Consider the following 54,716-nt stretch of genomic DNA (forward strand, 5'->3'; position numbering starts at 1 on the left):
ACGGCCCGTGCCGTCGCTCTCGCCCACCGCCACCACAGCCCGGTTCTGGCTCTGGACCGCGTGCAGTGCCACACGCAGCTGGCCATCGGTTCCGGCCGCCCCACCATGGGCGAACTGCAGGGCACCCAGCGGATCTACCCGATTCAGCGCCCCGTGCGCTCCGGCCCGGTCACCGCCGCCGAAGCCGTCGACCACCTGGTCCACCAACGCAAATCCCTCAACGATGCCGGCGTCAGCACGCTGGTGCTGGAGGGTGGATCGATCTCGATCCTGCACGAACTCGCCGCCCGTCACGACTGGAGCGACGGCGCCACCGTGCACGTCGAGTGCTGGCTGGAGGCCAGCGTCACCGGTCACGCCACCCGGACCGCGGACCGGGTGGAGCGGATGCTCGGCTACGGCACGCCGCCCGCAGACCGCACCCTCGTCGACGAGCTCACGGACCTGTGGCCGGACCCCGAAGCCCGCAGGCATCTGTGCGAAGTGATCGGCTACCGCGAACTGATCGACCTGTGCGCCTGCGAAGGCCTCGACCCGGGCCAGCTCCGCGGCCAGACCGCACGGCTGCGCCGCGCGGCGTTCGCCGGTGCAGTCACCGACGCCCACCTGGACTACGCCCACCAGCAGCGCCTGACCCTGGCCGCCGCGCTCCCGACGCTGGCCGACCGGAGCTTCGAGGTGACCCTGTGCGAGAACTGACCGACCCCACCTGCACCGCGGCGCCCGGCCAGACGGTGATGCAGCGGCCGCTGCGGGTCACCGTGTTCTGCGGCTCGTCCCCAGGCCAGGACCCCGCCTTCGGACGAGCCGCCCGCACCGTCGGTGCCCTGCTGGCCGCCGCCGGCGCCGAACTCGTCTACGGCGGGGCCCGGATCGGCCTGATGGGAGCCCTCGCAGATGCGGCGCTCGCCGCCGGTGGCGAAGTCACCGGCGTCATCCCGCGGAGCCTCAACAGGCCCGACATTGTGCATCCTGCCCTGACCCGGCTGGAGGTCGTGGCGGACATGGCAACACGCAAGGCCGTGATGCGCGACCTCGCCGACGCCTTCCTGATCCTGCCCGGGGGACTGGGCGCCCTCGAGGAACTCGCCGAGATGTGGTCCGGCGCCCAACTCGCCCTGAACCACACGCCGATCGCCGTGGCAAACATCGGCGGCTTCTTCGACCCGCTGCTCCACTTCCTGGCCTCCGCCCAGCAGGCCGGATTCCTCAGCGCCACCGACCGCGACCTGATCACGGTCGACACCGACATCGCTCGCCTGACCACCACCGTCCTCAACCAGCTCACCACAGCGGAGATGACCTCATGGTGACCGTCCTCGCGCCCCCGGCCGCCGTCACGGAACCCGCATCGCCCCCGGTGACGGCACGAAGGCTCCTCACCGGCTACTACGTCGGTCTCGGCGCGCTCATGGCGGTGTGGGGCACACGGATGCCCGCCGTCCAGTCCGCCGCGCACCTCACACCCGGGCTGCTGTCCCTGGTGCTCCTAGCGTCCGCCGCCGGCATCGTCGCCGGCCTCTACCTCGGTGGCCGCATCGCCCACCGCCACGGCCCGGCCCGGCTGCTGACCGCCCCGGCCATTGCGGTTGCCGCGGCCCTGGCCGCGCTTGGAGCCTGCCGCACCCTGACCACGCTGATCGCGGCCGCGGCCTGTTTCGGGGTCGCACACGGGCTCCTCGACGTCGGAGCAAACGTGGCCGCCGTGCGCTGCCAAGACGCCTACGGCCGCAGCATCCTGTCCGGGATCCACGCCGGATTTTCGCTCGGCGCCCTTGGCGGGGCCGCCGCCGCGGCCGCCACCGCCCACATCTCGCACCGCACGGTCTTCCTCGTCGCCGGACTCGCTGCCGTCGCCGGCATCGTCCTCGCCATTCCGGCCACCCGCAGCATCATCCGCCTCACCCCGGCTGCCAGCGACGGCCACGAACCCGCGGCCCAGTCGAACACGCCCCGCGCCCGGCTCTGGCTGCTCGGTGCGCTGGCCGCGGCCTGTCTGCTGGGGGAGGGCGCGGCAGCGGACTGGTCCGCGGTTCACCTCCACGGCCTGGGCGCCACCGCCGCGGTCTCAGCCTCCGCCTACGCCGTCTACAGCGCCGCCATGGCCGCCGGGCGTCTGGCCGGGGACCGGCTCATCGCCCGATACGGCGCACCGATCCTCGTCCGCATGGGCGCGGTCCTGGCCACGGCAGGCCTTGCCGCCGGGCTCCTTGCCGACGCCGCACCCGCGGCCCTGGCCGGATGGGCAGCCCTGGGGCTGGGGCTGTCGGCAACGGTGCCCGCCCTGATCACCGCCGCCGGACGGCACGGCCCCCGAGCCGTCGCCGCCGTCACCACCACCGGCTACCTCGGTCTCCTGGCCGGGCCGGCCGTCATCGGCGCACTCGCCTCCCTGACCGGCAGCCTCCCGGCCGCGCTGGCCCTTCCCGTCCTGCTCGCGGCCGTCGTGGCCGCCGCCTCCCGAACCGCGCTGGAGACCTCGCGATGACCCTCCGTCCCCCCGCCACCCGATACGACGCCGTCGTGCTCGACTACAACGGCGTCCTGGGAAAACAGCCCACAGCGTCGGCATGGGCGAACCTCGCCGCACTCGCCAGCTGGCCCGCCGACCGCGTCACACAGTTCCAGCAGGCCTTCTGGTCCCGCCGCGACGGCTACGACGCCGGAGTCATCAGCGACGCCCAGTTCTGGGTCTCCGGCATGGTCCAACGCACCGACCGCACCTTCGCCAGCCTGCTGCCCGAACTCATCAAGACCGACGTAGCCATGTGGACCACCGTCGACCCCGCCGTGATCCACTTGCTGCGCGCCGCCCACCGGGCCGGAACGAAGTTCGTCCTGCTCAGCAACGCTCCCCATGCCCTCGCCGAGGCTCTCGACATGACCGAATGGTCGTGCAGCCTGATGGCCAGAAGCGTCTACAGCGCCCGCATCGGTATCAACAAGCCCGCGAAGCAGGCGTACGAAGCGGCGTTGGCGGCCGCGGGATGGCCGGACCCTGAGCGGGTGCTGTTCGTCGACGACCGGGCCGAGAACACCGCGGCGGCGGCCCGGCTGGGCATGAACACCCTGCACTACACCGGGAACCTCGGCGCGCTCGCCGAACACCTCCCGCAGCTGTACCCGGCCCCTGCGATCCAGCAGGTCGGCGCGGCGGTCGCCTGAGCATCAGTCACCACCATGCACTGAGGGCGGCCAGGTCTGTGACCTGGCCGCCCTCAGTGCATCACCGGTCGTGCCCGACGAACCGGCACGGGGTCTTCGTGGCGAACGTGTAGCGGACGCGGTAGCCCTTCATCGCGGCCGCGGTGCCAGCGGATCTCCGCTCTGGGCGTGTGACCGCTGTTGCCCTGCAGCCACTGCAGAGTGCGCGGAAAGTAGGCGTAAGTGTCAGTTCATGTCTCCAGCGACGGCCGGCACCAGGCTCGTCACCCCGGACCACGGCGGCGTCCTGAGGCCGCCATCAATGCGTCTGCCGGTGACGACGTCGGGCCAACTGTCGTCCGAGACGGGTGTGCCACGTCTTGATCGCCGGGTTTTCTATCAGGCACTGAACACCGGGCACCACATGCACTGAGCGCGGCCAGGTCCCAGACCTGGCCGCGCTCACTGCATCACCGGTGGTGCAGGACTTCCGGGGCGTCTACCACCACCATGGGGTCTTCGGGCCGACGTCCAGCGTCGCCGGGTCGGCCTCAGGGGTTCTGGGGCGGTCACCGCCAGTCTGTGGCGAAGGGGGCGTTCCGCCCTGAGCGGTCTGGGCGAGCGGTTGCGGCCGGGCGGGGGCAGCTGGTCGCCGAGCCGGCGCCGGGCCGGTCGGCCAGGGCACGTTGCGGAAGTTCGCGGTCACGAGGATCCTCCAGAAACGTCGGTCAGTGGTGGTGGCCGGTGCGTCGCAGGGCGCGCGACAGCGGGTAGCAGGCGAGGACACCGAGAACGGCGCAGCCGCCGAGGATCGAGGCGACCAGCGGCCGGCCTCCGGCGTGCAGAGCGAGCGCAATACCCAGCGGGGGCAGTGACGCCGCGGCGGAAGCCGCGGAGAGGACCGCTTGGTAGCGGCCGACCGCTCCGTCCGGGACGGCGGTGGAGACATAGGCGCCGACCGCAACGCTGTAACAGATCTCGCCCGGCACCAGGACCGCGCAGGCCATCGAATAGCCGAGCACCGTGTGCTGGAACGAGGCGTAGGCCAGGCCCAGGCCCAGGATCGCGGTACCGGCCGCCAGGACGGTGACGGGGGAGAGTCGCAGGGTGTCGCCGCGGCCGACCAGGAGCCGGGTCATGGCAGGCGTCAACGCCAGCACGGCCACGGTGTTGGCGATCATCGCGGTGCCGTAGGCGGTGGGCGGAAGACCGTCGTCGGTCATCAGGAGCGGCAGCACGGAGACCAGCCCCCAGGCGCAGACCATGGCCGCCACCGACACCGTGGCGGTCCAGCGCAGCGCAGCATCGGCGAGGACCTGCCGGTACGTGATGTTCTCGCGGGCGCCCGTTGGCCGGTCGGCGGACAGTAGCCGCAGGGCCAGCAGTGCGAAGGCGGCGCACACCGCGGCGTTGGCGAGGAATAGGGGGCGGTAGCCGTAGTGATGGGCCACGTAGCCGCCGAGGCCTCCGCAGACAGCGATGCCGACGTTGATCGACCAGTACAGGGCGGTTTGCGCTCGGGTTCGTGCGGCGCCGGAGAGCAGGTGTTCATTGATCGCGGCGGAGACCGCGGGACGGTAGGTCTCCATGGTCAGGCCCAGGCACACCGAGACGACCAGGAGCGCGGGAAGCGAGTGGGCGAGGGTCAGGGCGACGCATGCGGCGGCGGCGAACGTCATCATGACGGCCAGTGCAGTGCGCTGCCCGGCCCGGTCGGTGAGCCATCCGCTGATCCCCTGGCCGAGGCACCAGCCCACGCCGAACAGGGTCAAGGCCCCGCCTGCTGCGGTCGTGCCGTGCCCGGCGGCGACGTAGTAGGAGAGGTAGTCCCAGGCGAACCCGGCCGCTTTCACGACGAGCGAGGCGCCGATCAGGGTCCACACGACGGTGCGGGCGGTGGGAGCCGACGTCGACGGCCGGGTGGGGGCCACGGGGGCGTCGGTGACAGCCACGAGGGGTCCTTCGGTCGAAGTTGCAGGGCGGGAGACGAGTGAAGGCGGCCGCAGGATTGCGGCCGCCTTCTGGCACTCGGAGCGCGGTGGCTCAGTAGGGGCGCACGGCCCGGTTCGGCCGCACGGCGCGGTTCGGGCGGGCGGCGCGGTTGGGGCGCGAGGCGCGGTTGGGGCGCATGGAGTTCCTCCTGTGTGAGAGGCCCCCGGGATCGGGGACGACGGCAACGGTAGGAAGAGGTGATGCGGGAGGGAAGCCGGAACCCGTCTCAGGGGCCGAATAGTTCAGTGAGTGGAACGACGGCGCGCGAAATCTCGCCCAGCGGAATGACAGCCCGGTGCGACGAGGTTCGTTGAGACCACCATGCCGGTCCCGGGGCGCTCCGGCCCCGGGCCTACTTCGACGTTGCGATGGCGTGTTCGATCGCCGAGGCGACGTCGTCGGCGATGTGGGTGGGGGCGCAGGAGCTGAGGGTCCAGGGCCGTCCGTCCGTCACCCACACGCTGCGAAGTCCGAGCGCGCTGGCGCCGGCGATGTCCGCGTGGGGTGAATCGCCGATGACCCACGCTCCAGGAAGAGGGAAGCGGACGGCATCGGCTGCCGCTTGGAAGATCTGGGGCTGCGGCTTGTTGTGCCCGACTGATTCGGAGATGACCCAGCCGTGGACGAGCTGGTCGAGTCCCGCCTTGAGGATCTTGGCTTCCTGTTGTGCGGTGCGTCCATTGCTGACGATGACGCACGTCCAGCCGTGAGCTGTTGCGGTGAGCAGCGCCTCGCGCACCGCGGGAGCCAGAACGACGTGGTCGGCGCCGCCGTGGTCGAGGAGGAGGGCGAGGGAGTCGGCCGGCACCAGGTCGCCGTATCGTTCGGTGAGGGCCGCCAAAACGTGGTGACGCGCGGTGTATCCACTGGCGTCGGTGGCCATGACCCACGTGAGGTCGGAGCTGGGCAGGTCGTGCTCGGCGAGGAAGCCGGCCACGGCGGCACGGAAGGCTGCATCACGGTCGACCAGGGTGTTGTCGAGGTCTAGCAGCATCAACGGCATGACCGGGAGTAGATCACGGAGCCAGCCCGGAGGCGGGCGGTCTCGTCGCCACTTGACGCGGGCGGGTCAGCCCTCGAGCAGTGCCTGCACCCTCTGCACGACGCTGGCGGTGTGCGTCAGGTCCGGCACCACGAGATCGGCTCCGGCGGCTCGTAGGTCGTCGGCCGAGGTCCGGCCGGTGGCGACCGCGAGGACGGCCACGCAGTTGTCCAGGGCAGCCGCCACGTCCGCCGCGGTGTCGCCGATGACCACTGCCTCGGAGGGGTCGACCGCGCCGAACTTTGCCCTCAGTCGTGCCAGCGCCGTGCGGACGAGCCCGGGCCGCTCATCGTTGTCCTCACCGTACGCGCCGAGATCCCAGGCGATGTGGCGGTCGAGCCCGAACACGTTGAGCTTGATCTCCGCGACCGCGCGGACGTTCCCGGAGACCACCGTCTGCACAAGCCCCGGGACGCCGGCCAGCGCATCCAGGGCTGCTGCGGCGCCGGGAAGAGCGTGACCGCGCTCCCGCAGTTCCGATGAGTGGGCCAGGTGCCCGTCGGCGAGTGCGCGGGCGAACCGTTCGAAGTCGGCGCGGCCGGTCTGCAGGCCGTGGAGCCGGGCGGTCTCGCGGAAGATCACCGGTTCGGTGATCCCGTCGATTTTGGCCTGCTCCCGCATGGGCTGACCGGTGACCTGTTCGAAGGCCGCGGCGGACAGTTCACGGCCGACGCCGCGAGTGTCGATCAGGGTGTGGTCGATGTCCCACAGCACGAACCGGCGATCCGTCACGGTTGCCCTCCTGCCTGCCGTCAGCGCCCCCAGCCTCGCACACCCGATCCGATTGCGTACCGCGACCTTTCGGCTACGCTCTACGCTTCCTTCATGAGCCATCCCAGGAAAGGGGGAGGGATGGGCGTTCCACCGCTGGCAGTTGGCGATCGGATCCGGCACTGGCGCAGCAGGAGGGGCCGCACGCAAGCGGCGGTCGCCGGGCTGTGCGGCATCACCGAGGTGTACCTGTCGAAGATCGAGCGGGGGCTGAAGACTCCCTCCCTGGACGTCCTTCAGGCCCTAGCCGCTGAGTTGGGTGTGCCGCTCGCGGCCCTGCTGAGCGAGGACCCGGTGCCCGGATCCCCGGTTACCGCGCGGTGGGGGATCGAGCCGAGCGTTTCCCAGGCGCTGATGGGCTACGGACCGGCGGCGAGCCGGGACCCGGTGACCCCGGCGGCGCTGCGCGAGCGGGTGGAATCCGCCTGGCGGGTCTGGCAGAGCAGCCCGGAGCGGTTCACCCAGGCGGCTGCGGTACTGCCGGCGCTCATTGCCGACACCGAGCACGCCACCCGCGCCTACACGCGAGGCAGCGACGCCGCCGCGCGGCGCGAAGTGCTTCGGTGCGCAGCCGACTTGTATTTCATGCTCCGCTCGTACTGCCGGCGCACCGGGCGGGTCGACCTGTCGCTCATGGCCGCAGACCGGGCCCTGCGGGCGGCGCAGGACGCCGACGACCCGATCCGTATCGCCGCGGCCCAGTGGAACCTCGGACACGTCCTGCTGGCCGACGGGGAAGAAGACGGCGCGCAGCAAGTGGCGCTGCTCGGTATCGAACAGCTGCAGCAGGCGACATCCGATCCGGTGGTCCCGGCGCTGACCGGCGCCTTGCAACTCGTGGCGGTGGTCGCGGACTCGCGGCGCCGCCGATGGTCGGCCGCGCACCACCGGCTCACCCACCACGCCGTTCCCCGGGCCCGGGAGTCCGGGGAGGGCAACGCGATGTGGACGGTGTTCGGGCCGACGAATGTGCTGCTCCATCAGGTCAGCATCGAGATGGAGGCCGGGGAGGCCGCCGAAGCACTGCGGGCCGCGGACCAGGTCGACGCCGACCGCCTGCCGTCGCTGGAGCGGCGCTTTACGTTCCTGCTGGAAGTGGCGCACTGCTACGCCCTGCGCCGGGAGGACCCTGCCGTTCTCGTTCATCTGTTGGATCTGGAGGCGATGGCCCCGGAGGACCTCGCCCGCAGCCCTCTGGCCCGGGACATGGTCGTGGGCCTGCGCAGGCGAGTGCGCCCGACGTACCGGCGCCAGGTGGAAGGCCTCGCGGACCGTATGGGCCTGGGGTAACCGGCCGTACTCCAGGGTCACCCGTACCGACAGTACGGGTCGGCGTCTTCCCTCGTGCATACCGTCGCGGCACAGCCGTGTCACGGAACAGGAGAACGGCTCATGCACACAGGCACCGATGACGAACACCCGGAAACGCCCCGCCGTCAGCGCGAGGCAGGCGACTGGTGCGCCCTGCGCATGCCCCGCCACCTCGGCCTCGACGTCGTCCGCTGGATTCCCCGCCTGGGATCGGTGATGGTCGACCCGGCCGAACGCGCTCTGTACTTCTTCACCGCTGCCGACGCCGTCACGGCGTGGCGGCCGATCCCGAACGTCCTCGTCGTCAGCCGCGACGCCGTGCGCCTCCCGGCCGTCCACCGCCTGCGGCCTCCCGGGCTCTACTGGCTTGGCGCGCCCTGTGTGCCACCGAGGATGACGGGCGCGCGGCAGATCCTCAGTGCCGTCGCCTGGGGGAATGCGCGGTGGGTGAGCGCCCGGCGGCTTCCCGCCGAGGTGACGTGCCTGGCCAGAACCGCGCTGGTCTTCGACACCGCCTCGCGGAGATTCGGGCAGGTCATGGCCGGCGACCGCGACATCGTGTGGCTGCGCCCGCTGGAGGGCGGCGAGGAATGGCACGCGCCCCGTGTCTCGGTCCTGCCCGCGAGCCTTGCCGATGCGCGGGGCTTGTGCGCCAGCGAGGTTGTGACCGATGCCTGAGCAGCCCGAACGGCCGGACCTCGGTCTGGATCTCCTGCGCTGCAAATGGCGCGTCGACGAGGCGACCTCGCCAGGGACGCCGGCAGCCCGCCTGGCAGGGGTGCGCCGGGAGAACACGGAGATTTTGGCGGTCATCATCACCGCCGGTCGCGGCTGGCCGGGGCACCGGCTGGTCGGCGAACGGGCAGCTCACGCGGCCGCGTTGATCGCCGTGGAGACGCCTGACCTCGCCTTCCAGGACCGTGTACTGCCCCTGCTCAACGAAGCAGTGCGCGCCGGCGACGCCGACGCCAAGGACCTTGCACTGCTCACGGATCGCAACTTCGTCCGGCATCGGCGGCCCCAGATGTTCGGCACGCAATACCTGCCGGGCCAGCACGGGCTGACGCTCTACCCGTGCATCGCCCCCGGCGAGCTGGACTGGCGCCGGCAAGCCCTGGGCCTGGAGCCGCACGCTGAGTACGACGCGCGGATCCGGGGCGGTCACACGCTGCTGGCACCACCGGAACCCGGCCTGCGCACAGCGTTGGAGCCAGGCGCCCTCTAAAGGTTCCTCCCGCACCCCGCGGATTCCCCTGCGGCCGGGTCCAACGTGCCCGTGCCGCAACGTATTTCGTCATCAACCGGACGGGGTTTCATTGCCCTCTACAAAACCAACCAGGTGCGTGGTTTTATTGGCCGCACGCTTGGAGTTCCGATCTTCGGAATCACTCCGACAAGCGTGTTGTGCCCGGCCTCAGCCCCCGGCCGGCAGGCAAGTCCCCACCTGGCGCTGTGTCTTCGTATCCGCTCTCGTAAGGGGTCCCCAGTGCTCTCCCACCGCCCAAGACCGGCACGGCGGTTATCCCCCGCCGGTCTCGTGCCTGCCGTACCGCAGCCGGACGAGGGGCTGGTGCCGCCCTGGCGGCACCAGTTGGACGCCGCCTCCCCACCGGACGTCTCCTTGCTCGTGCCCCCCACCGTTACGTCCGTGAGGATCTGATGACTCCCCTCTTCTCCGACCCTGCGCTGTGGACGGGCGTCGTCCTGGGCGCGGGCGCGGTCGGCCTTCCCCTCGGCAGAAAGGTCAGCACGCACCGTGCCCGATCTCGTGCCCTCCAGTCCCAGGTGACGACCGCCGAGTCCGCTGCCGCCGCCTCCCGTCAGCAGCTGGCGGAAGCCGGTGAGGCCATCGGCAGGCTTCACGAGGAGGCCGAGTACCTGGCTTCTGTGCACCTGCCGGCTCTCGTGGCCGCACTGCAACACGGGCTCACGGACGGGGATCTGCCCTCCGAGTTCCTCCACCCGGACGTTGCGGCCAGCCCCACAGGCCAGGCGTTCCTGGTCATCCGTGACCACACCAGGAAGCTGAGCATCGCCGCGAGCGAGCACGCCGAAGGATCGGCCCGCGTGGCAGTCGGCGCCGTGACGGGATCCGTCATGGCGCTGGTGAACGAACTCACTCACGCGATCACGAAGCTCCTCAACGCCGAGCACGACGAGACACTGCTCGCCCGGATCCAGCCCATCGACCACGCCGCCAGCCAGCTGGCCCGGCGACTGCAGGTCGTCTCCGCCCTGACCGACCGGTGGCCCGGACGGCAGCGCGAGGACGCCCCGCTGCTCGATGTGGTGCGCGGCGCGGTGTCCCGGGTACGGGACTTCCCCCGCGTGCGGGTTCCCCACGAGTCACCGCACTACGTCGCCGGCCGTGTGGTGGAGCCGCTGGTCCTGGCGCTGGCCGAACTCCTGGACAACGCCTGCCGGCAGAGCGCACCCACCACTCCGGTCGAGGTCAGCATCCTGGAGGGCTACAACGGTCTGACCATCCAGGTCCACGACGCCGGTCCCGGCATGTCGCCCGAGTCCCTGGCGATGGCCAAGCTCCGCCTGTCGGGGGAGCATCCGGTCCGGCTGACGGAGCTGCGCAACCCTCCGTCCTTCGGCCTGCTCGGGGTGGGCGCGCTGGCGGCGAGGTACGGCTTCCGGGCCGACGTCGACGAGCAGCAGTCGATCCACGGCGGTGTCCGTGCCGTTCTGTTCGTCCCCCGCCCGCTGCTCGCGGCACCGCCGGTCGTTCCGGCCCCGCACCAGACCGTCACCGCGACGGCACCCCGGCACCGGGCGCACACCGCCGCCGCTGCCGCTGCGCCGCTGCCGCCTGAGGACCACGGTTTCGACGTGGCGGCCGACGGCCTGCCCATGCGCCGCCGCCATGCCGCCGTTCCACCGGCGGGTCCTGCCCGGCCTGTGGCAGAGCCGCCTTCGCTGGACGCCGGCGCGGCTCTGGCCGCCTTCATGAACGGCACCCGGTCCGCACGCGCCCTTTCCGATGAGGAGTCCTCATGAGCACCCGTCCCGATGTGAGCTGGATTCTCGACGACCTCGTTGCGGTCCCGCACGGCCGCAACGCTGTCCTGCTGTCCGCGGACGGATTGCAGGTGGCTGCCTCGGCCGGCGTGGACCGTGACCTGGCGGACCAGGTGGCCGCGCTCGCCTCCGGCATGCAGGCCCTCTCCCGGAACGGGGCCGGTTTCGTCGGTGACGAGCAGACCCCGTGGCAGCTGACCATGGTCCACTACAAGTTCGGCTTCCTGTTCGTCATCGCCGCGGGCGCCGGATCGTTCCTGGTGACCTCGGCCGGCCGGGACGTGGACGTCGAGGGCTTCTCCCACCGGATGACCAAGGCGGTCGACCGGCTCGGCGAACAGCTCGCGGTTGCGCCCCGGCAGCCGGCCGAGCCCGCATGAGCGACGCGCGGCGTGGCGGCGACCCGCTGGTGAGGACCTACGTGGTCACCGGCGGCCGGTCGCGCGCCAGCCGCAACACCTTCGACCACATCACCCTGGTCGTCTTATCCGAATCCGCGAAGTACCTCAGCCGCAACCACCTCAACCCCGAGCAGCACGTGATCCTCCAGACGCTCGCGCACAGCGCCCAGTCGGTCGCTGAACTGAGCGCGCTGGTGGGCCAGCCGGTGAGCGTCCTGCGGATTCTGCTGGCGGACCTCTTGGAATCCGGATTCATCAGCACCCGGCAGCGCATCCTCGACGCCGCCGCCCCCGACCGTGAGCTGCTGGAGGCAGTCCTTGCCGGGCTACAACGACTCTGACGCCGGGCCCGCGCCGACGCTGACTGGCCACGAGCAGACCGTGAAGGTCCTTGTCGCCGGTCACCTGGGCGCGGGCAAGACCACCTTCGTCGACGTGCTGTCCCAGATACCGCCGGTCCGCACCGAGGAGGTGATGACCGCAGCGGCCCAGGACATCGACCACACCGACCTGCCGGGCAAGACCAGCACCACCGTGGCCATGGACTTCGGCCGCCTCCACCTGAGCCCGGACCTGGTCCTGTACCTGTTCGGAGCACCCGGCCAGCGCCGCTTCTTCAGCATTCTCCAGGACCTGGCCGTCGGTGCCCTCGGCGCGCTCATCCTGGTCGACACCCGCCGGCTGGCAGAGACCTTCCACATCCTGACCCTCGTGGAAAGCCTCGGCCTGCCCTACGTCGTGGCCGTCAACCAGTTCCCCGAAGCTCCCGACATCCCCGTATCACGGCTGCGCGAGGTGATGGACCTCCACGACGACACGCCCCTGGTGCTGTGCGACGCCCGCGACCACACCAGCGCCCGCAACGCCTTGATCGACCTCGTCCGCTACCTGCTGACTCTGACCCCGGAGCCCGTCCGTTGACCACGCACCCACACCCTGCCGCCGGATCGTGCCCCGTTCAGCACGACACCTCATCGGCCCCGCCCAGCCGGTGGACACCGATCTACGGGGACGCGTTCAGCGCCGACCCGCACGCCACCTATCGCATGCTGCGGGCGCACGCACCGATCATGCCGGTCGAGATCGCCCCGGGCGTTTACGGCTACCTCGCCGTCACCTACCGCTCCGCCCTCTACCTGCTGCGTAACACTCCGGCCCGGTTCGCCAAGGACCCCCGCCACTGGTCGGACCTCGCCGCCGGGCGGATCCCCGCCGACAGCCCGGCCCTGATGATGATGCAGCCCCGCGACAATGCCCTGTGGCAGGACGGCGCCGAACACGCCCGTCTGCGCCGCGCGATCACCTACAGCCTGGGCAGGGTCGACACGTTCGCGCTGGCCTCAACCGTCGCCCGTATCGCCGACCAGCTGATCGACGGCTTCGCCGCGGCCGGTGAGTGCGACCTGATCGCCCAGTACGCCGATCCGCTGCCGATGCTCACCGCCATCGACACGTTCGGCTGCGCACCCGACCTTGCCGGGCGGATCATCCACGCGGTCACCCGCCTGTTCGACGCGGGCAGCGACGCCGCACAGGCCAACGCCGAACTCGAGGCCGCGTGCCTGGACCTCACCCACATCAAGCGCGCCCACCCCGGGTCCGACGTCACCAGCTCCCTGATCGCCGCAGGCCTCAACGACGCGGAGATGATCCAGACCATCCTGCTGCTGATCGGGGCTGCCGCGCCGCCGTCCAGCAATCACATCGGCAACGGGCTGCGCCGCTACCTGACCGATCCGCGGTTCGCAGGTTCGGTCCACGACGGTGTCCGGCCCGTCGCGGAGGCCCTGGACGAAGTCCTGTGGGACAACCCGCCCTTGTCCAACTACAGCCCGCTCTACCCGATCGGCGTGCAGAGCTTCGAGGGCATCTACCTGCAGCCGGGCTATCCGATCCTGGTGTCCTTCGCCGCCGCCAACGGTGACCCGCTGCTGGCAGTCCCTCAGGAAGCGCGCGCGGGCAACCGAGGACACCTCGCCTTCTCCGCCGGCGCGCACGCCTGCCCCGCCCCGGACATCGCCCGCACCATCTCCGAGACCGCCATGGAGCGCGCACTGGACCGGCTCCCCGGCCTGGGGCTCGCCGTCCCCGAGGACGAGCTGCGCAACCGCCCCGGGACTTTCCACGCCGGCCTGACCTCCCTTCCTGTCCGCTTCCAGCCCGACACCCGCCTCCACCACGAAGGAATCCCCAGATGACCACGCCGACCCCCACTGCCACCGGATGCCCGTACTCCCTCGGCGCCACCGGCAGCGCCATCCAGCGCGAGGGCGCCGAACTGCGCGCCCTGGGCCCGGCAGCCCGCGTCGTACTCCCCGGTGGCATCCCCGCCTGGTCGGTCACCGACCCCGAACTCATACGCCGCCTCCTCACCTCCCCCGACGTCTCCAAAGACGCTTACCAGCACTGGACCGCCTACAAGAACGGCGATCTGCCTCCCGACTGGCCGCTGCGGATCTGGGTCGACGTCCGCAACGCCCTGAGCGCCTACGGCGACGAACACCGCCGCCTGCGCCGCCCCTTGGCCGCCGCGTTCAGCCCCCGGCGGGTCCGGACGCTGGCGCCCCAGATCCAGGCCATCACCGACGATCTGCTCGACGAGCTCCAGAACGCCGGGCCGGACGAGGTGGTCGACCTGCGCGCGCAATTCGCCTGGCGCCTGCCGCTGCTGGTCGTCAACCGCCTCCTCGGCGTCCCCGACGACCTGCACGACGCATTCCGCGATGCGGTCGGCGGGCTGTTCAGCACCGACCTGTCTCCCGAGGACGCAGCCGCCGCCCCTGCTCGGGTCTACGAGCTGATCACCGAATTGATCGCCGTCAAGCGCGAGCAGCCGGGTGACGACGTGCCGTCCACGCTCGTCGCGGCCCGGGCCGAGGACCGGCTCAGCGACCAGGAGCTCGCCGACAGCCTCATGCTCATCATCGGCGCCGGTCACGAAACCACCGTCAACCTGCTCGACCACGCCGCGGTCAGCCTGATGAGCCACCCCGCCCAGCTCGCCATGGCCACCAGCGGCGAGGTGAGCTGGGAGCAGGTCGTGGAGGAGGCACTGCGGCACGAGGCGCCGATCGCCACCATCCTGCTGCGCTTCCCCGTCCAGGACGTCCATGACGAGCCCACGGGCCTGTACTTCGGGCGGGGCGAGGCCATCGCCATCAACTACGCGGCAGCCGGCCGCGACCGGGCTACGCACGGCCAGGACGCCGACGCCTTCGACGTCACCCGCCACACCGCCCGCGACCACCTCGCGTTCGGCTACGGCCCGCACCTGTGCCTGGGCTCCGAACTCGCCCGCATCGAGGCCCGCATCGCCCTGTCCAGCCTCTTCGCCCGCTTCCCCGCCCTGCGCCTGGCCCTGGCTCCCGACGAACTCCGGCCGCTGCCGAGTTTCATCTCCAACGGCCACCAGCAGATCCCCGTCGTCCTCGGACCTACTGCGGTGTGACAGTGCCAGGAGCGGACACCGGGACGGTTCCCGCCCGAGTCCGAGCCTGGCGGTAGACGTTCGCCGCGCCCACCCCGTCCGGTGGGAGCGGCGAGACGGCAGCGGCCCGGTTCCCCCCGCATTCGGCGTGGGGGGAACCGGGCCGCGTTTGCCCGTCAGGTGTTCAGTTGTCGAAGCGGCCGTCGCGGACCGCGGTGATGAATCGCGTGAAGGCCGCGGGTTCGATGAGCAGGGCCGGTCCGTTGGGGTTCTTGGAGTCGCGGATGCCGACGGCCCCGTGGCTGGCGATGAGGTTCGTGGCGACTTCGACGCACTGGCTGTCATTGCCGCCGCTGTAAGGCGACTTGCGCCAGGCAGCGCCTGGCAGATCGGGGGCGGTGAGGCCCGACAGTATGGTCACGCGTTGGTTCCTTCCAGGTACCTGTTCAACAGCTCCCGTGATTCGTCCACGGGAAGAGCGATCGAGTGGACCCCGGTGAAGACCTTCTCCAGGTACGCGACCTGGTCGGGTTCCTCGGTGTGGGTGCCACCCATGGGATTGTCGGCGCTGACCACCGGCGTCCACGGATGTCGGAACCCCATCAACGTCATGGCCCCGTTGGCAAGAAACGTCGGATGGGCGGCCAGCGGAACGATCTGCAAGGTCACGTTGGGGGAGGACGAAGCATCCAGCAGCTTGCGTATCTGGTCGCGCATGATGGACTGGCCGGCGGCGAACCGGGCGTTGAGCGCCGTCTCGGGGACGAGGGCATGCACCCTGACCGGGCGTTCGGTGCGGCTGAGAACGGACTGCCGTGCCAGCCGGATGTTGACGAGCATCTCGGCCCGTTCCTCGCTGACCGCCAGCGGAGCCCGGGTGATCATCTCCCGGACGTAGCCCGGTGATTGCAGCAGGCCCGGGATGACGACCGGCTCAGCGATGCGGATGGTGTCCGCAGAGGCCTCCAGTTCGATGAAGTCGAGGTAGGCGCCGTTGATGCGGCCTGAGTAGGGCGCCCACCAACCTGCGCCGGGCGGCTGTTCGGCGACCTTGGCGATCTCCTCGACGGCCTCCGTGTCGTCTACGCCGTAGTGGCCGCAGAGGTCGCGGACCTCTGCGGCGGAGATGCGGTACAGGCCGCGTTCGACCCGGCTCAGGCGGGTGGTATCCCAGCCCATCAGCCGCGCCGCGTCTCCCGACTTCATCAACGGCTCACGGTAGCGACGGAGTTGGGCACCGACCCGGCGCCGCCAGATGGTCGGCGTCGCACGTTTCTGCGTCATGGGCGCAGTCTGGCACGTCGGAGACGTGGCGACGACGCCCCAAAACAAACCTCTTCTTGGAAGTTCTGTCCTCCATGTTGCAGACCTACCGCCAAAAGGAGCAAGCTAAGAGCCCGGCAGGAAAGTGACTGAGCTTCATGTCACGATCCCCCAGTCACGTTCCGTGACGCCCGCCGGCGAACAACGGCCGGGTGCGCTACCGGCCGGGCGCCCGCCGCACCGCCCCCCTTGGCGGCGGGCGCCGCCCCCCGATCGCACTCGCCGTACGGAGGCACCCCGGTGCGGGCCAACGAAACCCCCACACACGCAGTACCCGCATTAACCACGGCACCTGGCCCGACGACTCGGGGCGCGCACCGCCGCAGCCCCCAGCCGGACCAGGCCGAGCGACTGCGCCGCCACTACCAGCGAATGGCCGTCAACCGCACCGACCGTCCCCGCCCTCTACGAGTGGTGATCTACGCCCTGGTCATCGGGACCGGGCAGAGGCCCGACGCGGACTGGGACACCGCCGAAGCCGAAGCGGCCCTGCGCGGCTACGCCATCCACGCCCGCCTCCACGACGTCGCCACGCCTGCGCAACGCCGCACCGACGCCCCGGCCGGACCGGTCGGCCGCCTCTGCGCCTACACACCCCCTGGGCAGCGCCCCGGCTGGTCGGAGGTACGCCGCCAGATCCAGGGCGGATACGCCGAGGGCGTGGTCGTCGTGACCCGCCACGACGTCAGTTCCGATCCGGCCGAGTACGCCGCGGAAATCCAGCACTTGGGCCACCAGCACCAGGCGTTCGTCCACGTCGTGACCCATGAAGCGCAGGACGACGCACCGACCTGAAGGACACCCGCACGCTGGATGGACGCCCGGGGATGGGGATGGCGGCAGATCGCCGCACAGATCATGATCATCCTCATGGTCGCCGCCGGCGTCACAGCCGTCGTTGTCCCATTCAACTGATCAGGAGCACCACGTGACGGCCCAGACACCGCCCACCGCACGGCCGGAGGCACTTCCACGCCGGACACGGGGACAGGCCCTGCACGACATCCAGCACACGGCCCCTATGCCCCCCGGCGAGGCCGATCTCGACTTGATCGCCGTCCCCACCGCCAGCGACAACAGCCCGAAGGACCCGGAATGACCGCGGCCACGCACGCCACCACCAGCACGCAGTGGGATCACTGGCACCTCACCGGACAGGCGGCGGGGCTCCCCGTGACCGACGCCGAAGTCGACCAATTCCTCCAGCACACCCGCCGGCCCGCTTCCCGCGCCACAGCTTTGGACATCGGCTGCGGCACCGGGGCCTTCACCCGACGTCTGCACCGCTGGGGCTACGACGTGACCGGCCTGGACTTCTCGCCGGCCGCGATCGACATCGCCACCGGAGCCGGCACGAGCCGCGGCCTGCGGTACGGCGTCCACGACTTCGACGTCGACCCGATCCCGGCCCGGCTCACGCCCGGCAGCCTCGATCTGATCGTCTGCCGCAACTCGCTGCCGTTCCTGGACTACCAGCGCCTGCTCGTCGACGCGCGCCGCTGGCTACGACCGCTCGGGCAGATCTACGTCGTCGCGCGCGTGTGGCCGGAGCGGGGCGCGGAACCCGCCGACGCACCCTGGCAACGGGGCTTCACCGAGGACCAGGTCCACGACCTGCAGACCGGATGGGCAGAGCAGCAGCGCTACCGGCTCGGCAGGCACACCGCCGTGCTGCTGTCCGGCGAGCCTCAACACCCGCTCGCTGTCGGGCGCCGCTGAAGAAGCCGGACACCCGCTGCCCTCGCGCCGCAACGGGAGCCTCTGCCCGATGGGAGACAACCAGGATGACCACGTACCCTGCGGCCCCGGCATTCCGAGCCGTGGACGAGACGGCACGCCCGACGATGCGATGCCTGGGCAGCGCCGCGCCGGCCGCCCGTGCCGATGTGGAGCGTCAGGGCCGGCTGACGGACCTGCTGGCGGCCGCGCTGTATGAGGGCGGGACGTTCAGCGCGATCGTCGCCGTCCTGCACGCGTTCCGAGTGCCGCCGACGACCTGGCTGCGCGCATGCGGAACGCAGGCTCACGGTACGGCCTTGGCCCGGGTGCTGGATGAGTACCTGGCTGCCGCGGACCGGCATTGTGGCCTTCGCAGCACCGAAGACGGCGAAGAGGAAGACGCCGGAACGCACGAAGTTCTGGGCACCTACCGTGCGCGGATGCTCGGCGAGGCCTTGGACGACGCGGCCGACCTTGCCGTGCGGGCCGCACTCGCCGCTCTGCGTGAGGTGGGGGCGTCTGCCGCCACCGGCGGGACGTCGCTGGTGGCGCGCCTGCTGCGCGAGTGCGCCGCGTTCCACCGGTCCGCTCTGATGCACCCGTCCCTGCCCGAGCTGTCGCGTGAAGCCACAGCGCCCAGCGCGTTCGATATCGAACTGCTCCTTGCGGACGCTCAGACACCTCACGTTGCTATGCCGTCAAGCTGACCGCTCCGGACGCGGTCAGCCGACAGCAAAGGCAGACAACAGAGTGTCGGCCCGCAGCCTGAGTTCAGGGGCCTCCGCTCCCGCGACGCGGACGGACATCTCTTCGCCGCCGATGGCTTGGGCAAGACTCACCTCCAGCGTGGCGTTCACGCCGACCAGCGGATACGCGTACCAGAGGTCAGGATTCTCGTCGTCGGTGTCCTGGACTGCGGCTTCGACGGTGCGCCAGTCGGTGTCATCGAACTCGTATCCGGCGAAGCGCGACAATACTTCCAAGAAAGGCCGCAGGTTGCGGCTCCAGATCCACCCGTCGATCGACTCGGTCATGTCTCCCTCATCCGTGAGGTAGCCAGGATGGCAGGCCGTGATCGAGTCAGGCGGCGGCCACGATCACTTCGGCCGGGAAGGCGACTTGCTCGTCGAAGAGTTCCCGCTTCTCGAGGCAGTGGTACAGCTGGCCGAGCATACGGTTGAAGAGGTTGCGCTGGGCAGCTGCGTGCCAGTCGCCAGCCTCGCGGCGACGCCGGTAGTGGGCGTTGGCTCCGACGGAGGCGCGGAGCGAGGAGAAGGCCCATAGGTAGCCAGCGTGGTTGAGCCGGTCGTTCTTGATCCACCTTCTGGTGATGTTGGACTTTTTCCCGGATGCGCGGGTGATGGGTGAGGAGCCGGCGTAGGCCTTCAGGCCGCGGGCGTCGGCGAAGCGCGTGCGATCGTCCCCGATCTCAGCGAGGATCCGGGCGGCCAGCTGGATGCCGAGCCCGGGGAAGCTCAGCAGGATCTCGGCGTCCGGGTGCCGAGGGAAGGCTTCTTCCACTGCCTTGGCCAGATTGTCGGAGGCGGTGCAGGCAGCTTCCAGCTGGATGAGCAGAGCGAGCGTCTGCTGGCCCAGTGCGTCCTCGACCAGCGGCGGCTGGTGGGCCCAGTCGGCCCGAACGACGGCCTGGATGCGGTCGGCCTCGCCCGCATGCGGGCCACGCGTCGACCTAATCCCAGGCCTCGACCGCATCGCGGCCGGGCCGCCACCTCACTAGCCGTTCGTGGCACCAGCGCACCCCACGGGCCTCGGTCTGCGCGGGAACTCAAACGGCTCGGGCATAGCAAGAGGTCACCGTGCGGCGGGCTCGCACCACCAACACCAACGAGTAGCCAGTGGCATGGTTGTTGACGCTCGACAGCCCTGAGCGGCGCCGGTCTGAACGTAGGTCTGGAGACCAGGCGGGACGTAGGCGTCCGCTCAGCGCCGACGGGCATCAACAACCGAGACTCGTCATGGGAGGCGGTTGCACAGCGCCAGCCACGGCTGAACTACTGATCATGCAACCGCCACCCCCTTGAGCAGCAGAGACCGTGCTCCCGTCTACGGGAAGGCGTCACTCGCGCGCCCGGGTGGCGAAAGGCGTTCCGGCCCTGCTGGTAACAAGGGATTAGGCGGGACGGGTGACACCGGATCTGTGCCGCTACCGGCGCCAGCGGCACAGGAAGTCGACATGCGGGTTTCGCCGGTAGTGCTGCTCGGCTGAAAGGCTCATGCTTCGGCGGGCTCGGCTCGATGGCTGCCGGGCCGGCTGTGTTGCCTGTTCCCTAGCCGGAGTGCTCACCGATCCGGCCGGGTGTGTCCGTCTCGAACCGGCGGGTCAGGGTCAGGCCGAGGTCCCTTAGTCGTGCGGCGCAGTCGGCTGCCGTGGTGAACAGGTGGGCGTGCATGCCGACGGTTCGTGCAGCGTGGACGAAGGTGGGTTCGTCGTCGAAGTAGGCCAGGGCGTGGGTGGGGATGCCCATGCGGTCGGCGGCGCTGCGGAAGGCGTGCGGTGAGGGTTTGTCGACGCCGAGTTCCGCAGAGGGGAAGACGTGGTCGAAGGTGATGCCGTGGTGTTGGAGGTCTGCGCGGAGGGCGTCGGTGCAGTTGGACAGGACGCCCACGGGCAGGTGCTGGCGTATCTCGGCGAGCAGGCTGACCATCTGGGGCTGCGATTCTCCACGATCGGTGCGCCAGGGGCCGAGGGCATCGCGTACGTGCGGTCCGAAGTCCGCGGCGAGGCGGTCGGTGACGTCGTCGGCCCACTGCTGGTCGGTGAGGACGCCGACCCGGGCCAGGCGGTAGGTGGGGTGGCCGTAGGCGTAGCGGGCGATGGTGCCCTCGGGCAGGTCGGCGAGGCCTTCGCTTGTCCGGGCGCCGGCGTCGTGCCAGTGCCGGAAGAGGCCGTTCATGTCGAACAGCAGGCCGTCGATGCGGGCGGGCATGGGACTCCTTCGGTCGGGGACTGCGGCGGGATCAGATCAGTGCTGGCCTGATGCGGTCGTAGATGGCGAGGTAGCGGTCGGCGGTACGGGTCCAGCTGTAGGTGTTGTCGATGTGGGCATGACCGCGTGTGCCACGGAGCTGCCGCTCGGCGTTGTCGAGGATGGCGGCGGTCAGGGTGTCGGCGAGGTGGCCGGTGTCGTCGGGGGCGACGAGCCAGCCGGTGGCGGCCGGGCCGGTTGCCGTGATGGTGCGGGCGGGGCCACCGGTGGCGGTGGCGATGGGTGGGGTGCCGCAGGCCATCGCTTCGAGGTAGACCATGCCGAAGGGCTCGTCCACGGCCGGGGCGACCATGAGGTCGGCGCAGTTCAGTCCGGTGGGCAGTTCGTCGTGGCCGCGCCAGCCGACGAAGAACACGTCTTCGTTGATGCCGAGTTCGGCGGCGATGTCGGCGGGGTGGTCGCCTTCGCACTCGCCCGGGTAGCCGCCCCACATCAGCAGGACGGGGGCGGGGTCGAGGCGGGTACGGGCGGCTGCGAAGGCCCGCAGCAGGATGGGGACGCGTTTGAAGTCCAGGAAGCGGCCGACCCACAGCAGCAGCGGGCGGAGCCGGCCGTGCTGGTCGTGGAGACGGCGCAGGTCGGTCTCGGTGTAGCGGATGCTGCCTGGAGCGCTGCCGGGGGCCCAGCCGCGGGGGTCGTCGACGAGCCAGTGGCGCAGGTACGCAAGGCGCTGGGCCTGATCGAGGTGCTGGGGCTGGAAGGTGTGGGTGTCGACGCCGTTGGGGATGACGGGCGGCGCGTCGTGCAGGCGGAGCAGGCGGGTGGCGAGGTTTTGGTCGTGGTCGGAGACGACGACCAGGTGCCCGGCGTGGCCGGCGGCCTGGCGTAGGCGGGTAAGCCAGTAGACGCTGTGGGTCCACTTCTGCCAGGCGGTGGTGGTGAGCAGGTCGGTGTCGTCGTCATCGAGGCCGGTGGTCTTGGCCAGGCGCAGGGCCTCGGTGGTGCGGTGCGGGTTGTCGCTGTGGAGGAGGCGGCCGAGTTCGCCGAGGGAGGTGCCGGTGCGCTCGGCGATGCGGATGCGCTGCTCCATGGCGTCGATGAGCTTGAGTTCGGTGCCGTGCAGGGTGGTGACGCGCGGTACGCCGGGGTACGCGGCGTGGGCCGCCGTCTGGAGGTGGCTGAGGTGGTGCAGGTGCAGCAGCCCGGTGTTGGTGCTGCGGTGGGCGGCCAGGTGCCGGGTCCAGGCGCGCGTGAGGTGGCCGGCGCTTGCGGGTGGTACGGCGCTGAACAGCGGGTCGGGGCAGGTCCCCCGGTCCTCGTAGGAGGGGTGGAAGGGCCAGTCGGAACGCTGGGGGTCCTCGCCCCGGGTGAAGGCGTCGAACGCGTCGTTGTGGTCGTAGGGGCGCAGGTCCAGACTCCGGTAGAAGCTCGGCGCGTGGGAGGGATCGCCGGGTTCGCCGAGGGATCCGGCGTGCAGGCGGGTGGTGAGGCCCCGGCTGTTCAGCTCGCGCAGGAGATAGCGGATGACCTGGGCGCTGCCGCCGCGGGGCCAGAACAAGACGGCGGTGTCCATGGTGAGGGAAGACATGAAGGTCCCCTGAAGTCGACGAAGGAGTGGGCTGCTACGGGCGGGCGTCGATGATCAGCGGCTGTCCGCCCGACAGGCGGCCGGGCCAGTAGCGCTCGCCGGGGTCCTGGGGGGAGCGGACGGTGACGGCGAGGACCTGGGCGAGGTTGTGACGGTCGCGCAGCGGGACCGGCTGGCCGAGGACCACGGTGCGCGTGGCGGAGTTGAGGGTGTACGGCAGGCCGGGGTGCCCGATCTTCGCGAGGTGCCGGTCGACGTCCGTCCCGGTGACCGGCTGACGCCTGGGGACGGTGTGCCGGCAGCGGTCGCGCTGGGGGGCGGGGCAGCGGTTGGCGGCCAGGCAGGTCGGGGTGTCGAAGACGCCGGCGCGGTCGGCACGGCCGAGGACGTAGGCGAGGGCACAGCTGTTGGTCTGGAAGAGGGGGTGGTCTGCGTAGCGGTCGGGCAGCTGGTGGAGCCAGTCCCAGGTGGTCCGGGGCCAGACGGAGTCGGCGGCCCGCGGGTCCAGGTGCGGGTCGGCCAGCTCCGGCCACAGGCTGGTGATCTGGTCGAGGGCGGTGGGTTTGACCTTGGTGCCCACCGCGACGGTGCACGCGGCGTACCGGGCGGCCCAGTCCATGACGTGCTCGATGACGTCCGGGGTGCTGTTCTGTGGCAGGGCGGGCCGCCAGTAGTGGATCACCGGGATGGCGGCGGCGTGCAGGCGGGGGAAGTTGGCGCGCAGCGCGGCGTGATCGATGCCCTGCTCGATGTCGGGCCGAGGCCTGAGTAGCTGAGGTAGACCAGGATGGGCAGCCCGGCGTCCCGGTTGCGGGTGATACAGGCGACGACGTCGTCGGGGATCGCGCACTTGGTGATCAGGCACACCGGGTTGCGGACGGCGGAGGCGCCCAGGACGTCGAGCAGGGCCATCAGGTGCGCGCGGGTGGCGGGCGTGGCCAGGGCGTCGGTGCAGGTGTAGAGGGCGAGGACCAGCTCGGGGTGGTAGTAGCGGTGGGCGAGGAGCTGGGTGAGCGTGTCCTGTGGGGTGGCGAGCTCGGTGGGCTTGGTGCGGGTCAGGCCCAGGTCCTTCAGGTAGCAGTAGGTGCAGCCCTTGGGGCAGCCCTGGACGGGGTTGACCGCCAGCCAGGTGTCGTGCTGGTCGATGACGGGTTCGTAGGCGCGGTTCGGTGCCATGTGTGGCTCCCTTGGGCCGCTCGCGGTGGCCGGGCGGCCCAAGGGGAGCGGCGGATCAGGTCGTGGTGGTCTCCGCTCCGGGACCGGAGCGGTTGTTGTCGTCGAGTTCGCGGGAGAGCTGGCGCAGCAGCGGCCCGTACTCGGGGTGGGCCAGGGCGGAGGCCATCTGCGCGACCAGGTAGTCCGCAGGGTTGCCGGTGTCGTACCAGCGGCCGGAGATGACCTGCCCGTACACGGCGCGGCTGCTGGCGTAGGCGTTGATGGCGTCGGTGAGGTAGATCTCGCCGGTTTGGTGCTCGTACCAGCGCTTGGTCTGCTCGCGCAGTTCGTCGATGATGCCGGGGGTGATGACGTAGCCGCCGATGGCCGCGAACGCCGAGGGGGCGTCAGCGGGTTTGGGCTTCTCGACCAGGCCGGTGATGCGCAGCAGGCCGCCGTCGAGGTCCTCCTTGACCACGGGCACGCCGTAGCGCTGGGAGTCGCCGGGGTCCATCGGCAGCAGGGCCAGGACCGGGCAGTTCGTCGCCTCGTACGCATGGATCAGCTGCTGGGCGCGGGGCACCTCGGCGACGAAGACGTCGTCCGGCCACAGGACGAGCATCGGTTCGTCGCCGAAGTTGCGGGCCGCATTCAGCACCGGGGTGCCGTTGCCGTACGGGCCGTGCTGGTCGAGGTAGGTGATGTGCCCACGGCGGGCCAGTTCGGCGACCTCCTCCACGGCGTCCGCGTACGCGGCCTTGCCGTCGGCGCGCAGTTGCTCGACCAGGGCCGGGTTGGGCCGGAAGTGGTCCTGGATCAAGGATTTGCCGCCGGAGACGACGATGGTGATGTCCGTGATGCCGGACGCCACCAGTTCGCGCACGGTGTGCTCGATCACCGGCTTGTCGCCGACCGGCAGCATTTCCTTGGGGATCGCCTTCGTCAGCGGCAGAAGGCGGGAGCCGAGGCCGGCGGCGGGGATCACAGCCCTGCGGATCGTCGGGGGCATGAGGTCTCTCTCGGTCGAACGGCACGCCGCGCCGGCCGGCACGGCGTCCTCCGACGCTACCAACGCTCCCGCCCCCTGCCGGACGGCAATCGCTGATCCGGACCGGCCCTGTGGTCACCGGCACAGGAAGGAGCCGGTGTACTTCGTGACCGCGAAGTACCCGCGGGTGTCGATCGCCTCGGTGACCTGGGCTCGTACCCGGTCGCGCAGTTCCGCGAAGAAGTCGCCGGTGAGGCGTTCGTCCTCCTCCGAGGAGGCGCAGCAGTGGTTGTGGCCGACCTCGTAGAAGCGCATGAAGGGCTCGGGGTCGGTGAAGCGAAGCTGGTCCTGCCAGGTCACGGTGTCCACCCGCTCGAAGTGCCTGCCGAGCAGGTCGCCGCCGTTGGTCAGCGACAGCCGTCCCTTCGGGCTGGCCTTGAACAGGTCCTGCGGTGCGCTCATCGCTTTCAGCGCGGTGAAGTGGACGTCGTACATCTCCAGCATGCTGTCAGTGCGGTCGGTGGTGAGCTGGAAGATGCCGCCGGGGCGCATCACGCGGCGGACCTCGGTGAAGCAGCGGTCGAGGTCCGGCACGTAGTGGATCATGTAGTTGGCCATGACGCGGTCGAAGGTGTCGTCCCCGAGCATGGACAGGTCGTCCGCGCTGCCCTCGATCCAGGTGCAGGGGGTGGCGGTGCCGTGCAGGCGCTGCTGGGCGGCTTCCAGGACGGCCGGGGCGATGTCGAGTCCGGTGATGGAGCCGTCGGCGAGGTGGGGGCGCAGATCTCCCAGGATGAAGCCGTTGCCGCATCCGAGGTCGAGCAGGTCCTCGGTGCCGGTGAGGGCGAGGTTGTCGAGCATGTGGCCGAGCATCGACGTCGGGTTGGTGCGGAAGGCGTTGTGGACCCACTGCTTGACGTCCAGCATGCGGGTGTCGTTGAAGAACCGGTCGCGGGCGGTGGCGGCGGAGAACTCGAAGTGCTGCCCGGGGATGATCTTCGCGGCCAGGGCGTCCAGGGCCGGGGTGCGGAAGTCGCTCGTCATTGCGGTGTCTCCTTGTCGGGGTGAGCGGGGGCGGCGGGCCACTTGGTGCCCACGTACTTGTGGGGCAGCAGGCCGGCCAGGGGTGTCAGTGCCGCCTGGGTGCCGTCGTGGACGACAGCGCGCAGGCCGGGGGCGTGGTCGAGGAGGAGTTCGCGGCACAGCCCGCACGGCGGGACGAGCCGGGCCACTCCTGGTTCGGTGGGTTTGGGGTAGCGGACGGCGGCCACCGCGACCAGGTCGGAGCTTGTGGCGAGCCGGGCCGCCGACAGGGCGCCGGCCTCGGCGCACACCGAGGCCCGGCCGACCATGGCGTCCAGGTGCAGGCCGAGGTGGATACCGCCGTCGGCGTCCAGGACCGCGGCCGCGATCTGGTGGCGTGCCAGCACGTAGTGGCTGCTGATCGCGGCGAACGCTGCCGCGACCAGGGCGCGGGCCGTGGGGTCGGGACAGCCGAGGGCCGAGGCGTCCACGCGGCGGGCCGTCATCGGCGTGCCGCCTCGGCTGTGTCGCGGTGGATCTGGGACGGCTGCGGCCCGCGCGAGCCCTGGTACTTGCCGTTGTACAGGGTGATCTCGCCCTGGGGGCGCCAGAAGGTCACCTGCGCCAGCCGGTCGCCGGCGTGCACCCGCACCGGCTGGACCGCGTGCAGCTGGAACGTCGACTGCCCGATCGAGCCGATGTCGATGAGGTCCGCGGTGACGTGAACGAACAGGCCCAGCCGCGCGGCCCCCGAACGGGAGCGGATGACCGGCACCAGGTGGTTGCTGCCCAGTACCTCGAGGCTGGAGCCGAGGTAGATACGGTCCGGCTGCAGCACGAGCCCTTCGTCGGGGATCGGGACCGCAATGGACGGGTTCTCGCGGCGGGTGTCCAGCACTTCGCCGGTGTAGTAGGCCAGGGTGGGGCCGAGCGCGAGGTTGTAGGAGTTCGGCTGGACCTGCGCGGGGTCGAACGGGTCCAGGACGAGGCGGCCCCGCTCGTGTTCGCGGGCGATCTCGGGTCCGGTCAGGATCACAGCGCTCTCCTCGTTCGGGGCGGAAAGAGCCGGGTGGTCACCGGGCGGCGGCCAGCAGCCCGGGCGGCGGGAGCGTGGCCTCGTTGAGCCGCCCGAAGTGCCCGGCATAAGTGCGTGCGGTACCGACGGTGGACCAGAAGGTCACCTGGCCGGCGGTCATGCCCGCGTACACGCGGGTGGGCTGGACGACCTTGATCTCGAGCGTCCAGCGGTGGCACGAGCCGACGTTGCCCAGGTCTGCGCTGTACTGGAGGAACATCCCCAGCCTCCCGAGGGAGGACCGGCCGATCAGCGACGGCACGAACACCGAGCTGCCGATCTCCTCGACGGTGGTCCCCAGGTACACCCGGCCAGGCTCAAGGACCATTCCGTCGTCCGGGATCACGCATTCCTGGAGTTCGTTGACGGCGTGTGTGTCGATCACCTTGGCGCGGTGCGTCCGCAGGATGGGGCCGAGTTGGTAGTTGTAGGAGACCGGGTTCAGCTGACCGGCGGTGAACGGCTCGATGGTCAGGGCGCCACGGTCGCGCTGCCGTACGATCTCGGATCCGGTAAGGATCACCGCAGGACCTCCCTGGCCAGCTCGGCCGCCCGCTCGCGGAGGCCGTCGAAGCTGCCGGCGTTGTCCACCCGACGCCACGCCGCTGCTGTCACTGGCGCCTCGGTGGGGTGGTGCTCGTCGCCTGACGACAGGTCGGCCCGCATCCGCTTGCGCTTCAGCCGGACCGCATCCGGGGCGGTGACCTCCACCAGGACGAACCCGAGGTCGGTGACCGCCTGAACATCCGGGGCCCGCAGGTCGTCGCAGACCAGCACAGCGTCCGGCCGCGTGTCTTCGGCCTGCCGCACGCGCAGGGTGAACGCCTCGGTCAGCGCGCTGGGGTTGATACGCCGCAGGTGGGTGCCGAGGGCGTTCAGCAGTTGGCCGTCCTGATCGGTGCCGTTCAGCAGCGGGCAACCGGCCACGGCGTGCACGACGGCCTGGAGTTCGTACAGCGGCGCCCCCATCTTCAGCGCCAACACGTCCGCCCCGGCAAGGGACAGTTCCTGCGCGAGCAGTCCGGCGAGCGTGCTCTTTCCCGCCCCGGGCCTGCCATACAGAGCAACTTTGGGCATGACTGTGCGCTGGAACCCTTCGCCGTGCAGCCGGTCCGCGGCTGAGCCGACGGCCGCGTCCTGAGGGGCGGTCGGGACTGCATCGCCTATGACCTGCAAAGGGACATTCGGGAGCTGCATCGCGAAGGGTCTCCTTCCATGTGGCTGACTGTCAGGTCGGTTGGAGCCATCAGCCGGACGTCGTGGCGCGAACTGCGCCACGCCCTGTTGAGTGGCAGGTGGGAGGCGCCGTCCGGTGGCGGGTAGGCGCCATGTCGCCTGGGCAGAGGCTGGTTCGTCAGGTTCCGAACGACCCCGGTGTGGACAGGAGCACGACTGCGCCGAGCATGCGTTCGTCGTACTCGGCGTGGGGCTCCAGGCCGAGCGCGGCCCTTCGGTCGTCGAGCTGTTGCGGGTCGAGGACCGGGAGAAGCGTGAGACCTGCTGCGTCCCTGGCGTACTGGGTGCCGTAGATCTGCGGAATGCGCCGGCGAGCACAGCAGCGATCGGTGAGCTGCGCCAAATGCTCTGCCTCGGCGTCGCCTTCGGCGACCGCCGCCCTCAGCAGGCGAAGTGACAACTCCTGGAAGGCGGCGTCCTCGCTGTGGTGAGCCACCAGCCAGGCGGCCGTGGCCGCTTTTCTGCCGACCAGGCTGACCCCGGGCCACCCGTGCTCCTTGATGATGGCCCGCAGGATCTCTGTGTTCTCAGCACGTACGCGGGAGACATGGGCCCGTGCTGCGGCCGTACGGGGCGCCTCGATAGGGAGTTCCTCCGCGCGCCAGTAGCAGCGCATGAGGTCGGTTCCCAAGCCTCGATGTAGAGCCTGCTCAGTCGGCGGCATCGTTCCTCCCAGTTCCACCCGTACGTCTTGGTGCTGATGTATGGGCTCCGTCCCCGACGGGGGTCCGGGGACGGAGCCTGCTCAGTCGTCACCGCAGGGCGCCGACATCACGGCGGCACTCGGTGACGGGTGATCAGGTTGTGGCACAGACCGGCGTCCGCGCCACGGCGCGGGGGACTCATCTGCCACATCGTCATATCGCCGTTTGTGCTTCGGGGTAGCGTCGAGATGTCGTGTGGCTGGACGGCGTTGCCTAGCGGTGCTGCGGAAGGTTCTCCTCCTGGTGGAGGACCTGAAGGGACCACTCGGCGGCCACCGTTCGGCTGTCGTGAGAGGAGCCGGGCAATGGCTGATGACCTGGAGAGGGTCACGCTGCTGAAGGCACTGGTGCTACGGCGCGGCTGGACGTACAGCGTCTTCCTGGCGGAGTACGAGCGCGCTGCGGCCACATTGCATCGCGAGCATGGAGCGCCGACGAGGAACTTGAGTGTCTCCGAGCCGCAGTTCAGGCGGTGGACGGCGGGCGATCTGAAGGGCCTGCCCAGCGGTCCTGCCCGTCAAGTGCTGGAGCTCCTGTTCCAGCGCCCAGTGGCCCGGCTGTTCGAACCGGCTTCGGCCGAGGACCTTTCTCCTCCGTCCGCCCCCGAGATCGACATGGAAGCCGAGATCAACATGGCCGCACGTGACGCACAGAACCGGGCCTCCGAGGCCGCGGCCGCGTCCGTTTCCGACACCACCCTCGACCAGCTCCGCGACGACGTCGCCATCCTCGCCCGCAGGTACGCCGCAACGGGCCCCTTCCAGACCTTCAGCCAGGCGCAGGCTCTCCTGCACCAGGCCGAAGACCTCCGCGATCGGACACAGGTCCCGATACAGCAACAGGAGCTGCTGATCCTGGCAGGCCAAGCGTCAGCGCTCCTGGCCAGTGCAGCGTTCGACCTGGGCCAGCTGTCCGGTGCGGCACGGCTGTTCCGTACCGCAGCTCTATACGGAGAGACGGCCCGCTGCGAACCGCTGCAAGCGTTCGCGGGCGGGGGGCTGGCCTACATCGCCTACCGCACCGGCCGGCCGGGCGACGCGGTGCGACTGGTCGGGACGGCGCTCGCCTTCAGCGGCCTCGGGGACGTGGCCCGGCGCCGGCTCCTGGCGATCCAAGCACGCGCCTTCGGTCACCTCGGTGACCACGGCAGGGCACGCGCTGCGATTCAGGCCTCCCAGGACGCCGCTCACGGAGCACGGGACGACCTCCACGATGACGTCGCGGGCGAGTTCGGATTCTCCAAGGAGCGGCTGGTGATGTCGTGCGCGTCGACCTCGCTGCTGGTCGGCGATGGCCAGCAGGCCGAGGAATTCGCCGCGCACGCGCTGCAACTGGTGTCAGCACGTCCCACCGAGCAGCGCTCGGACGCGATCATGGGAAAGGCCTGTGTCGACCTCGCCCGTGCGCGCCTGCTGCGCAGCGATGTGGACGCCGCGGTGGAGGCGCTGGAGCCGGTGTGGTCGGTAGCACCGCCGCACAGGGTCAGCGGCCTCCTGGAAAGGACGGCCGCAGTGCGCCAGGTCCTGGCCCACGGCACGTTCCGATCGGCGCCATCGGCAGTTGCCTTGGGCGAACGCATCGAGAACTTTACACGCGAGGCGTTGCCGCGCCTCAGTCCTGGACCGGTCGCAGCACTGGAGGCCTGACCCGTCAGCCGAGCGCGGCCAGGACCTTGGCCTCCTTCTCCGGGTCCAAGCCGTGCTCGGCCCATCGCGGGTGCTCAACTGGTTGCCCGCCCCCCTGCAACCAGCGCCATGTGTCGCGCACCGTCTGCTCCAGTGGGCGACTCTGAAACCCTGACGCCACGGCCTTGCGGCTGTCGACCTGCCACACGCCCCGGTTACTGCGCCACAGCGGCATCTCGGTCCACTCCCGGACGCCTTGCGCGTGAAGTACCCCAGCGGACGCCCACACGAGACGCCCCGACGATCCAGTGATCTTCAGGCAGGCATCCAGGAGGCCCCCCATGGAATCCCGGCCCACGGGAGCGGCGAGGTTGAACGCCCCTCCCGCGCCGCCGGCAGCCTGATCCAATGCGAACCGCGCCACATCCCGCACGTCCACGGGCTGAATGGTCGTCTCGGGAGTGCCCGGCGCAAGGATCCGGCCGCCGCGGGCCGCACGGTTCAGCCACCAGGGCAGACGGCCCACGTACTCCCCCGGACCGAGGATGACCCCGGGGCGCAGGATCACTGTGCGGTCCTCCCCCATAGCGGCGATGACAGCGCGTTCGGTCCCCGCCTTCTGCCGGCCATAGTGAAGATTCGGCCCGTGCCAGCCGTCCGGCATCCGTCCGTAGTCGGGGCCAGCATCGGCAGGACCATCCAGGAGCTCCGAAGCCTCGCTGAGAGGCTCGTCCGGCCAGCCGGCGTACGCGGACACGGTGGAGATGTAGACATAGCGTCGGGCCGCGGCACCGAACAGTCTGGCGCCGACCAGGACCTCCCGAGGAGCGAGAGCAGAGGCGGACGTGTCGATCACCGCATCCCAGGGACCGTGACCTGCCAGAGACTTCATGTCATCAGGAACTTTGCGGTCACCGTGGACTGCCTCGACGCCGGACATTGCGGGGCCAGACCGGCCGCGGTTGAACGTGGCGACCTGCCATCCACGCTGCAGTGCATCGTCGACGACAGCCTTACCCAGAAACCACGTGCCGCCCAGAACAAGAATCCTCATGACCGGTGATCCTCCCGCGTCCCAAGAGCACATGCCAAAAGGCTGGTTCTCTGCACGTACCTTCGGGGGCATGAGTTTGATCAACGCCTACTCGGCGGTCTTAGCAGAGGAGTCCTCGACCGGCTCAGCACTGCCGACCGCCGTGTAGTAGACCGTCCTCCCCTGCCGGGACCGGCTGACCCGGCCCTTGGCGACCAACTGCTCCAAAGTGCTGCGAACCACCGGCCCACCGACAGTGCGGTCTGGGAGCGCTGCCGACAGGTCGGCGCTCACCTCGGCGGCTGTCCGGGGCTGCTGGTGGTCCATCAGCCTTTCGTGAATCACGACACCCAACGTGGGGCCCTTGGACACTCCGGCCTTCCGCCCGACGGCACCCGCAGACTTTCCGCGCCCACCCCGTCCACTGGACTTGCTGCTGCGCGAGGCCCGGGGGGCGGGCACCGCCTGGGGCCGGGCGCTCTCCTCACCCGGCGCCTTCCCGTCCGAGGGGGCCGCTTGGTCGCTGTCCGACGAGGTGGACTGGCCAGTCAGGGTGCTCCGCAGATTTTCCAACCATGCCGCTTCCCGATCCAGCTTGACCAGCTGCTCCTGCCAGCGCTGGATGGTGGCCTGGGCCTCCGACCGGGCGGCAGTGTTGCGCGTCAGGTCCTCTTCAAGGCGCCGGACGTATTCCTGCTGGATGGTGGGGTCGTCGGCCAGGGGGGGTGGCGCTGTCTTGCGGCATGGGTTGTCTCGCTCTCGTCACTGAGGGTGTTCCTGATGCCGGATCGTACTCATGTCAGAGGGTCGCGCAGTGGCGTAGGAACGGATAGCCCCCGCACCTGGGCCGTCGGCCGCAAGACCCCGACGTGGTCCCATCCGGTACCGTCGAACCATGCCGGATCTGAACGTGGGCCAGCATCCGCGACGGACAGCGCACCGCGTTCGTCACCACCGCCGTGGGCTTCTACGACTCCCAGGTCGCCGCTTTCGACGAGGCGTTCCCCGACGACGTCCCGCGCCGTCGAGGCGCCGCGGCCTGATGGAGCTCTATATCGACGTCCGCTGGCTCCTGGAAATCCAGGAGGCCCGCATGACGGACCTGTCGGTGGGCGTGACTACTCCGCGCTGGTCGCCGCCGTTGCTCGCCACCGTGTGAACACCCCTGCCTTCGGTGCCGAGTACGACGCGGCCTGGCGAGCCGCTGCGCTGATGCACACGATCATCCAGCTCCGGCCCCTGCCAGCCCGTAACGCACTGCTCGGTGCCATGGCGGCCGTTGCCTACATGACCGCCAGCGGGCACCCGCTGAATGCTCCCTATGCACCGGTCGAGCTGGCTCGGGACATCGTCAGCGGCAAGGCTGACATGTTCGCTGCCGCAGAGCGCATCCGCTCATGGCGGGCCTGACCGCACCGGCGGATCACCCTGACGTGATGGGGCCCGCGTCGTTACACAGACCGTGACCTCGAATGACACCACCACGGCAGACCTCCTCGCTGCCGCCTCTACGCTCCTCCAGGACTTCCGCGCCGGCAGCTGGCTGCCCACACCTGCGGAATGCGACCTCGCCGAAGGCCTCGCCCACGCCCGCTGGAGCGAGCACACCGTGCGAGCTCAGCTGCGGGACCAGCCCGACATCGTGACCAACGGCCCCCTCGGCCAGGTCTTCACCACCACGGTCCACGCCTTGGCTTCTCCTGGGACTAACGCAGCCGCACTACTTACTCTCCGCGTCCTGGTCGACGCCCTCGCACCGCCCCTGGCAGGGCAAGCGTGAAGCCCGGCGCGCACCGGGCCAAGGGAGCCCGTGCCGTTGGAGCCGCGGGACCGGGCGGTCACGGACCTTACGGACCGTACGGCGACGAGACCGCGGGGAAGACGAGCACGATGCCGACTCCGACCAGGTGCTGCAGGGGACTCCGGCTCCGAAGCCCTGGGCGACGTCGGCGACCACGCCCCAGCCGCTCCACTGACCGCGCGAACAATGCGGTGACACCGTCGGACCGGATGGCGAAGCGGCGCTGATGGCTAACCGGGTCCGGCCGGGAGGCGTGACGCGGCAGGATCCAAGACGGCGTCGACCTGCTCCTCGGCATGGAGGAACGCAGCCTTGCTGGTCTCAGGGGCCCGGCGGCCTGCGTCTCGCCTCCCGACCCGGCTGCCTCTGCTGTGTCCGCCAAATGAGCTGCAGTGTCAGTGCCGGGCCCTACTGTGAGGCGCTTCCTCAAGCGGCTCCCCGGAGGTGCTCCCTTGGCGGCACGGCAGTTCGTTCACCTGCACAATCACACGACCTACTCGCTCCTGGACGGTGCGCAGAAGATCAAGCCGATGCTCGACGAGGTCGAGAGATTGGGCATGCCTGCCGTCGCCATGTCCGACCACGGCAACATCTTCGGGGCCTACGACTTCTACAAGTCGGCCACCGGAACATCCGTCAAACCGATCATCGGCATCGAGGCGTATATCGCGCCTGCCTCCCGTCACAGTCGTCGGCCGGAGTTCTGGGGGCCCGGCGGTCAGCGCGCGAAGTCCGAGGACGGAGAGTTCGGCAAGGACGTCTCCGGAGGCGGCAAGTACACCCATATGACGATGTGGGCGCGTAACGCCCAGGGCCTGCGGAACCTGTTCGCCCTCGCGACCGAGGCGTCCTACACCGGGCAGTTCCCCAAGGGCACCCCGCGCATGGACCGGGAGCTGATCGCGGGACACGCCGACGGCCTCATCGGCACCACCGGCTGCCCCTCCGGCGAGATCCAGACCCGCATCCGCCTCGGCCAGTACGACAAGGCACGCGAGGCTGCCGGTAGCTACCAGGACATCCTCGGCAAGGAGAACTACTTCCTCGAGCTGATGGACCACGGCATCCCCATCGAGAGCGATGTCCGGTCCGATCTGCTGCGCCTGGCCAAAGACCTCAGCATCCCGCTGCTCGCGACGAACGACGGCCACTACATCACCGCCGACCAGGCCGACGCCCACGACAGCCTGCTGTGCATCGGCACCGGCAAGAACAAGGCCGACACCAACCGCCTGAAATTCAGCGGCGACGGCTACTACCTCAAGACCGCCGACGAGATGTACGACCTGTTCGCCGAGCTGCCCGAGGCGTGCGACAACACTCTCCTGATCGCCGAGCGCGTCGGGTCCTACGAAGAGGTCTTCGCCTACACCGACGAGATGCCGCAGTTCCCCGACGTCCCCGAAGGGGAAACGCAGGAATCGTGGCTGCGCAAGGAGACCCTCAAGGGGCTGGCCATGCGCTACGGCGACCCCATCCCGGGCGAGGTCCTGGAACGGTTCGAGACCGAGATGAAGGTCATCGGCCCGATGGGCTTCTCCTCCTACTTCCTCGTCGTCGCCGACATCTGCCGCTACGCCAGGGACAACAAGATCCCCGTCGGCCCCGGACGAGGCTCGGCGACCGGCTCGATCGTCGCCTACGCCACGCGGATCACCGAGCTGTGCCCGCTGGAGCACCAGCTGCTGTTCGAACGCTTCCTCAACCCAGAGCGCATCAACCCGCCGGATGTCGACCTCGACTTCGACGATCGCCGGCGCGACCAGATGATCCGCTACGTCACCGACAAGTACGGCGACGACTACACGGCCATGGTGACGACCTTCGGCTACATCAAGGCCAAGAACGCCGTCAAGGACAGCTCGCGCATCCTGGGCTACCCCTACGCGCACGGCGAGCGGATCACCAAGGCCCTGCCGCCGGACATCATGGGCAAGTCCATCCCGCTGTCCGGCATCTTCAACCCGGATCACGCCCGCTACGGCGAGGCCGGCGAGGTCCGGCAGATGTACGAGGCCGAGCCCGACGTGAAGCGGGTCATCGACACCGCCATGGGTGTCGAGGGCCTGATCCGCAACACCGGCGTCCACGCCGCCGCGGTGATCCTGTCCAAGACCAAGCTCACCGACCGCATCCCGCTCCACATGCGGGCCGACGACGGCGCCAAGATCACCGGCTTCGACTACCCATCCTGCGAAGAGATGGGCCTGGTCAAGATGGACTTCCTGGGGTTGCGGAACCTCGGCGTGATCGACCAGGCCATCCAGAACGTCCAAGAGAACCGCGGCATCGAGCTGTCCACCGAGACCATCCCCCTGGACGACGCCACCACCTACCAGCTCCTGGCCCGCGGCGACACCTTCGGCGTCTTCCAGCTCGACGGCGGCGGCATGCGCGCCCTGCTCAAGCTCATGGAGCCCAGCCGGTTCGAGGACATCGCAGCCGCCCTCGCCCTCTACCGCCCCGGCCCCATGGCGGCCAACGCCCACACCAACTACGCCCACCGCAAGACCGGCCGGCAAGAGATCGAGCCCATCCACCCGGAACTGAAGGAAGCCCTCGACCCGATCCTGGGCAACACCTTCCACCTCCTGGTGTACCAGGAGCAGATCATGGCCATCGCCCGGCAACTCGCCGGCTACACCCTCGGCGGCGCCGACCTGCTGCGCCGCGCCATGGGCAAGAAGAAGCCCGAGGTACTGGCCGCGGAGTGGGAGAAATTCCACGGCGGCATGAAGGGCAACAGCTACAGCGAACCCGCGATCAAGGCGTTGTGGGACGTCATGCTCCCCTTCTCCGGCTACGCCTTCAACAAATCCCACACCGCCGGCTACGGCCTCGTCGCCATCTGGACCGCCTACCTCAAGGCCAATTTCCCCGCCGAGTACACAGCCGCGCTGCTCACCTCCGTCGGGGACGACAAGGACAAGGCGGCCGTCTACCTGGCCGACGCCCGCAAGCTCGGCGTCACCGTCCTCCCGCCGGACGTGAACGAGTCCGTGTCGGAGTTCACCGCCGTCGGAGACCACGTCCGCTTCGGCCTGAAGTCGGTACGCAACGTCGGCACCAACGTCATCGACGCCATCGTCGACGCCCGCCGGACCTTGGGGAAGTTCGCGGACTTCGAGGACTTCCTCGACAAGGTCGACCTGCCGGCCCTGAACAAGCGCGCCATCGAGTCCCTCATCAAGGGCGGAGCGTTCGACAGCTTCGGCCACAGCCGCAAGGGCCTGTGCTCCGTCCATGAGGACGCCATCGACGCCATGGTCCCGGTCAAGAAGGCCGCGGCCCTTGGTCAGGACGACCTCTTCGCCGACCTCGCGTCCGACTCCGGCGAGCGCGCCTTCTCGGTCCCGCTGCAGATCGACCCCGGCGAGTGGCCCCGCAAGCAGCTCCTTTCCACCGAACGGGAGATGCTCGGCCTGTACGTCTCGGCTCATCCCTTGGACGGCGCCGAGCACATCCTCAGCCGCAGCCGCGAGACCACCATCGCCGACCTGCTCAGCTCCGGCCGCGACAGCGGAGACGTCCAACTCGCCGGCCTCATCACAGGCATCACCCGAAAGCAGAGCAAACAAGGCAACCTCTGGGCCAAGGTCGAACTCGCCGACCGGGACGCCTCGATCGAGGTCCTCTTCTTCTCGCAGTCCTACACGCTTGTGCAACACGCCCTGGTCGAGGACGCCGTCATCTCCGTCCGGGGCAGGATCGAAGACCGCGACGGCGCGCTCAGCATTTTCGGCCGTGAGCTGGAGGTACTCGACGTGTCAGCAGCCGAGCACGGCGGACGCCCGCCCGTGCGCCTGTTCTTCCGCTCCCACAAGATCACCGACGAGACCATCGGCAAGCTCAAGCGCATCATCGCCTCCCACCCCGGCGACACCCCGCTGCGGATCCACGTTCGCGGCGTGCACAAGACCACCGTGTACGGACTGCCTGCCACCATCAGCGCCGACGCTGTCGCCTCCGATGTGAAGGCGACCTTCGGGCAAGAGGCCTGGCTCGGAGTCGTGTAGGGACTCCGGCAAGTGAAGAGGCCGGCCCTGAGGATGGCTCCCGGGCCGGCTTCTCCACTCCCAGCCGAAGGATCCGTCCGCACCTGGGCCGCGTGGGCGACACGGCGCGGGTGGTCGCCACGGCGTGATCAGCCGGAAGCCGCAGCGCTCGCCGCGATGGTGGCACTGGTCGTCTCCTACCTGCTGCTGCCGTACGGCGTGAACATCGACCTCCACCGCGACCAGACCACCGAACGGATGGTCTGCTCGGCCGGCCTGATCCCCGTTCGCTAAGACCGGTGAGACTGGGCCTGCGGACCAGCGGATCTGGTCATCGCGATTCAACCCGCCTGGGAATTCCCGTACCGTGGTGGGCACGCACCGTGCGTGCGCGCCCACCAGCCACGTGACAGCCAGCCACGATCAGGCCCCAGCTCCACCCCAGGAGACGCTGCGATGACTGCACAGTCCCCCCAGCCCGTGCCCGAAGGCCTGCACCAGGGCCAGCCGGAAGCGCTGCTCGCGTCCGCGGCCGCCGAACGTGAGCAAGCCGAAGCCTTGGCCGGCGTCCTGGAAGACATCGCCGCGCACGGCGTACCCGCCCTGGAGGACTGCGTGCCGGCCGCCGAGGCACACGACGCGATGTGGGCCCGAGTCACCAGCGGGGCAGGGCGTGTCGCCTGACCATCGCCGCCCGCGCATGGCCGAAGTGTTCTACAGCCCGCTCGCGCACAGCCAGCTGGAGAAGGTGACCACGGTCGCCCAGGCGAGCGCGATCGAACGGGCCCGCGGCGCCCTGGAAGCGCGGCCCGACATCGGCGTGCTGAGGCCGGACGGCCTGCGTGACTACCGGGACGACGAATCCGGCGTCCGGTTCGTTTACTTTTTGACCATCCGGTCCACGATCATCATCGTGGCGTACCTCGAAGTCGACTGAGCCGTCAGGGCAGTTGACCCGGTCACAGCGAGCGGATCACCGCCACGACCTTGCCGAGGATGGCGGCCCGGTCGCCTTCGATCGGCGCGTAGCTGGGGTTCTCCGGGAGCAGCCACATCCGCCCGTTCTGCTGCCGTAGGCGCTTGACGGTCGCCTCTCCGTCGATCATCGCAGCCACGATAGATCCGTTGTCGGCGGACTGCTGGCGCCGGACAGTCACCCAGTCGCCATCGCAGATCGCAGCACCGGTCATGGAATCGCCCGACACCTCCAGGGCGAACAGGTCGCCCTCGCCCACCAGCGAGCGGGGCAGTGGGAAGACATCCGAGACGACCTCCTCGGCCAGGATCGGCACGCCTGCTGCGATCCTGCCCACAACCGGCACGAACGCCGGCCTCGCTATCTCCGGCCGCTCCCACTCGCCCATGTCGAGCTGGTCGACCGGCCCGTGCGAGACGGCTGCCGTGGATCGTCCCCGCAGCCACGATGCACGCACGCGATAGGTCCGGGCCCGCTGCGGATCCTGTTCCAGCACGCCCTTGCGCTGCAGCGCGCCCACCTGGTGAGCGACCGACGAAGTGCTGGTCAGCCCAACGGCCGCACCGATCTCACGCATCGAGGGCGGATACCCGCGCCGGGACACCGAGGCCAAGATGACCTCGACAATGTGTGCCTGCCGGGAGGTCAAGCCATCGAGCTCGACAGTCTCCCCGGCGGGTCTCCCGGGACCCGAAGCGATGCCACCCGTCATGGCGATTCCTCCCCCTGAGGCGATCTTGACCGGTTCGGTCACCGTACCCGGCTGACCTGCTCGGATGGAATGCCCATGCAGATCAACCGCCCCGACCCAAGCGAGTGGCTCGGCGCGTCGGGGGCCGCGCCGAGCCACTGCCGACCATCGAACAGGGGCGTCGCCTCGTGTGCAGCCCCACTGCGCCCAACCGGGTCCAGAGCTCCCCCGGCCAGGCGCCGACGCCAGACCAGCACGCCGCTCGTTACACCATCCATGCTGACCACCCCTGATACAGGCGCACTGGACCGGACTGCCTGCGGCCTGATGCAGGACTACCAAACCCGGACCTGGCTCCCCACCGCCCACGAACTCGGCCTCGCCAACGGTCTGGCTCGCACCCACTGGAGCGAGCACTCCCTCCGCGCCGCGCTCCGAGGCGCCCCATCGGCCGTCGCCGACGGCCGGCTCGGCGGCGTGCTCAACCTGGCCGTCCAGGCCCTCAGCCAGACGCCCGCAGCCGCCACCGACGACACCCTGCTGCACGTGCGCGTACTGGTCGACGCCCTGACCAGCGCATATCTGCCCTGAGCCGCTCAACGGCCGCCCCGGCCCCACAATGCTCCCCGCCAACAATGCTGCGCTCCTGCAGCGTAGGAAGCCTGCAAAGAAGGCTGCGAAACTCAAGTGGTGAATCATTCCCCGGTCCGAATTCGCGGTGAGCAATCACGTGTGACACTTCCACACCACGCTGAATTGCCAGGTCGGAGTGAATTCGCGGCTGAAGGTTCGCGGATTGGTCGCCGAAGAAGGTTCGCGGATTGGTCGGACACAATGCTCGAAGACGCGAGATATCTACCCTCGTACCGGGGTAGAGTCAGCGACAAGGGAGTGCGCAGATGCGCACTCGGGGACCGCCACCCCGGGATGCCTCCCTACACGGACGGGGGCCCGCCACTCCCGAGAGAGTCACGAGCCCCCTACCGTTGATCCCGGCCTGCTAAGACCAGGCCGGGATCAACGGCCCTTCGCGGCCATGACCTGCGCCGCAGCAGCGATCACCTGCACGGACAGTGCCACGTCACCGCGCCACGACCACCGCCGCAGCCGACGCAGCAACTTCCGAAGGATCTCGCGCCAGCCGTTCATGAAGCTCCCTTCGTAAAGGGACGGACCGGGTTGTCCGCCCCTAGGATGCGGAGTCCAGGAAGCCTGAACGCCGCATCCAAGGAGCGCACCCACGGTAAGCCGCGTGCTTCTTGAACGTCTTCTTGGAACCCTAGCTCACGAAAGGAGCCGCGCTCTCCAAAATGACGAAAAGCCGAGTTCCTTTCTCTCGCTGTCCGCAAATAGTCGCGACGTCTTGCGAACGTGATCGAACGCGGGCGCGATTCACCGCGGGCCATAGGGGTGCCACGGGCCCGCCTGCCGTGAGAGTGTTGGCCTTGGCTACAGCGTGTGACAGCAGATTCAGGAGGGGCCGCCGGTCGTGGAGGGGGCAGCACAGGACACCGAGCAGCTGGGGCGTGCCCAGCGGATCTTGATCGGTGTGGTCGTGATCGGCGCGGTGGTCATCGCGGCGATCGGCTTCGCGGGCTCGTACGCGGCGGTGCGCGAGCTCGCGCTCGCCAAGGGATTCGGCTGGTTCGCGAACGTCTTCCCGATCGGTGTCGACGCGGGGATCGTGGTCCTGCTGGCGCTGGACCTGCTGCTGTCCTGGCTGCGGATCCCGTTCCCGCTGCTGCGCCAGACCGCGTGGCTGCTCACGGCGGCCACCATCGCGTTCAACGGTGCGGCGGCCTGGCCCGACCCGCTCGGCGTCGGGATGCACGGCATCATCCCGATCCTGTTCGTGGTGTCGGTGGAGGCGGCCCGGCACGCGATCGGCCGGGTCGCCGACATCACCGCCGACAAGCACATGGAGTCGGTCCGCCTCGCGCGCTGGCTGCTGGCGCCGCTGCCGACCTTCCGCCTGTGGCGCCGGATGAAGCTGTGGGAGCTCCGTTCCTACGACGAGGTCATCCACCTCGAGCGCGAACGTCTCATCTACCAGGCCCGGCTGCGTGCCCGGTTCGGCCGCGCCTGGCGCCGCAAGGCCCCGGTGGAGTCGCTGATGCCGCTGCGGTTCGCCCGCTTCGGCATCCCTCTGACCGAGACCGGCCCCGCAGGCCTGGTGGCCGCCAGCATCGAACTGCCCCCTGTACTGCAGCGCCCGACCGTGGAGACACCCGGCCCCGTCCCGCTGCCCGGGCCCGGGGCTGAAGCCGACGACACAGTGGTCCGGCCTCTGCCGGACCGTGCCGAAGGGGATCCCGAGTCGGCCGCGCCGGCGCTGACCGCGGCCGCGTCTGAAAGCCCTTCCCGTCGGGTCACCGTCACGGTCGCCGTTCCCGAGGCAGTCCCGGAGCCCGAACCGGAACCTGCGCCAGAGCCCCCGGCTGTCACCGCCACTCCCCAGGAGCCGCTTGTTGCCGAGGGGGCAGGGCGGCAGCTGACGATGGTCGACCGCTACTACCGGGTCTGGGACGCATACCGACGCGCGCAGGGTCTGACCATCACCGACGACAAGCTGACCGACAAGGTGCTGTCGGCTCACCTGGCCACGCTCGGGCTGACCGGCCGCGGCGGCGCCCCGGTCAGCCCCTCCACGCTGCGCCGCTACCTGCCGGTGTTCCGGATCTACGCCGTGTGGAACGAGCACCTGGAGGACCAGGGCGTCGCCCCCGACGAGTTCCTGCTCGCGAAGCTGCTCGCCGAGCGGGGCATTGTCGGCCAGTACAACGCCGTCTACACCCCGGGTAAGTTGGCGCCGTTCGTGGAAGACTTCCCGCGCCGCCGCGCTGCATTCGCGGCCGACCAGATGCTGAGCGACGCGTAGAGCCGTCGAACACGTATTTGGCGGGTGTGGTGCCGGTCACTTACAAATGACCCAAAGGTCATAAAAGAGACGCATCGGAGGAAGCACCCCATGACAAACGGGGCACGCCCCGCTCCCCGCGCCAACACCGCCTTGGCCCGCGACTGCGAACACTGCCGCGGATGGGGAACCATCGTCACCGACCTCGGCCACCACGAACTGTGCCCGCGCTGCCAGCCCACAGACAACCAGCAGCCCATCCCAGCACCAGCGCCGAAAACCGACCGCCCGCCGGCCGGAGCCCGCTACGCATCACCGGGCCGGTGGGCGGCCCGCTGCAGGCAGCGGGGACACGTCGCCTGACGTCCCCCGTGAAGCCGAAGGGGCTCCCGCCGCCAGCATGTGGCGGCGGGAGCCCCTTCGTCGGTGCTGGCTACCAGCCCAGGTCGAAGCCCCAGGTACTGTCACCGGCGGCCCAAGAGGTGTCGCTCATGATGTTCCCCCCTCTCTCGTGCAGGTGGGCACACGCTATGTCGATCATGGCAGTCTTGTCACTGTCTGATCGGACGAGGAATCGAACCCCGGCCTGCTGCGGCGCGGCCGATGACGGTGGCGCCCAGGAGTTGCGCCCGCGCTTGGGCTTCTCCCTCCGGCGGGCAGTCCACCCACTCAGTAAGCACCCGGGACGTGGCTTCGCACACGGACTGGACTTGTCCTGCGAGGTCGTCGTCGAGGTCATCGCATCCGCCGTTGCCGAGGTTGGGGCCGGTCACGACCGCTGTCCCATACAGCCCGCACGGCAGCTCGGCGCCGCGCCAGGTGCTGGCGAGCGCCCACGCCGCGGCGTTGAGGTCGCGGCCCACGCTAAGGGCGCCGTGGCCGTGGACGTGGAGGAGGGCGCGCCGGTGGTAGACCGCGCCGTCGACGGCGCCACCCAGCAGGGAACGCAGCACCCGGCGTTGCCTCGTGTAGTCCTCGGGCAGTTCGAATCCCTGGACCGCACCGGTGACTTCAAGTCGTAGGGCAGCGACCATGCTTTACCTCTCCCGTGTCGGCGTTACGCTGCTCTGCAGCGGGTGCCGGCCGTGTCCCCCCGTCGCGGCCGGCACCCGTTTCGGTGGTGGTCAGGCGCCGCCGGGTGCGGCTGCCAGGTCCCCGGTTTCCTGCAGCACCGCGGCCACGGCGTGCTCGGTGCGCGTGTCCATGGAGATGTCGTAGGCGCGGGTCACCTCGGTGACACGGGCGACCGCCTTGCGGGCCCCTGCGTGATTCCCGGAGGCCTGCTCGATGGCCATCCAGTCGCGGTAGAGGACCTCGGCGGTCTCATCGATGTCCAGGCCCCGCAGCACCGCGGCCCGAGCCGCGTCCCAGTCCGGCGTGTCACCGGCGGTGTGCCAGGTCGCGAGGGTGTGCACGACGTCGACGATGCGGGACAGCATCTCCTGCTGCACTGACACCGCCCACGGATACTCCTGCCCGTCGAACGGCCGGCCTCGGACCAGAGCGAGCGCGGCTTCCAGGTCCGCCATGCCCGCGACCGGGCCGGCGGCCAGGCCCCGGGTCGCGAGGTCCTGGAAGGTCGCCCAGTCCGAGCGGATCGACGGGTGGAAGGCGTACCCGTCTCCGCACAGGGCTGCGCCGGACGCCGTCACCCGAGAGGTGGCGGTGACGGGCGCCATCCGGCGAGGCTGGGCAGGGTGGGGGAGCGGCAGGCGCGCTGGGCCCCCTCCGGTCGCCAGCCATGACAGAGCCCCTGTTGCCGGGTAGCGGCAGGGGCTCCGTCGCCGCCCGTGGCTCGCCGTCGGGGTTGACCGCATCTTGGTGGGGTGCGGTCCCGCCCAGCGGAACCAGAGCCCCCTCAGGGCGGGGCCGCTCCACACATCATCGGCGGTGCCCGGCGTGCGTGCGCGCTTCCAGGGTCAGGATCAACCCAGTGCCGGCAGTAGAGGCCTCCACTCACCCCCGCAAACAGGAAGGCGAGCCCGGCAGGCGGGCCGGCGGCAGCCAGGTGGCGTCCGGTGGCGGCGAGGAAAGCCGTCCTCACCGCCCTGCCGGCTGCACTCATCGCACGAGCCGGGGTGCTGAGTGCGTAGGACCCCGCCTGGGTTGTGACGGCCTGGCGGGGTCCTGCGGAGCGAACCGGCAAGCGACGATGACACCGGTGCGCATTCCTCACTGAAGCCGACTGCCGAGCGCGCGATGGTGCGGCGCGGCGTCGCGGCGACTGACGGCCACTCCAATGGGTGCACACCGGGTGCAGCCAGCCCGCGCGAGTTGGGCTGCTGGGCTCGCCTGAGGGGCTGTGTCCGCGGATTCAGATGTGCTTGGTGGTGTTGGTCGGGTTGCCGGTGGGTGGGATGGTGGGGAGGGTGAAGGTGATGCTGGTGCCGGGGGTGTGGGTGGGGTCGAGGGTGATGGTGCCGCCGTGGAACTCGACGATCTTCTTGCACAGGGCCAGGCCGATGCCGCTGCCGGGGTGGCTGTCCTTGGTGTGGAGGCGGTGGAAGATCACGAAGATGTGGTCGGCGAATTCCGGGTCGATGCCGATGCCGTTGTCGGTGACGGTGAAGCGCCACTGGTCGCTCTCGGGTGTGGCTCCGAGGTGGATTGCGGGGGTGCGGTCGGGGTGGCGGAATTTGACGGCGTTGGAGATCAGGTTCTGCCAGAGCATGCCCAGTTGTGTGGGGTCTGCGGTGAGTTCGGGCAGTGGATCGCGGGTGATGGTGGCGCCGGATTCTTCGATGGACACGCTGAGGTTGTCCAGTGCCTGGTCGACGATCGTGTCGAGATCGGTGGGCTGGTGCTCGCTGTGCAGGCGGCCGATCCGGGAGAAGGCCAGCAGGTCGTTGATGAGGGTCTGCATGCGGGTGGCGCCGTCGGCGGCGAAGGCGATGTACTGATCGGCTCGGTCGTCGATCTGGCCGGCGTAGCGGCGCTGGAGGAGCTGGGTGAAACTGGCGACTTTCCGCAGCGGTTCCTGCAGGTCGTGGGAGGCCACGTGGGCGAACTGCTCCAGTTCGACGTTGGAGCGCTTCAGGTCGGCGGCCTGCTCATCCAATTGATGCCGGGCCTGCTCGCTGGATGCGATCTCATCGGCCAGTCGTCGGCGCATGGATTCCAGATCCGTACCCAAGTGGCGTAGGTCGGCCGGGCCGGTGGCGGTGATGGGGCGGGCGAAGTCGCCGCGGGCGACGGTACGGGCATCGGCGCCGAGCCGCGAGAGCGGGCCGGTGATGCCGCGGCGCAACCCTTCGAAGATCAGCACGGCCAGGAGCACGATCACCACCGCGATCGCGATGAGCACCCGGTCCCGCAGGTGCTCGGCCCGGGTGAGATCGCGCACTGCCGAGGTGCGGTCCTCGCGCAGATGGTCCTGCTGCGCGGTCATCGCCGCGCGCAGCCGGTCGAATGCCGCTTTGCCCTCGGTGGCGCGGTCGCTGGCCACCGGCACCGGGGCGCCGGCCGGGGCGGTCGCGATCGGGTCGGCGATGCGTCGCTGCCAGTCCTGCGAGTGGGTCAGGACCTCTCGCAGGTCCGCCCGGCCCTGGGGGTTGTGGGCCAGGAGCTCGTGCAGGCGGCTCACGGCCGTCTTCTGATCGGCCAGGCCCTGCCGGTAGGGCTGGAGGAACTCCTTCTGCCCGGTCAGGCCGTAGCCACGGATGCCGGTCTCCTGGTTGACCAGCGCGGTCTCCAGACGTATCGAGTTGGTCAGGGACGGAGAGCGGGTGTCGACCAGATCCCTGGTGATCGAGGTGGCACGGTTCATCGCCCACAGCCCGAGCCCCCCGAGCACCATCAGCACGACGAGCGCCGCGCTCACGCCGACCAGCAGCCAGCGCCGCGTCGTCCAGCCCGCGAATATCCCTGCACGCCGGGCGGCGCCCTTCTCTGCCGGCATCACGACGCTCCCGGTGTGTTCGCGGCCGCACGTGCGTGCGGCCGGGGACACTGTATCCCAGCATCGACAACCGTTGTTGTCACCCACAGGGGTGGGCGCCTACAGTGGGCGCATGCCTGGCATCCACTTCTCCCTGCGGATGAGCGAGGAGGAGATCGCAGCGCTCACCGCCGGCGCGGTCGACGACCTCGTCGGTGACCTCGTCGGTCGTGCCTTCCAGCGCCTGCCCGGGGGCGAGAACTCGCCCGCCCAGGCCGAGGCCCTGGCCCACCTGCACATGCTGGTCCATCTCCGGCAGGCCATCGAGCGCCTGGAGGAGGCCGCCGCTCACCAGGCGGCCGATGCCGGTGCCGGTTACCCGCAGATCGGCAGGGCGTCGAACATGACCCGGCAGGGCGCCCGCCGCCGATGGCCAGGACTGATCAGCCAAGACCCCACCCGCCAAGACCCCACCCCCCACGCCCTTCAGGCACCCCCCGGAGCTCCCGATGATGATCGCCCCCGCTCGCCCCTACGACGTGCTGCTGGTGGAGGACGACGCCGCTGACGCCATGCTCATCGAGGACGCCCTCACCGCGTGCGGCACCCGCAACCTCACCCAGGTCCAGGACGGCGTCGCAGCCCTGGAGTACCTGCGCGACGCGGCCAACCCGCGGCCGCACCTGATCGTGCTGGACCTCAACATGCCCCGTATGAACGGCCGCGAGCTGCTGGCCGTCATCAAGAACGACGAGGACCTGCGGACGATCCCGGTGGTGGTCCTGACCACCTCCTCGGCCCCCGACGACGTCACCGGCGCCTACCAGCAGCACGCCAACGCCTACGTCACCAAGCCCGTCAACCTCGACGACTTCGAACGCGCCGTGCAGAGCATCGACGCCTTCTACCTCGACACCGCCACCCAACTCCCCCGGCAGTAGCAGAAAACACGGGGGGCAGGCGCCTTGGCACGTTCGTAGCTCGGCCGGGTCGTCCGCCCGGCCGGGGGCCCAGCGGCGGCCGTTGCCACCGCATCCCGGCCAGGGGCGGACACCGCACACCCTAGGGCCCCGACCTGTCGTACTGGCCATGGCTTGCCGGAGGGCCGTGAGAGCTGCTCGCCTGGTTCGTGCAGCGGGACGCGGCCGATGTCGGCTTCCCCTTGTGTTGCGGCGTATGGGAGATCCTCGGTGCGGGTGTTCTCACCCCATCGGGGGGCGCCCGGCGTGCGCGTCTCCATGATCGGAATCACTGTGTCGGTAGTTGAGGGCTCTGTTCACCCTCCAGGCGGAGCTCTCCACCATGAGTCGGCCCCCGCCCCATCGCGCGACGGGGGCCGAATCTCTTTGCTCGGAACACTGCCGGGGTACCCGCTGCGGGGCGGATACCACCTCGATCTGGGCGCTCGATGGCGTGCCTTCGGGCTGTACACGGAGGGCGGCGGCTCGCCGGGGAGGTTCGCGCTGGTCCGGACGCGATGCCGGCGAGCCGCCTGGGTTGCGTCTACCCCGAACGGGGTGGGGAACTGCGAAGGGTGAGGTTCGCGGCCTGATCGGCGGCACGAACCCCACCCTTGGTCTTGGGTTGTGTCAGTTCACCATCGGTACCAGCGGCGGCGTCCGCCGCCTTCGGCGGCCCGGAAGACGAAGCCAAGGGCCCACACCACCAGCACGATGATGGCGATCCACCACAGCGCCTTGAGTGCGAACCCCGCGCCGAACAGGACCAGGGCGAGTAGCAGGACAAGCAGCAAAGGAACCATGTCGTCAACCTCCTGACATCGCGTCTGCCCCGCAGACCGGCTACTACGCGTGGACAGGCCGGAGTCGGCCTTGAAGGCGCGGCCCGTGGGGCCGCGGTCGTAGGCGTCGTGTTGTGTGGGTCAGTGCGCCAGATACCCGCTGGCGGCGGCGGGCATGTGGGTGGGCAGTGAGGGGGTGTGCTGGGCGAGGGAGCGGGCGCGTTGCCACATGCCGTGTACCTGCTGGGCGGGGCGCTGTTGTTCTCCGTGCAGGGCGTTGACGATGACCAGGGCGTCGGTCAGCGCCGGCACCAGCCATTGCAGGCACGCCAGATGACGCTGCGCGGTGGTCAGGTCGACGGGGTGCTCTCCGCCTTCTGCACGTCTTCTGGCCGGTCGGAGGACGCGAGCCGGATCTTTCTGCCAAGCACGCCGCTGTATGCGGTGGCGGCCAGAGCGGCCCCGGTGAGCACGGTCTTGACCAGGGTGGAGGTCGCCACGCCCTGCTGGACGGCGACGCGGTGGGCGTTCACCGCGAGCAGGCCGCCGGCGCCGACCAGGTGGCAGCCGATCGCGGCGGCGTTGACCGGTGCCCACTTCTCCCAGCCGGAGGCGGCGATCCGGGCGTTTCCTCGCTCGTTGCCGCCTTCGGCCCGGGCAGCGCCGTTCAGGCCGACCGCGCCCATCAGGGAGCCGCCGTGCCATGCGGCCAGTCCCACATCGTGCAGGCTCCGCAAGACGGTATGGCGTTCGGACATGCCCGGGCTCCTTGGATAGCGATCTCAGACGACGGTGGCCCTCGGCTTTCCCTCACCGTGACCCACTGCGGCCGCTGCCGCCATCGCAGCTGGTACGAACGAGCCCGCAGATGCCACGCCCGGCCCCGAACAGCCTGCGTCTGCAGGCGCCGGGCGGAACCCAGCCGCCACCGGCCGCCCGCCAACTACGCGACTGGCTTGTGCCGGTGAGTAGTCGGCGACGCTGCTCACCGTCCGCTGGCCGTACTCACTGCGGGGGTCTCGGGGGCGGTGAGTGGTTTTGGGCCCCCTGGATTGTGACGTGACGGCCTGGCGGGGCCATGCGCCGCGCACTGGCATCGACGGCGGTACCGGTGCTCACCCCTTCACTGAAGCTCACCGCGGGGCGGTGAGTCCCGACGGCGCGCGCGGGGCGTTCGTTGGCCACCCCAACGGAGGCGTGCCCGGCCGCGGTCTTCTTCCTCTCGCCCACCACGGCGCGAGGGGACCGTGCCGAGCAGGCCGCCAGGGCGCGAGCCCTGTCGGTTGGCCAGTCGTGGCTCGGCTGTCGGCTACATAAGCGGTAGGCCGTGGTCGCGCAGCGGCCCGACGCGCAGGCCGTGTTGCTCGCAGGTGTCCAGGAGGCGGGGCAGGGCGCCGAGGGTGTTGCGCCAGGAGCCTGGTGCCGAGGTGCAGTCGGAGTCGTGGAGGAGGATCGTGCTGCCGCCGTCCAAGTCGGCGGCGACGGTGCGGTGCACGCTGTCGGGTGTGGCCCGCGCCCGCCAGTCCTCGCCCCAGCAGGTCCACAGCATCGGGGTGAGGCCGAGGCTGCGGGCGGACAGGTGGGCGGCAGTGGTCATCACCCCATACGGGGGCCGGAAGAGCCGGGGCGGCCGGCCGGTGATGTCGGCGACGGTGTCGCGGGCGCGGGCGAGATCGTCGTGCGTGGCACGCGGGCCGCGCAGCAGCAGCGGCCGGTGCGCCCAGCCGTGGACGGCGATCTCGTGCCCGGCGGCAGCCATCTCCCGCACCAGGCCCGGGTCGCGGCTGGCGGCGGAGCCGAGGAGGAAGAAGGTGGCCCGGATCCCCCGTTCGTCCAGGAGACGCAGGAAGAAGGGCGTGGACAGCGGGTCGGGGCCGTCGTCGAAGGTCAGGGCCACGTGGTCGGTGCGGCCTCGTCCGGCCAGGCGTGGCATGAGGCGGTTGCGCAGCGGCCCGAAGGTGGAGACGACGGGGGCGGCGTACGCGACGGCGACTACGGGCAGAGCGGCACAGGCGAGGCGACGAGCCGTGCGGGCGGTCGGCATCAGCGGTCTCCGTCCGCCCGGGAGTGGCGGTGCCCGTTCGGTGGGAACGCGGGGGTGACGTGGTCCAGGCCGATGGCCTGGAGTACGGGGACGCAGCTGTGGGTGGCGGCGATGCCGGTGCCGACGGCGGTGCCCCACAGGGCGGTGGCCAGGACGGCGGTGGTGGCGAGGTGGCGCGGGCCCCGGCGGTTGCGGCGGCCGGGTGGGCGTACGGGAGCCGGGGCGGTGCCCGCGCCGCACGCGCGGAGGATGGCAAACACCGGGCCGGAGTCCGGGTCGGCGGCGAACAGGGCGAGGCCCGCGGCGCGTTGCCGCTCACCGAGAGGGCCGTCGAGCAGGTCGGTCAGGATTTGCTTGAGGTCGGCCGGGTCGCGTATCCAGGTGGCGAGGCCCGCGTCGTGCAGGGCGGCGGAGTTGGTCTGGCCGTGGCCGGGTATGCAGCCGTAGCTTGCCACCGGCAGGCCGGCGGCGAAGGCTTCCAGGGAGGTGAGGCCGCCGGCGTTCTGGACGAGGACGTCGGCCGCGTGCATCAGGCCGGGCATGTCCTCCACCCAGCCGTACGCGTGCTCGATGCCGGACGCGCGCAGCCGCCCGGCCAGGGCTTCGTTGCGGCCGCAGACCACGACCGGCACCGCCACGCCGCAGTCGCGGATCTCGGTGGCCACCTGCTGCACCGGGCCGACCCCCCACGAACCGGCGACCAGCAGCGCGAGCGGCGCCGTGGGCGGCAGGCCGAAGCGGATGCGGGCCAGCCGCCGCTGGACGTCGCCGACCGGGGAGAAGCGGGCGTTCACGACCGGGCCGGACGCCAGGGCGCGGGTGGCGCCGCAGGCCCGGGCCTGTTCGGCGGGTATCTCGTGGGCGGCCAGGTGGAGGTCGATGCCCGGCGCCACCCACAGCGGGTGGACGGAGAAGTCGGTGAGGTACGTGATCGCCGGGACTGTCAGGCGGCCGCTGCGGCGCAGCGCCCCGAGAACCTGGCTCGCGCCGGGGTACGTCGACACCACCGCCCGGGTGTCCGGCGGCAGCGCCCGCAGTGTCCGCCTTTCCGCGCTGCGCAGCAGGGCTCGCGCCCCCGGGCCGCTGCCTCCGGCGCGCTCGGTGGCGGCGTAAATCCGCTGGTAGAGACCGGGGGCGTAGGTCAGCATCCGGTGGTAGCCGTCGCTGACCGCCTTGCCGAGCCGGGCCGGGAGCAGGTCGAGGAAGTCGAGCCGGTCCACCGCGTAGCCGGACGCGCCGAGCCGGGCAGCGAGTTCGCCGGCGGCACCGTCGTGCCCGGCCCCGACGCTCGCGGAGACGATCACGATCCGCCCGCCGGGGCTCGGCCGGCGGGGCCCGGGGAGGCCGATTTCGTCCGCAGCCAGGTCCATGGGACTGCCGGGGTACGCCGGAGGGACCGCACTGTTGGGGGACGACACGAGCGATCAGCCTCCATAGACGTCGACGAGCGCACCGATGCGCTCGGGCGGCGCGGGGCGTGATCCGAGACTCTACAGCGTGTAGTAGATGAGTTTCTACGTCGTGTAGTAATTCGCCGAGTGTTCGACACGGCCAATCTTTTACAAGGCGTAGTAGATTTGGCGGCCATTGGGAGCGGCCACCGGACCTGGTGCCGACGGTGTATCGGACTGGGGCGAGGAAGGCGTGTGACGGTATGCGCGACGTAGACCGAGGCGGAACCGACGGCCGCCGGCGGGCGCCCGGCGAGTTGGAGAGTCACGTGCTGGCGACGCTGTGGGCAGCGGACGGACCGCTGACGGCGGCCCAGGCCAACGAGCGGCTGCCCGGCGACCTGGCGTACACCACGGTGCTGACGATCCTGTCCCGCCTACTGGACAAGGGCCTGGTGACCCGGCAGAAGGCGGGCCGCGGCTACGCCTTCACGCCGGTGCGGGACGAGGCCACTCACACCGCCGAGCAGATGCGCTCGCTGCTGGATCACGGCTCGGACCGCGAGGCGGTGCTCTCCCGGTTCGTCGAGGAGCTGTCGGCGGACGACGAGCGGCTGCTGCAGCGGCTGCTCGGCGAACACGGCGAAGACAAGGAGCCGTGACCGGTGCGGGTCAGCGTGTACGTCCCTTTCGTGGTCAGCGCGCTGCTCGCGCTGCTCGCCCCGTGGGCAGCGCCCCGGCTCCCGCCCCGCCCGGCAGCCTGGGCGCTGACCTGCGCGGCGCTGGTGACGGCCGGGGGCTGGGCGGGGGCGCTGGCGTTGCTGGCGTTCACCGGGGTCGGGCAGATACCCGAAGTCGCCGAACAGGGGCCCTGGTCGGTCACCGTGCTGCAGGCCGAGAACCCGGTGCGGCTGGTGGTGGCCGTGGTCGGCGGGATGGCCCTGGCCGGGAGTGCCGTCGCGCTGGGGGTTGCCGCGCGCAGGCAGCTGCGGGCGCTGCTAGTGGCACGGCGCGACTGTGCGCGGCTGCCCGGCGGTGAGCTCGCCGTCCTGGACGACCCGCGGCCGCAGGCGTACGCGCTGCCCGGCGCCCCGGGCCGGATCGTGGTCTCCCGCGGCATGCTGTGCGCGCTGGACGACGCGGAACGGCAGGCCCTGCTGGCCCACGAACACGCCCACCTGCGCCACCGCCATCACGCCTTCCAGATCGCCTGGCGGCTCGCGGCCGCCGTGAACCCGCTGCTGCGTCCCCTCGCGGCCTCCGGCGCCTTCGTCCTGGAACGCTGGGCGGACGAGGAGGCCGCGGCCACGACGGGCGACCGCACGGTGGTCGCACGCGCCGTCGCGCGCGCGGCGCTGGCCACCTCCCGCGCCCGCCGCCACCCGGGAGCCCTGGCCGCGGACGGCGGCCCGGTGCCGCGCCGGGTCCGCGCCCTGCTCGCCCCGCCCCGGCGGCTTCGCCCGCTCCCGCTGATCGCGGGTGCCCTGCTGCTGGTGCTGTGCTGCGGCAGCCTGGCCGAGGCCACAGTCGACACCGACGCGATGTTCGCGGGCGCGATGTACCCGCACGGCACGCCCGCTCATCGGGCGGCCGGCGGTCAGCCGGCGGGCTCGGGGCGGCGCTCGCCGTCCGCCGCGACGGCGGAGCCCGACACGGGGCCGAAGCGCGCGAGGTAGGGGACCAGGTGCAGGCGGGGCAGCAGCCAGGCGTGCCACACCCCGGTCAGGCAGACGATCGCCGCGCCGCTGATGAGTACGGAACCGAGCACGTCGGTGGGGTAGTGCGCGCCGATGTAGAGGCGGGAGAAGGCCACCAGGGCCACGACCGCGAAGCCCGCGAGGCCGGCCGGGCGCTGCCAGCGGGTGCCGCGGGCCAGGAAGTAGGCGGCGGCGGCCGCTGAGACGATGAAGGCGACATGGCCGCTGGGGAAGCTGTTCGAGCCGATCTCGGGATCCAGGGAGTAGAGGGCAGGGGGCCGGTTGCGGGCGACGATCAACTTGCCGATCTCGGAGGCGTTCCAGCCGACCGCGACCACCAGGAAGGTGGAGACCGCCTGGACCGGCCGGTGCCGGACGAGCAGCAGCCAGCCGCACCACAGGGCCAGGATGGCCAGCCCGCTCACCGGCGAGGCAACATCACTGACCCCCAGCATCACCGTGTTGAGCCACCCGGTGCGGGTGTCGGTCTGGATCGCCCGGTCCGCGGCCAGCTCGTGCGGCTGGATCAGCGAGGTGTGGGCGGCGACTAGCCCGAGCGCGATCGTGGCCAGGAACACCAGGACGGCCACGTATGGCCATCGGCGCACATGAGGCATGAGGGGAAAACCCTTTCTTGCGGTCGGCATGGCGGTGCCGTGAACGGGCCGCCGCACAACCGTGGGGCGACGTCCGCATGGCGCGCTGATGTCGGTTCGGTGGCTCCTCTCTGAAATTTACTACACCTTGTAGAGGTTGTGCTGTCGCCGTCGCCTGCTCGGCATCCGGCCGCGGAGGCCGGGAATCGCCGGGGTGGAGGAGGGCGAATACACGCCATCACCGAATGGCTCAGCGGGCTGTCCGTCCCGTGCTCTACGCGGTCATGGCTGGCCCGTTCTTCGCAGAGGACGCCCTGTTCTTCGGCCGTGTCCTGCCGGGCGAGAGTGCCGTGGCGATCGGCGACGCCGTGGACAGCGCCAACTCCACCCAGGTCATCCGGGGACAGGACGGCCGGGGCCGCTAGCCGGGAGCGCCGAGTGGTCCGGCAGCGGGGTCCGGCGGACAATGTGTGCTGATTCCGCCCACGGGGGGCGTGAGGATCGAGAGGTCTGCGATGACACGAGCCGTGCGATACGCCCTCATGACCGCCGGTGCGGGGACCCTGCTGCTGTGCGGGACCGCGCCGGCGCTCGCTGCCGCGCCGACCGACATCCGCGCCCGCTGCACGCCACACACCCGGCTTTGCGCCAACGGCCCGGTGGACAGCGGAAACTTCAACGTCACGATCAACGGGCCCGCGAACAACAGCGGCAACCCCGACATCGCCATCGCCTCCCCGAACAGCAACAACACCCACGGCGGCTCGGGCGACAACAGCTGGAACAACGTCCAGCAGCTCACCCGGGCCATCGGCGGCTGACGCGGTTCGCGCCGGTCCGTCCCGCGAAGGCCGCGCTTACGGCGCGGTCTTCGCCCGTACGTGGTCAGGAAGCGGTTGCGGAAGGTGTCCATCCGCCACACCGGCGCGTCCGGGTGCGGCCGGAGGCCGTCCTGCCAGCCCCAGCCCGACATGCGGTCGAGCACGTCCTTGTCGTGGGCGACGATCGCGATCGGCACGTCGTGGCTCGGGTTCTTCCCGCTGACCATGGTGGTCGGCTGGTGGTCGCCCAGGAAGACCAGCACGGTGTTGTCGTTGCCGTACCGCTCCACCCACGACACCAGGCTGCTCACCGTGTACGCGATGGACTTGGCGTACTCCTGGCGCACCGAGTGCGCGCTCTTCCAGACGTCGTCGGGGTTCTTGCCCTCCTTGTTGATGGCGTTGAAGACCGAGCCGTCGCCGAGCTCGTCCCAGCCCACCGTCCGCGGGATCGGCGCCCAGGGGCGGTGGCTGGAGACCAGGATGATCTCGCTCATCAGCGGCTTGCCGTGCTTCCGGCCGTGCTCCATGCGCTGGAAGACCTCCAGGCAGACCGTCTATGAGCGGTTCGTGCGCTGGGAGACTGACGGGACCTGGGCGCCCGGCTCCTGGAACGCGATACCGGCCTTGAGGGGAGGGCCCGTCAAGGCTGGTGACCGCTCTCCGCGCCTCGTCGCTGAGGGTTGCAGCGCACCGA

General features: G+C 70.3%; 58 protein-coding genes and 3 pseudogenes (1 of these 61 running past the window's edge). 29 read left to right on the forward strand and 32 right to left on the reverse strand.

Annotation, left to right across the window (positions count from 1 at the left end):
• The 4 genes in view from PV364_RS26125 to PV364_RS26140 are tightly spaced (each overlapping or abutting the next) and all read left to right on the forward strand, a layout consistent with a single transcriptional unit that may run on beyond the window.
• On the forward strand, window positions 1–699 hold the 3' portion of the coding sequence (locus PV364_RS26125) for an isopentenyl transferase family protein (RefSeq protein WP_319662754.1). 45 nt of this gene lie to the left of the window's left edge; the window shows 699 of its 744 coding nt (coding positions 46–744); the start codon falls outside the window, past its left edge; it ends in the stop codon at window positions 697–699.
• Window positions 687–1,313, forward strand: coding sequence for a TIGR00730 family Rossman fold protein (locus PV364_RS26130; RefSeq protein ID WP_319662755.1), 627 nt, complete (start codon window positions 687–689; stop codon window positions 1,311–1,313). The genes PV364_RS26125 and PV364_RS26130 overlap by 13 nt, the downstream gene beginning before the upstream one ends.
• Window positions 1,307–2,488, forward strand: a complete 1,182-nt coding sequence (locus PV364_RS26135; protein ID WP_319662756.1) for an MFS transporter — start codon at window positions 1,307–1,309, stop codon at window positions 2,486–2,488. Before PV364_RS26130 ends, PV364_RS26135 begins: the two co-directional genes overlap by 7 nt.
• Window positions 2,485–3,165, forward strand: a complete 681-nt coding sequence (locus PV364_RS26140; protein WP_319662757.1) for an HAD-IA family hydrolase — start codon at window positions 2,485–2,487, stop codon at window positions 3,163–3,165. The genes PV364_RS26135 and PV364_RS26140 overlap by 4 nt, the downstream gene beginning before the upstream one ends.
• A 707-nt stretch (window positions 3,166–3,872) precedes the next feature.
• On the opposite strand, the gene PV364_RS26145 is transcribed toward PV364_RS26140, so the two are convergent.
• The 3 genes from PV364_RS26145 to PV364_RS26155 all read right to left on the reverse strand — a co-directional run bounded on the left by PV364_RS26145 (window position 3,873) and on the right by PV364_RS26155 (window position 6,910).
• A complete protein-coding gene (locus tag PV364_RS26145) occupies window positions 3,873–5,096 on the reverse strand; it encodes an MFS transporter (RefSeq protein ID WP_319662758.1) in 1,224 nt (407 codons plus the stop codon).
• Window positions 5,097–5,488: 392 nt separating this feature from the next.
• A complete protein-coding gene (locus tag PV364_RS26150) occupies window positions 5,489–6,139 on the reverse strand; it encodes an HAD family hydrolase (protein WP_319662759.1) in 651 nt (216 codons plus the stop codon).
• Window positions 6,140–6,205: 66 nt separating this feature from the next.
• Window positions 6,206–6,910 carry an HAD family hydrolase gene (locus tag PV364_RS26155; protein WP_319662760.1) on the reverse strand — a complete coding sequence of 235 codons (705 nt, stop codon included), beginning with the start codon at window positions 6,908–6,910 and terminating at the stop codon, window positions 6,206–6,208.
• Window positions 6,911–7,030: 120 nt separating this feature from the next.
• Between PV364_RS26155 and PV364_RS26160 the strand changes: the two genes are divergently transcribed.
• The 9 genes from PV364_RS26160 to PV364_RS26200 all read left to right on the forward strand — a co-directional run bounded on the left by PV364_RS26160 (window position 7,031) and on the right by PV364_RS26200 (window position 15,136).
• Window positions 7,031–8,239, forward strand: coding sequence for a helix-turn-helix transcriptional regulator (locus PV364_RS26160; protein WP_319662761.1), 1,209 nt, complete (start codon window positions 7,031–7,033; stop codon window positions 8,237–8,239).
• 102 nt (window positions 8,240–8,341) lie between these two features.
• A complete protein-coding gene (locus PV364_RS26165) occupies window positions 8,342–8,938 on the forward strand; it encodes a hypothetical protein (protein ID WP_319662762.1) in 597 nt (198 codons plus the stop codon).
• On the forward strand, window positions 8,931–9,485 hold the full coding sequence (locus PV364_RS26170; RefSeq protein WP_319662763.1) for a DUF6624 domain-containing protein: 555 nt from the start codon (window positions 8,931–8,933) through the stop codon (window positions 9,483–9,485). The genes PV364_RS26165 and PV364_RS26170 overlap by 8 nt, the downstream gene beginning before the upstream one ends.
• A 434-nt stretch (window positions 9,486–9,919) precedes the next feature.
• The gene (locus tag PV364_RS26175; protein WP_319662764.1) at window positions 9,920–11,266 is read left to right on the forward strand and encodes a sensor histidine kinase; all 1,347 of its coding nucleotides are present in this window, start codon (window positions 9,920–9,922) and stop codon (window positions 11,264–11,266) included.
• A complete protein-coding gene (locus PV364_RS26180) occupies window positions 11,263–11,667 on the forward strand; it encodes a roadblock/LC7 domain-containing protein (protein ID WP_319662765.1) in 405 nt (134 codons plus the stop codon). The genes PV364_RS26175 and PV364_RS26180 overlap by 4 nt, the downstream gene beginning before the upstream one ends.
• Complete coding sequence (locus PV364_RS26185; protein ID WP_319662766.1) at window positions 11,664–12,029, forward strand: DUF742 domain-containing protein; 366 nt, start codon at window positions 11,664–11,666, stop codon at window positions 12,027–12,029. Before PV364_RS26180 ends, PV364_RS26185 begins: the two co-directional genes overlap by 4 nt.
• A 40-nt stretch (window positions 12,030–12,069) precedes the next feature.
• On the forward strand, window positions 12,070–12,609 hold the full coding sequence (locus tag PV364_RS26190) for a GTP-binding protein (protein WP_319662769.1): 540 nt from the start codon (window positions 12,070–12,072) through the stop codon (window positions 12,607–12,609).
• 149 nt (window positions 12,610–12,758) lie between these two features.
• Window positions 12,759–13,886: a cytochrome P450 gene (locus PV364_RS26195; RefSeq protein WP_319662770.1), complete on the forward strand. Its 1,128-nt coding sequence runs from the start codon at window positions 12,759–12,761 to the stop codon at window positions 13,884–13,886.
• Window positions 13,883–15,136, forward strand: coding sequence for a cytochrome P450 (locus PV364_RS26200; protein ID WP_319662771.1), 1,254 nt, complete (start codon window positions 13,883–13,885; stop codon window positions 15,134–15,136). The genes PV364_RS26195 and PV364_RS26200 overlap by 4 nt, the downstream gene beginning before the upstream one ends.
• Window positions 15,137–15,299: 163 nt before the next feature.
• Here the strand turns inward: PV364_RS26200 and PV364_RS26205 are convergent, their stop codons facing one another.
• Both PV364_RS26205 and PV364_RS26210 read right to left on the reverse strand, forming a co-directional pair.
• The gene (locus PV364_RS26205; RefSeq protein WP_319662773.1) at window positions 15,300–15,536 is read right to left on the reverse strand and encodes a DUF397 domain-containing protein; all 237 of its coding nucleotides are present in this window, start codon (window positions 15,534–15,536) and stop codon (window positions 15,300–15,302) included.
• Complete coding sequence (locus PV364_RS26210; RefSeq protein WP_319662774.1) at window positions 15,533–16,399, reverse strand: helix-turn-helix transcriptional regulator; 867 nt, start codon at window positions 16,397–16,399, stop codon at window positions 15,533–15,535. The genes PV364_RS26205 and PV364_RS26210 overlap by 4 nt, the downstream gene beginning before the upstream one ends.
• Window positions 16,400–16,810: 411 nt before the next feature.
• On the opposite strand from PV364_RS26210, the gene PV364_RS26215 reads away from it, so the two are divergent.
• The 4 genes from PV364_RS26215 to PV364_RS26230 all read left to right on the forward strand — a co-directional run bounded on the left by PV364_RS26215 (window position 16,811) and on the right by PV364_RS26230 (window position 18,864).
• Complete coding sequence (locus PV364_RS26215) at window positions 16,811–17,233, forward strand: hypothetical protein (protein ID WP_319662775.1); 423 nt, start codon at window positions 16,811–16,813, stop codon at window positions 17,231–17,233.
• A 133-nt stretch (window positions 17,234–17,366) separates the two neighbouring features.
• Window positions 17,367–17,537 carry a hypothetical protein gene (locus tag PV364_RS26220; RefSeq protein ID WP_319662776.1) on the forward strand — a complete coding sequence of 57 codons (171 nt, stop codon included), beginning with the start codon at window positions 17,367–17,369 and terminating at the stop codon, window positions 17,535–17,537.
• A complete protein-coding gene (locus tag PV364_RS26225) occupies window positions 17,534–18,157 on the forward strand; it encodes a class I SAM-dependent methyltransferase (RefSeq protein ID WP_319662777.1) in 624 nt (207 codons plus the stop codon). Before PV364_RS26220 ends, PV364_RS26225 begins: the two co-directional genes overlap by 4 nt.
• A gap of 101 nt (window positions 18,158–18,258) precedes the next feature.
• Window positions 18,259–18,864 (forward strand): hypothetical protein, encoded by a 606-nt coding sequence (locus tag PV364_RS26230; RefSeq protein WP_319662778.1) that lies wholly within the window; start codon window positions 18,259–18,261, stop codon window positions 18,862–18,864.
• A 15-nt stretch (window positions 18,865–18,879) separates the two neighbouring features.
• Here the strand turns inward: PV364_RS26230 and PV364_RS26235 are convergent, their stop codons facing one another.
• From PV364_RS26235 to PV364_RS26295, 13 genes and pseudogenes are all read right to left on the reverse strand, one after another.
• Window positions 18,880–19,191: a hypothetical protein gene (locus PV364_RS26235; RefSeq protein ID WP_319662779.1), complete on the reverse strand. Its 312-nt coding sequence runs from the start codon at window positions 19,189–19,191 to the stop codon at window positions 18,880–18,882.
• Between the two features lie 46 nt (window positions 19,192–19,237).
• Window positions 19,238–19,822 (reverse strand): annotated as a pseudogene (locus tag PV364_RS26240) (transposase); the annotation flags it as partial.
• 623 nt (window positions 19,823–20,445) lie between these two features.
• Window positions 20,446–21,105, reverse strand: coding sequence for an HAD-IA family hydrolase (locus tag PV364_RS26245; protein ID WP_319662780.1), 660 nt, complete (start codon window positions 21,103–21,105; stop codon window positions 20,446–20,448).
• 31 nt (window positions 21,106–21,136) lie between these two features.
• Entirely contained in the window at window positions 21,137–22,693 is a 1,557-nt protein-coding gene (locus PV364_RS26250; RefSeq protein ID WP_319662781.1) for a glycosyltransferase, read from the reverse strand.
• Between the two features lie 34 nt (window positions 22,694–22,727).
• The gene (locus PV364_RS26255) at window positions 22,728–23,375 is read right to left on the reverse strand and encodes a hypothetical protein (RefSeq protein WP_319662782.1); all 648 of its coding nucleotides are present in this window, start codon (window positions 23,373–23,375) and stop codon (window positions 22,728–22,730) included.
• Window positions 23,372–23,869, reverse strand: coding sequence for a hypothetical protein (locus PV364_RS26260; protein WP_319662783.1), 498 nt, complete (start codon window positions 23,867–23,869; stop codon window positions 23,372–23,374). Before PV364_RS26260 ends, PV364_RS26255 begins: the two co-directional genes overlap by 4 nt.
• A 55-nt stretch (window positions 23,870–23,924) precedes the next feature.
• Window positions 23,925–24,857, reverse strand: a complete 933-nt coding sequence (locus tag PV364_RS26265) for a UTP--glucose-1-phosphate uridylyltransferase (protein ID WP_319662784.1) — start codon at window positions 24,855–24,857, stop codon at window positions 23,925–23,927.
• A 114-nt stretch (window positions 24,858–24,971) separates the two neighbouring features.
• Window positions 24,972–25,880 (reverse strand): class I SAM-dependent methyltransferase, encoded by a 909-nt coding sequence (locus PV364_RS26270; RefSeq protein WP_319662785.1) that lies wholly within the window; start codon window positions 25,878–25,880, stop codon window positions 24,972–24,974.
• On the reverse strand, window positions 25,877–26,365 hold the full coding sequence (locus PV364_RS26275; protein ID WP_319662786.1) for a hypothetical protein: 489 nt from the start codon (window positions 26,363–26,365) through the stop codon (window positions 25,877–25,879). The genes PV364_RS26270 and PV364_RS26275 overlap by 4 nt, the downstream gene beginning before the upstream one ends.
• Window positions 26,362–26,895 (reverse strand): dCTP deaminase domain-containing protein, encoded by a 534-nt coding sequence (locus tag PV364_RS26280; protein ID WP_319662787.1) that lies wholly within the window; start codon window positions 26,893–26,895, stop codon window positions 26,362–26,364. Before PV364_RS26280 ends, PV364_RS26275 begins: the two co-directional genes overlap by 4 nt.
• 37 nt (window positions 26,896–26,932) lie before the next feature.
• Window positions 26,933–27,457, reverse strand: coding sequence for a dCTP deaminase domain-containing protein (locus PV364_RS26285; RefSeq protein ID WP_319662788.1), 525 nt, complete (start codon window positions 27,455–27,457; stop codon window positions 26,933–26,935).
• Window positions 27,454–28,011 carry an ATP-binding protein gene (locus tag PV364_RS26290; protein ID WP_319662789.1) on the reverse strand — a complete coding sequence of 186 codons (558 nt, stop codon included), beginning with the start codon at window positions 28,009–28,011 and terminating at the stop codon, window positions 27,454–27,456. The genes PV364_RS26285 and PV364_RS26290 overlap by 4 nt, the downstream gene beginning before the upstream one ends.
• Window positions 28,012–28,288: 277 nt before the next feature.
• Window positions 28,289–28,801 carry a DUF6624 domain-containing protein gene (locus tag PV364_RS26295; protein WP_319662790.1) on the reverse strand — a complete coding sequence of 171 codons (513 nt, stop codon included), beginning with the start codon at window positions 28,799–28,801 and terminating at the stop codon, window positions 28,289–28,291.
• Window positions 28,802–29,179: 378 nt separating this feature from the next.
• On the opposite strand from PV364_RS26295, the gene PV364_RS26300 reads away from it, so the two are divergent.
• Window positions 29,180–30,520, forward strand: a complete 1,341-nt coding sequence (locus PV364_RS26300) for a DNA-binding protein (protein ID WP_319662791.1) — start codon at window positions 29,180–29,182, stop codon at window positions 30,518–30,520.
• Window positions 30,521–30,524: 4 nt separating this feature from the next.
• On the opposite strand, the gene PV364_RS26305 is transcribed toward PV364_RS26300, so the two are convergent.
• The gene (locus PV364_RS26305) at window positions 30,525–31,553 is read right to left on the reverse strand and encodes an NAD-dependent epimerase/dehydratase family protein (protein WP_319662792.1); all 1,029 of its coding nucleotides are present in this window, start codon (window positions 31,551–31,553) and stop codon (window positions 30,525–30,527) included.
• A gap of 87 nt (window positions 31,554–31,640) precedes the next feature.
• Window positions 31,641–31,877 (reverse strand): BlaI/MecI/CopY family transcriptional regulator, encoded by a 237-nt coding sequence (locus PV364_RS26310; protein ID WP_319662793.1) that lies wholly within the window; start codon window positions 31,875–31,877, stop codon window positions 31,641–31,643.
• A gap of 697 nt (window positions 31,878–32,574) precedes the next feature.
• On the opposite strand from PV364_RS26310, the pseudogene PV364_RS26315 reads away from it, so the two are divergent.
• The 5 genes and pseudogenes from PV364_RS26315 to PV364_RS26335 all read left to right on the forward strand — a co-directional run bounded on the left by PV364_RS26315 (window position 32,575) and on the right by PV364_RS26335 (window position 38,265).
• Window positions 32,575–32,942: pseudogene (locus tag PV364_RS26315) on the forward strand (toxin Doc).
• A 52-nt stretch (window positions 32,943–32,994) separates the two neighbouring features.
• Entirely contained in the window at window positions 32,995–33,312 is a 318-nt protein-coding gene (locus tag PV364_RS26320) for a hypothetical protein (RefSeq protein WP_319662794.1), read from the forward strand.
• 473 nt (window positions 33,313–33,785) lie between these two features.
• Window positions 33,786–37,349: a DNA polymerase III subunit alpha gene (gene dnaE, locus PV364_RS26325; RefSeq protein ID WP_319662795.1), complete on the forward strand. Its 3,564-nt coding sequence runs from the start codon at window positions 33,786–33,788 to the stop codon at window positions 37,347–37,349.
• Window positions 37,350–37,784: 435 nt separating this feature from the next.
• Window positions 37,785–38,012: a hypothetical protein gene (locus PV364_RS26330; protein WP_319662796.1), complete on the forward strand. Its 228-nt coding sequence runs from the start codon at window positions 37,785–37,787 to the stop codon at window positions 38,010–38,012.
• Between the two features lie 16 nt (window positions 38,013–38,028).
• Window positions 38,029–38,265 (forward strand): hypothetical protein, encoded by a 237-nt coding sequence (locus PV364_RS26335; RefSeq protein WP_319662797.1) that lies wholly within the window; start codon window positions 38,029–38,031, stop codon window positions 38,263–38,265.
• 22 nt (window positions 38,266–38,287) lie between these two features.
• Here PV364_RS26335 and lexA read toward each other — a convergent pair whose 3' ends face one another.
• Window positions 38,288–39,016 (reverse strand): transcriptional repressor LexA, encoded by a 729-nt coding sequence (gene lexA, locus PV364_RS26340; RefSeq protein ID WP_319662899.1) that lies wholly within the window; start codon window positions 39,014–39,016, stop codon window positions 38,288–38,290.
• Between the two features lie 306 nt (window positions 39,017–39,322).
• On the opposite strand from lexA, the gene PV364_RS26345 reads away from it, so the two are divergent.
• Window positions 39,323–39,586, forward strand: coding sequence for a hypothetical protein (locus PV364_RS26345; protein ID WP_319662798.1), 264 nt, complete (start codon window positions 39,323–39,325; stop codon window positions 39,584–39,586).
• A 426-nt stretch (window positions 39,587–40,012) separates the two neighbouring features.
• Here the strand turns inward: PV364_RS26345 and PV364_RS26350 are convergent, their stop codons facing one another.
• Entirely contained in the window at window positions 40,013–40,144 is a 132-nt protein-coding gene (locus PV364_RS26350; protein WP_319662799.1) for a hypothetical protein, read from the reverse strand.
• Between the two features lie 340 nt (window positions 40,145–40,484).
• On the opposite strand from PV364_RS26350, the gene PV364_RS26355 reads away from it, so the two are divergent.
• Window positions 40,485–41,873: a DUF2637 domain-containing protein gene (locus tag PV364_RS26355; protein WP_319662800.1), complete on the forward strand. Its 1,389-nt coding sequence runs from the start codon at window positions 40,485–40,487 to the stop codon at window positions 41,871–41,873.
• Between the two features lie 530 nt (window positions 41,874–42,403).
• On the opposite strand, the gene PV364_RS26360 is transcribed toward PV364_RS26355, so the two are convergent.
• The 4 genes from PV364_RS26360 to PV364_RS26375 form a co-directional block, all read right to left on the reverse strand.
• On the reverse strand, window positions 42,404–42,886 hold the full coding sequence (locus PV364_RS26360) for a hypothetical protein (RefSeq protein ID WP_319662801.1): 483 nt from the start codon (window positions 42,884–42,886) through the stop codon (window positions 42,404–42,406).
• Window positions 42,887–42,976: 90 nt separating this feature from the next.
• On the reverse strand, window positions 42,977–43,531 hold the full coding sequence (locus PV364_RS26365) for a bacterial transcriptional activator domain-containing protein (protein WP_319662802.1): 555 nt from the start codon (window positions 43,529–43,531) through the stop codon (window positions 42,977–42,979).
• 635 nt (window positions 43,532–44,166) lie between these two features.
• The gene (locus PV364_RS26370; protein ID WP_319662803.1) at window positions 44,167–45,750 is read right to left on the reverse strand and encodes a sensor histidine kinase; all 1,584 of its coding nucleotides are present in this window, start codon (window positions 45,748–45,750) and stop codon (window positions 44,167–44,169) included.
• 79 nt (window positions 45,751–45,829) lie between these two features.
• The gene (locus PV364_RS26375) at window positions 45,830–46,180 is read right to left on the reverse strand and encodes a hypothetical protein (RefSeq protein WP_319662804.1); all 351 of its coding nucleotides are present in this window, start codon (window positions 46,178–46,180) and stop codon (window positions 45,830–45,832) included.
• 58 nt (window positions 46,181–46,238) lie between these two features.
• On the opposite strand from PV364_RS26375, the gene PV364_RS26380 reads away from it, so the two are divergent.
• Window positions 46,239–46,670 carry a response regulator gene (locus PV364_RS26380; protein WP_319662805.1) on the forward strand — a complete coding sequence of 144 codons (432 nt, stop codon included), beginning with the start codon at window positions 46,239–46,241 and terminating at the stop codon, window positions 46,668–46,670.
• Between the two features lie 653 nt (window positions 46,671–47,323).
• Here PV364_RS26380 and PV364_RS26385 read toward each other — a convergent pair.
• The 4 genes and pseudogenes from PV364_RS26385 to PV364_RS26400 form a co-directional block, all read right to left on the reverse strand.
• Window positions 47,324–47,491: a hydrophobic protein gene (locus tag PV364_RS26385; protein ID WP_319660878.1), complete on the reverse strand. Its 168-nt coding sequence runs from the start codon at window positions 47,489–47,491 to the stop codon at window positions 47,324–47,326.
• 120 nt (window positions 47,492–47,611) lie between these two features.
• Window positions 47,612–48,228 (reverse strand): annotated as a pseudogene (locus tag PV364_RS26390) (hypothetical protein).
• Between the two features lie 551 nt (window positions 48,229–48,779).
• Window positions 48,780–49,514, reverse strand: a complete 735-nt coding sequence (locus tag PV364_RS26395) for a polysaccharide deacetylase family protein (RefSeq protein ID WP_319662806.1) — start codon at window positions 49,512–49,514, stop codon at window positions 48,780–48,782.
• The gene (locus PV364_RS26400) at window positions 49,514–50,884 is read right to left on the reverse strand and encodes an MGDG synthase family glycosyltransferase (RefSeq protein WP_319662807.1); all 1,371 of its coding nucleotides are present in this window, start codon (window positions 50,882–50,884) and stop codon (window positions 49,514–49,516) included. Before PV364_RS26400 ends, PV364_RS26395 begins: the two co-directional genes overlap by 1 nt.
• 284 nt (window positions 50,885–51,168) lie before the next feature.
• On the opposite strand from PV364_RS26400, the gene PV364_RS26405 reads away from it, so the two are divergent.
• Together PV364_RS26405 and PV364_RS26410 are read left to right on the forward strand one after the other, a co-directional pair.
• The gene (locus PV364_RS26405) at window positions 51,169–51,567 is read left to right on the forward strand and encodes a BlaI/MecI/CopY family transcriptional regulator (RefSeq protein WP_319662808.1); all 399 of its coding nucleotides are present in this window, start codon (window positions 51,169–51,171) and stop codon (window positions 51,565–51,567) included.
• 3 nt (window positions 51,568–51,570) lie between these two features.
• The gene (locus PV364_RS26410) at window positions 51,571–52,581 is read left to right on the forward strand and encodes a M48 family metalloprotease (RefSeq protein WP_319662809.1); all 1,011 of its coding nucleotides are present in this window, start codon (window positions 51,571–51,573) and stop codon (window positions 52,579–52,581) included.
• Here PV364_RS26410 and PV364_RS26415 read toward each other — a convergent pair.
• The gene (locus PV364_RS26415; RefSeq protein WP_319662810.1) at window positions 52,503–53,219 is read right to left on the reverse strand and encodes a phosphatase PAP2 family protein; all 717 of its coding nucleotides are present in this window, start codon (window positions 53,217–53,219) and stop codon (window positions 52,503–52,505) included. The genes PV364_RS26410 and PV364_RS26415 overlap by 79 nt on opposite strands.
• 224 nt (window positions 53,220–53,443) lie before the next feature.
• Between PV364_RS26415 and PV364_RS26420 the strand changes: the two genes are divergently transcribed.
• Complete coding sequence (locus tag PV364_RS26420; RefSeq protein WP_319662811.1) at window positions 53,444–53,623, forward strand: hypothetical protein; 180 nt, start codon at window positions 53,444–53,446, stop codon at window positions 53,621–53,623.
• Here the strand turns inward: PV364_RS26420 and PV364_RS26425 are convergent.
• Complete coding sequence (locus tag PV364_RS26425) at window positions 53,620–54,549, reverse strand: hypothetical protein (protein WP_319662812.1); 930 nt, start codon at window positions 54,547–54,549, stop codon at window positions 53,620–53,622. The two genes, PV364_RS26420 and PV364_RS26425, sit on opposite strands and share 4 nt — an antisense overlap.
• Window positions 54,550–54,716: the final 167 nt, after the last annotated feature.

This window comes from Streptomyces sp. MI02-7b (assembly GCF_033793585.1).
Lineage (GTDB): Bacteria > Actinomycetota > Actinomycetes > Streptomycetales > Streptomycetaceae > Actinacidiphila.

What these genes read in the sequence shown, in the direction of transcription:
- PV364_RS26135 (WP_319662756.1), top strand. Translation starts at nt 1,307, where the DNA reads ATGGTGACCGTCCTCGCGCCCCCGGCCGCCGTCACGGAACCCGCATCG.
- PV364_RS26140 (WP_319662757.1), top strand. Translation starts at nt 2,485, where the DNA reads ATGACCCTCCGTCCCCCCGCCACCCGATACGACGCCGTCGTGCTCGAC.
- PV364_RS26150 (WP_319662759.1), bottom strand. Translation starts at nt 6,139, where the DNA reads ATGCCGTTGATGCTGCTAGACCTCGACAACACCCTGGTCGACCGTGAT.
- PV364_RS26160 (WP_319662761.1), top strand. Translation starts at nt 7,031, where the DNA reads ATGGGCGTTCCACCGCTGGCAGTTGGCGATCGGATCCGGCACTGGCGC.
- PV364_RS26165 (WP_319662762.1), top strand. Translation starts at nt 8,342, where the DNA reads ATGCACACAGGCACCGATGACGAACACCCGGAAACGCCCCGCCGTCAG.
- PV364_RS26170 (WP_319662763.1), top strand. Translation starts at nt 8,931, where the DNA reads ATGCCTGAGCAGCCCGAACGGCCGGACCTCGGTCTGGATCTCCTGCGC.
- PV364_RS26175 (WP_319662764.1), top strand. Translation starts at nt 9,920, where the DNA reads ATGACTCCCCTCTTCTCCGACCCTGCGCTGTGGACGGGCGTCGTCCTG.
- PV364_RS26180 (WP_319662765.1), top strand. Translation starts at nt 11,263, where the DNA reads ATGAGCACCCGTCCCGATGTGAGCTGGATTCTCGACGACCTCGTTGCG.
- PV364_RS26185 (WP_319662766.1), top strand. Translation starts at nt 11,664, where the DNA reads ATGAGCGACGCGCGGCGTGGCGGCGACCCGCTGGTGAGGACCTACGTG.
- PV364_RS26195 (WP_319662770.1), top strand. Translation starts at nt 12,759, where the DNA reads ATGCCGGTCGAGATCGCCCCGGGCGTTTACGGCTACCTCGCCGTCACC.
- PV364_RS26200 (WP_319662771.1), top strand. Translation starts at nt 13,883, where the DNA reads ATGACCACGCCGACCCCCACTGCCACCGGATGCCCGTACTCCCTCGGC.
- PV364_RS26210 (WP_319662774.1), bottom strand. Translation starts at nt 16,399, where the DNA reads ATGACGCAGAAACGTGCGACGCCGACCATCTGGCGGCGCCGGGTCGGT.
- PV364_RS26215 (WP_319662775.1), top strand. Translation starts at nt 16,811, where the DNA reads ATGGCCGTCAACCGCACCGACCGTCCCCGCCCTCTACGAGTGGTGATC.
- PV364_RS26225 (WP_319662777.1), top strand. Translation starts at nt 17,534, where the DNA reads ATGACCGCGGCCACGCACGCCACCACCAGCACGCAGTGGGATCACTGG.
- PV364_RS26235 (WP_319662779.1), bottom strand. Translation starts at nt 19,191, where the DNA reads ATGACCGAGTCGATCGACGGGTGGATCTGGAGCCGCAACCTGCGGCCT.
- PV364_RS26245 (WP_319662780.1), bottom strand. Translation starts at nt 21,105, where the DNA reads ATGCCCGCCCGCATCGACGGCCTGCTGTTCGACATGAACGGCCTCTTC.
- PV364_RS26250 (WP_319662781.1), bottom strand. Translation starts at nt 22,693, where the DNA reads ATGTCTTCCCTCACCATGGACACCGCCGTCTTGTTCTGGCCCCGCGGC.
- PV364_RS26260 (WP_319662783.1), bottom strand. Translation starts at nt 23,869, where the DNA reads ATGGCACCGAACCGCGCCTACGAACCCGTCATCGACCAGCACGACACC.
- PV364_RS26265 (WP_319662784.1), bottom strand. Translation starts at nt 24,857, where the DNA reads ATGCCCCCGACGATCCGCAGGGCTGTGATCCCCGCCGCCGGCCTCGGC.
- PV364_RS26270 (WP_319662785.1), bottom strand. Translation starts at nt 25,880, where the DNA reads ATGACGAGCGACTTCCGCACCCCGGCCCTGGACGCCCTGGCCGCGAAG.
- PV364_RS26275 (WP_319662786.1), bottom strand. Translation starts at nt 26,365, where the DNA reads ATGACGGCCCGCCGCGTGGACGCCTCGGCCCTCGGCTGTCCCGACCCC.
- PV364_RS26290 (WP_319662789.1), bottom strand. Translation starts at nt 28,011, where the DNA reads ATGCCCAAAGTTGCTCTGTATGGCAGGCCCGGGGCGGGAAAGAGCACG.
- PV364_RS26300 (WP_319662791.1), top strand. Translation starts at nt 29,180, where the DNA reads ATGGCTGATGACCTGGAGAGGGTCACGCTGCTGAAGGCACTGGTGCTA.
- PV364_RS26305 (WP_319662792.1), bottom strand. Translation starts at nt 31,553, where the DNA reads ATGAGGATTCTTGTTCTGGGCGGCACGTGGTTTCTGGGTAAGGCTGTC.
- PV364_RS26330 (WP_319662796.1), top strand. Translation starts at nt 37,785, where the DNA reads ATGACTGCACAGTCCCCCCAGCCCGTGCCCGAAGGCCTGCACCAGGGC.
- PV364_RS26335 (WP_319662797.1), top strand. Translation starts at nt 38,029, where the DNA reads ATGGCCGAAGTGTTCTACAGCCCGCTCGCGCACAGCCAGCTGGAGAAG.
- lexA (WP_319662899.1), bottom strand. Translation starts at nt 39,016, where the DNA reads ATGACGGGTGGCATCGCTTCGGGTCCCGGGAGACCCGCCGGGGAGACT.
- PV364_RS26345 (WP_319662798.1), top strand. Translation starts at nt 39,323, where the DNA reads ATGCAGGACTACCAAACCCGGACCTGGCTCCCCACCGCCCACGAACTC.
- PV364_RS26350 (WP_319662799.1), bottom strand. Translation starts at nt 40,144, where the DNA reads ATGAACGGCTGGCGCGAGATCCTTCGGAAGTTGCTGCGTCGGCTGCGG.
- PV364_RS26360 (WP_319662801.1), bottom strand. Translation starts at nt 42,886, where the DNA reads ATGGTCGCTGCCCTACGACTTGAAGTCACCGGTGCGGTCCAGGGATTC.
- PV364_RS26365 (WP_319662802.1), bottom strand. Translation starts at nt 43,531, where the DNA reads ATGGCGCCCGTCACCGCCACCTCTCGGGTGACGGCGTCCGGCGCAGCC.
- PV364_RS26370 (WP_319662803.1), bottom strand. Translation starts at nt 45,750, where the DNA reads ATGCCGGCAGAGAAGGGCGCCGCCCGGCGTGCAGGGATATTCGCGGGC.
- PV364_RS26380 (WP_319662805.1), top strand. Translation starts at nt 46,239, where the DNA reads ATGATGATCGCCCCCGCTCGCCCCTACGACGTGCTGCTGGTGGAGGAC.
- PV364_RS26385 (WP_319660878.1), bottom strand. Translation starts at nt 47,491, where the DNA reads ATGGTTCCTTTGCTGCTTGTCCTGCTACTCGCCCTGGTCCTGTTCGGC.
- PV364_RS26395 (WP_319662806.1), bottom strand. Translation starts at nt 49,514, where the DNA reads ATGCCGACCGCCCGCACGGCTCGTCGCCTCGCCTGTGCCGCTCTGCCC.
- PV364_RS26400 (WP_319662807.1), bottom strand. Translation starts at nt 50,884, where the DNA reads ATGGACCTGGCTGCGGACGAAATCGGCCTCCCCGGGCCCCGCCGGCCG.
- PV364_RS26405 (WP_319662808.1), top strand. Translation starts at nt 51,169, where the DNA reads ATGCGCGACGTAGACCGAGGCGGAACCGACGGCCGCCGGCGGGCGCCC.
- PV364_RS26415 (WP_319662810.1), bottom strand. Translation starts at nt 53,219, where the DNA reads ATGCCTCATGTGCGCCGATGGCCATACGTGGCCGTCCTGGTGTTCCTG.
- PV364_RS26420 (WP_319662811.1), top strand. Translation starts at nt 53,444, where the DNA reads ATGGCTCAGCGGGCTGTCCGTCCCGTGCTCTACGCGGTCATGGCTGGC.
- PV364_RS26425 (WP_319662812.1), bottom strand. Translation starts at nt 54,549, where the DNA reads ATGGAGCACGGCCGGAAGCACGGCAAGCCGCTGATGAGCGAGATCATC.